Source organism: Streptococcus pseudopneumoniae (assembly GCF_001072375.1).
GTDB lineage: Bacteria > Bacillota > Bacilli > Lactobacillales > Streptococcaceae > Streptococcus > Streptococcus pseudopneumoniae_L.
Genome location: NZ_JVKV01000069.1, coordinates 1 through 43,364, shown reverse-complemented (window position 1 = coordinate 43,364; position 43,364 = coordinate 1). Strand labels below are relative to the sequence as shown.

46 protein-coding genes are annotated in these 43,364 nt (G+C 39.6%); 41 read left to right on the top strand and 5 right to left on the bottom strand.

Annotated features, from left to right (window positions below; all coding sequences use genetic code 11):
• On the bottom strand, nt 1-668 hold a 668-nt coding region (locus ADH31_RS05545; protein WP_049509423.1), incomplete at its 3' end, for a DegV family protein.
• A 124-nt stretch (nt 669-792) separates the two neighbouring features.
• On the opposite strand from ADH31_RS05545, the gene ADH31_RS05540 reads away from it, so the two are divergent.
• The 22 genes from ADH31_RS05540 (at nt 793) to ADH31_RS05435 (ending at nt 16,389) form a co-directional block, all read left to right on the top strand.
• Nucleotides 793-1,350 (top strand): TetR/AcrR family transcriptional regulator, encoded by a 558-nt coding sequence (locus ADH31_RS05540; RefSeq protein ID WP_000840875.1) that lies wholly within the window; start codon nt 793-795, stop codon nt 1,348-1,350.
• 18 nt (nt 1,351-1,368) lie between these two features.
• Entirely contained in the window at nt 1,369-1,836 is a 468-nt protein-coding gene (locus ADH31_RS05535; RefSeq protein ID WP_000136981.1) for a deoxycytidylate deaminase, read from the top strand.
• Nucleotides 1,837-1,923: 87 nt separating this feature from the next.
• Nucleotides 1,924-2,553: a uracil phosphoribosyltransferase gene (gene upp, locus ADH31_RS05530; protein ID WP_000517029.1), complete on the top strand. Its 630-nt coding sequence runs from the start codon at nt 1,924-1,926 to the stop codon at nt 2,551-2,553.
• A 172-nt stretch (nt 2,554-2,725) separates the two neighbouring features.
• A complete protein-coding gene (gene clpP, locus ADH31_RS05525; protein WP_000613459.1) occupies nt 2,726-3,316 on the top strand; it encodes an ATP-dependent Clp protease proteolytic subunit ClpP in 591 nt (196 codons plus the stop codon).
• Nucleotides 3,317-3,391: 75 nt separating this feature from the next.
• Nucleotides 3,392-3,661, top strand: coding sequence for a YlbG family protein (locus ADH31_RS05520; RefSeq protein WP_049509420.1), 270 nt, complete (start codon nt 3,392-3,394; stop codon nt 3,659-3,661).
• Nucleotides 3,662-3,749: 88 nt separating this feature from the next.
• Nucleotides 3,750-4,910, top strand: a complete 1,161-nt coding sequence (locus ADH31_RS05515) for an ABC transporter substrate-binding protein (RefSeq protein ID WP_049509419.1) — start codon at nt 3,750-3,752, stop codon at nt 4,908-4,910.
• Between the two features lie 115 nt (nt 4,911-5,025).
• Complete coding sequence (locus ADH31_RS05510; protein WP_049509417.1) at nt 5,026-5,895, top strand: branched-chain amino acid ABC transporter permease; 870 nt, start codon at nt 5,026-5,028, stop codon at nt 5,893-5,895.
• A gap of 3 nt (nt 5,896-5,898) precedes the next feature.
• Complete coding sequence (locus tag ADH31_RS05505; protein WP_049509416.1) at nt 5,899-6,855, top strand: branched-chain amino acid ABC transporter permease; 957 nt, start codon at nt 5,899-5,901, stop codon at nt 6,853-6,855.
• On the top strand, nt 6,855-7,619 hold the full coding sequence (locus tag ADH31_RS05500) for an ABC transporter ATP-binding protein (RefSeq protein WP_049509414.1): 765 nt from the start codon (nt 6,855-6,857) through the stop codon (nt 7,617-7,619). Before ADH31_RS05505 ends, ADH31_RS05500 begins: the two co-directional genes overlap by 1 nt.
• Nucleotides 7,619-8,329, top strand: a complete 711-nt coding sequence (locus ADH31_RS05495; RefSeq protein WP_000062222.1) for an ABC transporter ATP-binding protein — start codon at nt 7,619-7,621, stop codon at nt 8,327-8,329. Before ADH31_RS05500 ends, ADH31_RS05495 begins: the two co-directional genes overlap by 1 nt.
• Nucleotides 8,330-8,705: 376 nt before the next feature.
• Nucleotides 8,706-9,362, top strand: a complete 657-nt coding sequence (locus ADH31_RS05490; RefSeq protein ID WP_049509413.1) for a CBS domain-containing protein — start codon at nt 8,706-8,708, stop codon at nt 9,360-9,362.
• Nucleotides 9,363-9,490: 128 nt separating this feature from the next.
• Complete coding sequence (gene rpsF, locus ADH31_RS05485) at nt 9,491-9,781, top strand: 30S ribosomal protein S6 (protein ID WP_001151786.1); 291 nt, start codon at nt 9,491-9,493, stop codon at nt 9,779-9,781.
• 11 nt (nt 9,782-9,792) lie between these two features.
• Nucleotides 9,793-10,263, top strand: coding sequence for a single-stranded DNA-binding protein SsbA (gene ssbA, locus ADH31_RS05480; protein ID WP_000609604.1), 471 nt, complete (start codon nt 9,793-9,795; stop codon nt 10,261-10,263).
• A 31-nt stretch (nt 10,264-10,294) separates the two neighbouring features.
• Nucleotides 10,295-10,534, top strand: coding sequence for a 30S ribosomal protein S18 (gene rpsR, locus ADH31_RS05475; RefSeq protein ID WP_000068664.1), 240 nt, complete (start codon nt 10,295-10,297; stop codon nt 10,532-10,534).
• Between the two features lie 199 nt (nt 10,535-10,733).
• The gene (locus tag ADH31_RS05470) at nt 10,734-11,237 is read left to right on the top strand and encodes a GNAT family N-acetyltransferase (protein WP_004244450.1); all 504 of its coding nucleotides are present in this window, start codon (nt 10,734-10,736) and stop codon (nt 11,235-11,237) included.
• Between the two features lie 80 nt (nt 11,238-11,317).
• Nucleotides 11,318-12,718: a bifunctional Cof-type HAD-IIB family hydrolase/peptidylprolyl isomerase gene (locus ADH31_RS05465; protein WP_049509410.1), complete on the top strand. Its 1,401-nt coding sequence runs from the start codon at nt 11,318-11,320 to the stop codon at nt 12,716-12,718.
• A 1-nt stretch (nt 12,719) separates the two neighbouring features.
• Complete coding sequence (locus tag ADH31_RS05460) at nt 12,720-13,082, top strand: S1 RNA-binding domain-containing protein (protein WP_000689622.1); 363 nt, start codon at nt 12,720-12,722, stop codon at nt 13,080-13,082.
• Nucleotides 13,083-13,131: 49 nt separating this feature from the next.
• Complete coding sequence (locus ADH31_RS05455; RefSeq protein ID WP_000229055.1) at nt 13,132-13,878, top strand: tRNA1(Val) (adenine(37)-N6)-methyltransferase; 747 nt, start codon at nt 13,132-13,134, stop codon at nt 13,876-13,878.
• Nucleotides 13,868-14,152 carry a GIY-YIG nuclease family protein gene (locus ADH31_RS05450; protein WP_000349621.1) on the top strand — a complete coding sequence of 95 codons (285 nt, stop codon included), beginning with the start codon at nt 13,868-13,870 and terminating at the stop codon, nt 14,150-14,152. Before ADH31_RS05455 ends, ADH31_RS05450 begins: the two co-directional genes overlap by 11 nt.
• Before the next feature lie 84 nt (nt 14,153-14,236).
• The gene (locus ADH31_RS05445) at nt 14,237-15,172 is read left to right on the top strand and encodes a manganese-dependent inorganic pyrophosphatase (RefSeq protein WP_049509408.1); all 936 of its coding nucleotides are present in this window, start codon (nt 14,237-14,239) and stop codon (nt 15,170-15,172) included.
• A gap of 70 nt (nt 15,173-15,242) precedes the next feature.
• A complete protein-coding gene (locus tag ADH31_RS05440; protein WP_049509406.1) occupies nt 15,243-15,755 on the top strand; it encodes a YiiX/YebB-like N1pC/P60 family cysteine hydrolase in 513 nt (170 codons plus the stop codon).
• Nucleotides 15,739-16,389: a DUF1803 domain-containing protein gene (locus tag ADH31_RS05435; protein WP_049509405.1), complete on the top strand. Its 651-nt coding sequence runs from the start codon at nt 15,739-15,741 to the stop codon at nt 16,387-16,389. Before ADH31_RS05440 ends, ADH31_RS05435 begins: the two co-directional genes overlap by 17 nt.
• A 33-nt stretch (nt 16,390-16,422) precedes the next feature.
• Here ADH31_RS05435 and ADH31_RS05430 read toward each other — a convergent pair whose 3' ends face one another.
• Nucleotides 16,423-17,868, bottom strand: coding sequence for a UDP-N-acetylmuramoyl-L-alanyl-D-glutamate--L-lysine ligase (locus tag ADH31_RS05430; RefSeq protein ID WP_049509404.1), 1,446 nt, complete (start codon nt 17,866-17,868; stop codon nt 16,423-16,425).
• 103 nt (nt 17,869-17,971) lie between these two features.
• Between ADH31_RS05430 and ADH31_RS05425 the strand changes: the two genes are divergently transcribed.
• The 19 genes from ADH31_RS05425 (at nt 17,972) to ADH31_RS05335 (ending at nt 39,815) form a co-directional block, all read left to right on the top strand.
• Nucleotides 17,972-19,594: a putative polysaccharide biosynthesis protein gene (locus ADH31_RS05425; RefSeq protein ID WP_049509402.1), complete on the top strand. Its 1,623-nt coding sequence runs from the start codon at nt 17,972-17,974 to the stop codon at nt 19,592-19,594.
• Nucleotides 19,595-19,869: 275 nt separating this feature from the next.
• The gene (locus ADH31_RS05420; protein ID WP_049509401.1) at nt 19,870-21,828 is read left to right on the top strand and encodes a peptide ABC transporter substrate-binding protein; all 1,959 of its coding nucleotides are present in this window, start codon (nt 19,870-19,872) and stop codon (nt 21,826-21,828) included.
• 143 nt (nt 21,829-21,971) lie between these two features.
• Nucleotides 21,972-23,066, top strand: a complete 1,095-nt coding sequence (locus ADH31_RS05415; protein WP_000045357.1) for a cystathionine gamma-synthase — start codon at nt 21,972-21,974, stop codon at nt 23,064-23,066.
• 4 nt (nt 23,067-23,070) lie between these two features.
• A complete protein-coding gene (locus ADH31_RS05410) occupies nt 23,071-24,237 on the top strand; it encodes a MalY/PatB family protein (RefSeq protein ID WP_049509399.1) in 1,167 nt (388 codons plus the stop codon).
• Between the two features lie 90 nt (nt 24,238-24,327).
• Nucleotides 24,328-27,414, top strand: a complete 3,087-nt coding sequence (locus ADH31_RS05405; RefSeq protein ID WP_049509398.1) for a DEAD/DEAH box helicase — start codon at nt 24,328-24,330, stop codon at nt 27,412-27,414.
• A 58-nt stretch (nt 27,415-27,472) separates the two neighbouring features.
• On the top strand, nt 27,473-28,069 hold the full coding sequence (locus ADH31_RS05400) for a hypothetical protein (protein ID WP_049509397.1): 597 nt from the start codon (nt 27,473-27,475) through the stop codon (nt 28,067-28,069).
• A gap of 11 nt (nt 28,070-28,080) precedes the next feature.
• A complete protein-coding gene (gene murC, locus ADH31_RS05395) occupies nt 28,081-29,415 on the top strand; it encodes a UDP-N-acetylmuramate--L-alanine ligase (protein ID WP_049509395.1) in 1,335 nt (444 codons plus the stop codon).
• An 8-nt stretch (nt 29,416-29,423) separates the two neighbouring features.
• Nucleotides 29,424-29,939, top strand: a complete 516-nt coding sequence (locus ADH31_RS05390; protein WP_049509393.1) for a GNAT family N-acetyltransferase — start codon at nt 29,424-29,426, stop codon at nt 29,937-29,939.
• On the top strand, nt 29,936-30,430 hold the full coding sequence (locus ADH31_RS05385) for a GNAT family N-acetyltransferase (RefSeq protein WP_049509391.1): 495 nt from the start codon (nt 29,936-29,938) through the stop codon (nt 30,428-30,430). The genes ADH31_RS05390 and ADH31_RS05385 overlap by 4 nt, the downstream gene beginning before the upstream one ends.
• A gap of 81 nt (nt 30,431-30,511) precedes the next feature.
• On the top strand, nt 30,512-32,254 hold the full coding sequence (gene mltG / locus ADH31_RS05380) for an endolytic transglycosylase MltG (protein WP_049509389.1): 1,743 nt from the start codon (nt 30,512-30,514) through the stop codon (nt 32,252-32,254).
• A 351-nt stretch (nt 32,255-32,605) separates the two neighbouring features.
• Nucleotides 32,606-33,088 (top strand): transcription elongation factor GreA, encoded by a 483-nt coding sequence (greA, locus tag ADH31_RS05375; protein WP_000818756.1) that lies wholly within the window; start codon nt 32,606-32,608, stop codon nt 33,086-33,088.
• Between the two features lie 82 nt (nt 33,089-33,170).
• Nucleotides 33,171-34,544, top strand: a complete 1,374-nt coding sequence (locus ADH31_RS05370; RefSeq protein ID WP_049509386.1) for an amino acid permease — start codon at nt 33,171-33,173, stop codon at nt 34,542-34,544.
• Nucleotides 34,545-34,643: 99 nt separating this feature from the next.
• Nucleotides 34,644-35,054, top strand: coding sequence for a GNAT family N-acetyltransferase (locus ADH31_RS05365; protein ID WP_080980078.1), 411 nt, complete (start codon nt 34,644-34,646; stop codon nt 35,052-35,054).
• Between the two features lie 52 nt (nt 35,055-35,106).
• Nucleotides 35,107-35,703, top strand: a complete 597-nt coding sequence (locus tag ADH31_RS05360) for an HAD family hydrolase (protein WP_049509384.1) — start codon at nt 35,107-35,109, stop codon at nt 35,701-35,703.
• A gap of 149 nt (nt 35,704-35,852) precedes the next feature.
• Nucleotides 35,853-36,062: a helix-turn-helix transcriptional regulator gene (locus ADH31_RS05355; protein WP_001107501.1), complete on the top strand. Its 210-nt coding sequence runs from the start codon at nt 35,853-35,855 to the stop codon at nt 36,060-36,062.
• Nucleotides 36,052-36,540, top strand: coding sequence for a DUF6773 family protein (locus ADH31_RS05350; protein ID WP_049509383.1), 489 nt, complete (start codon nt 36,052-36,054; stop codon nt 36,538-36,540). The genes ADH31_RS05355 and ADH31_RS05350 overlap by 11 nt, the downstream gene beginning before the upstream one ends.
• A 107-nt stretch (nt 36,541-36,647) precedes the next feature.
• On the top strand, nt 36,648-38,108 hold the full coding sequence (locus tag ADH31_RS05345) for a nicotinate phosphoribosyltransferase (RefSeq protein ID WP_049509381.1): 1,461 nt from the start codon (nt 36,648-36,650) through the stop codon (nt 38,106-38,108).
• Nucleotides 38,105-38,929, top strand: coding sequence for an ammonia-dependent NAD(+) synthetase (nadE, locus tag ADH31_RS05340; protein WP_049509380.1), 825 nt, complete (start codon nt 38,105-38,107; stop codon nt 38,927-38,929). Before ADH31_RS05345 ends, nadE begins: the two co-directional genes overlap by 4 nt.
• A 343-nt stretch (nt 38,930-39,272) precedes the next feature.
• Nucleotides 39,273-39,815: a GNAT family N-acetyltransferase gene (locus tag ADH31_RS05335; protein WP_049509379.1), complete on the top strand. Its 543-nt coding sequence runs from the start codon at nt 39,273-39,275 to the stop codon at nt 39,813-39,815.
• A 46-nt stretch (nt 39,816-39,861) separates the two neighbouring features.
• Here ADH31_RS05335 and ADH31_RS05330 read toward each other — a convergent pair whose 3' ends face one another.
• From ADH31_RS05330 to murT, 3 genes are all read right to left on the bottom strand, one after another.
• The gene (locus ADH31_RS05330; RefSeq protein WP_049509377.1) at nt 39,862-40,944 is read right to left on the bottom strand and encodes a M24 family metallopeptidase; all 1,083 of its coding nucleotides are present in this window, start codon (nt 40,942-40,944) and stop codon (nt 39,862-39,864) included.
• A gap of 115 nt (nt 40,945-41,059) precedes the next feature.
• Nucleotides 41,060-41,842 (bottom strand): lipid II isoglutaminyl synthase subunit GatD, encoded by a 783-nt coding sequence (gene gatD, locus ADH31_RS05325; protein WP_049509376.1) that lies wholly within the window; start codon nt 41,840-41,842, stop codon nt 41,060-41,062.
• A complete protein-coding gene (murT, locus tag ADH31_RS05320) occupies nt 41,842-43,185 on the bottom strand; it encodes a lipid II isoglutaminyl synthase subunit MurT (RefSeq protein WP_049509374.1) in 1,344 nt (447 codons plus the stop codon). The genes gatD and murT overlap by 1 nt, the downstream gene beginning before the upstream one ends.
• Nucleotides 43,186-43,364 lie beyond the last annotated feature (179 nt).

The following is a 43,364-nucleotide window of genomic DNA, read 5'->3' as shown; positions in this document are numbered from 1 at the left end:
GCCTGAAATTTACTTTCAGAACTCATTTTTTTATTTGATTTTTTAGCACCACGAGCCTTTTGGAGGAGCTCCAAAGTTCCAGTTTCACTTGCTTCTCCAACCATACGAATATTGAGGAGCCCAACAACTGTACCGATCAGTTTACTCAAGCGACCATTCTTAACCAGATTATCAACCTTAGCGAGAACGAACAATAACTTAGTTTTTTCTTGGTAAGCAGTAATAGCATTAACCACTTCTTCAAAAGAAAGTCCTTGGTCAATCAAATCATTGATTTTCTCAACGATTAGATCAACTTCCCCACCAGCAGACAAGCTGTCGATAACATGAATCTGAGTATCAGGATGTTCTTCGAGATAGAGATTCTTAGCTAATTGAGCGCTGTTTTGACTACCAGAAAGAGTTCCGGTAATGGTCACTACAAAAATATGTTTTGCCCCTTCAAATGCTCGCAAGTAATCATCAGGGCTAGGACAAGCTGATTTTGAAGCTTTAGAAGTTGCATACATGGTTTCCATCATTTTGTCAATATCAAGACTAGCATCGTCAATAAAGACTTGATCAGCCACTTGAATGGTTAAGGGAACACTGATGAATTCAGTATCAATTGCTGGATTTGCCAGTTGACGATAATCACAACCAGAGTCAGCTACAATCTTCCAAGTCATAGAAATTCTCCATCTTTATCACTTATACATTGACAAAGGTTCTGTCTTTTTTTACAATTATATCATGAAAAATCTTAAAACAAAAGTCTCGTCACTCTGTTGTCACAAGTAGAAAGGAAGTGTTATGGCCGAACGAAGAATTTCTGAAAATTCGCTTGAAAATCTCAGAAAATCCAATCAAGAATCCAATTTACTGACCAGAGAAGCTATCGAAACAGCTCTCTTGCAACTTTTGGAGAAAAAGGAATTGACAAAGATTAGCATTTCTGAGTTGGTCAAACGTGCTGGTGTTTCCCGTGCAGCCTTTTATCGAAACTATGACTCCAAAGAAGAGATTTTAGAAAGTGTCTTTAAACGAAGCGTCCATAACATTATGGAGCAATTGAGCCATTACGATGTTAAAACGGATCTCTATCTGGTTTGGGTTCGCCTCTTTAGAGAAGCCAAGAAAGAGGCTAAGGTTATTCAGCTTGCCTTGGACTACCACTTGGAAAAAATCTTTGTGCAAGCCATGCAAGAATTTTTAGAAAAATACTATGGAAAATCAAAAGGAGTCAGCTCTTACCTGCATTCTTTTTGGAGTTCTGCCATCGTATCAGTTTTGCTTAAATGGATTAAGGATGGAATGAAGGTTCCTGCTGAAAAAATTGCAGATTTACGCCTACCATTTTTCAAAAAATAGATCAGGAGGAGAGAAGTTATGACAGAAAAAAGACTGGCTTGGGATGAGTATTTTGCTGCTCAAGCCCTATTGATTGCCAATCGTTCAACCTGTAAACGCGCCAAGGTAGGAGCTGTTTTAGTCAAGGATAATAAGGTTATTTCAACAGGTTATAATGGCTCTGTATCAGGAACGGAGCATTGTATTGACCATGACTGTTTGGTGATTGAGGGCCACTGTGTCCGCACTCTTCATGCTGAGGTTAATGCTATTTTACAAGGAGCCGAACGTGGCGTTCCAAAAGGATTTACAGCTTATGTCACTCATTTTCCTTGTCTTAATTGTACCAAGCAATTGCTTCAGGTAGGTTGTGAACGTGTCGTTTATATTAACCAGTACCGTATGGACGACTACGCCCAGTATCTCTATCGTGAAAAAGGGACCGAGTTGACCCATTTACCACTTGAGACAGTACAAGCAGCTCTTCAAGAAGCTAACTTGATTTAAAAATTAAAAAAAAAGATGGTTTAGAAGGATTTTTAAACCATTTTTTGATATAATAAGAAGAATAAATTGAAAGAAGGAATTCAGAAAATGGGAAAACTTGAAGTCATTAATCATCCACTCATTCAACACAAATTGTCAATCTTGCGTCGTACAGACACTTCTACAAAAGCTTTTCGTGAGTTAGTAGATGAAATTGCTATGTTGATGGGATATGAAGTACTTCGTGATCTTCCGCTTGAAGACGTTGAAATCGAAACACCTATCACAAAAACAGTTCAAAAACAATTGGCTGGTAAAAAATTGGCAATTGTTCCAATCTTGCGTGCAGGTATCGGGATGGTCGACGGGCTATTGAGCTTGGTTCCAGCAGCCAAAGTTGGACATATTGGTATGTACCGTGACGAAGAAACTCTTCAACCAGTAGAATACTTGGTTAAATTACCTGAAGATATCGACCAACGTCAAATTTTTGTGGTTGACCCTATGCTTGCAACAGGTGGTTCCGCAATCTTGGCTGTTGATTCCCTCAAAAAACGTGGAGCATCAAACATCAAATTTGTCTGCCTTGTATCTGCTCCAGAAGGTGTAAAAGCTCTTCAAGAAGCTCACCCAGATGTAGAAATCTTTACAGCAGCTTTGGATGAACGCTTGAACGAACATGGCTATATCGTTCCAGGTCTTGGTGACGCTGGAGACCGTTTGTTCGGAACTAAATAAGATTTTAAGCATAAACTAAAACTGTTCATTAGTTTTAGTCTCGAAAGGAGGTTGAATTTTTGTGTCTGTTTTTAGGATAGAGCAAAAATTTGACCTTTTTTGACCAAAAAGATATAATAGTCCTGTATCAAGTCGTTTGACTAAGAAAAATTGAAATCAGAAGGAGAAATGAATGATTCCTGTAGTTATTGAACAAACAAGTCGTGGAGAACGTTCATATGACATTTACTCACGTCTTCTAAAAGATCGTATCATCATGTTGACTGGACCAGTCGAAGACAATATGGCAAACTCAGTTATCGCCCAATTGCTTTTCTTGGATGCCCAAGATAGTACAAAAGATATTTACCTTTATGTGAATACTCCAGGTGGTTCTGTATCAGCTGGTTTGGCAATCGTTGATACTATGAACTTTATTAAGGCAGATGTCCAAACCATCGTTATGGGGATGGCTGCTTCAATGGGAACAATTATTGCCTCAAGTGGAGCAAAGGGCAAACGTTTCATGCTTCCGAATGCAGAATACATGATTCACCAACCGATGGGTGGTACAGGTGGTGGTACACAGCAAACAGATATGGCGATTGCTGCTGAACACTTGCTTAAAACTCGTAAGACTTTGGAGCAAATTCTTGCAGATAATTCTGGTAAATCAGTTGAGCAAATCCATGCAGATGCTGAACGTGATTACTGGATGAGCGCTCAAGAAACACTTGAATATGGTTTCATTGATGAAATCATGGCTAATAATTCTCTGAATTAATCTTTTGAAGCAAACTCGACTGAGTTTGCTTTTTTTGATATAATAGTAAGAAGATTGTTAGAAGGAAGTTGTAATATGTTTCAAAAAGAGAATCGGTCTGGTCTGATTATCTACCTATACTATAATCGTGATGCAAAAAAACTCGATAATTATGGTGATATTTGTTACCACTCTAAAAAACACCGTTATCTGCAACTGTATGTCCCAACAGAAGAAGTGGAAGAACTGGTTAGCCGTTTAGGAAAAGAGAGATTTATCAAAAAAGTGCGACGATGTCATATCCAAGAATTGGAAACTCCCTTTGTTGGTAGTCTCTATAGAAATAGCGAAAACGTTATCATGTAAAAATTAAGATAAATGTGTTGACAATTTTCAGATAATTCGGTATATTCTTAACATGTAATTTAAATTAAGAAATTAAAAGGAGATAAACATGAAGAAAAAATTTGCCTTATCACTTGTAGCTCTTGCAAGTGTAGCTGTTTTAGCAGCTTGTGGAGAAGTGAAGACAGGAGCTTCAAATTCAACTGGTAACCCAGTGGATGAGAAAGTCGTTAAAATCGGTTTCAACTTTGAAGAAACTGGTGCTGTAGCATCTTACGGTACATCTGAGCAAAAGGGTGCTCAACTTGCAGTTGATGAAATCAACGCAGCAGGTGGTATCGATGGTAAACAAATCGAAGTAGTAGACAAAGATAACAAATCTGAAACTGCTGAAGCTGCTTCTGTTTCAACAAACCTTGTTACTCAATCTAAAGTAGCAGCTATCGTAGGACCTGCAACTTCAGGTGCAACCGCAGCAGCAGTAGCAAATGCTACACAAGCTGGGGTTCCATTGATTTCTCCAAGTGCTACTCAAGATGGTTTGACAAAAGGTCAAGATTTCCTTTTCATCGGAACATTCCAAGATAGCTTCCAAGGGAAAATTATTTCTAACTATGTTACAAACAAGTTGAACGCTAAGAAAGTTGTCTTGTATACTGATAACTCAAGCGACTACGCTAAAGGAATTGCAAAATCATTCCGTGATTCATTCTCAGGCGAAATCGTAGCAGATGAAACGTTTGTATCAGGTGACACTGACTTCCAAGCAGCTTTGACAAAAATCAAAGATAAAGACTTTGATGCAATCGTATTGCCAGGTTACTACACAGAAGCTGGTAAAATTGTAAACCAAGCTCGTGGTATGGGAATTGATAAACCAATCATTGGTGGTGATGGATTCAACGGTGCAGAGTTTGTTCAACAAGCAACAGCTGAACGCGCATCAAATATCTACTTCATCTCAGGATTCTCAACTACTGTAGAGGTTTCAGATAAAGCAAAAGCCTTCCTTGAAGCTTACCGTGCAAAATACAACGAAGATCCTTCAACATTTGCAGCTCTTGCTTATGACTCAGTTTACCTTGTAGCTAATGCAGCAAAAGGTGCAAAAACTTCAGTTGATATCAAGAACAATCTTGCTAAAACACAAAACTTTGAAGGTGTTACAGGTCAAACAAGCTTTGATGCAGATCACAACACTGTGAAAACAGCCTTCATGATGACCATGAATAATGGTAAAGTAGAAGCGGCAGAAGTCGTAAAACCATAATTATAGATACAGGAAATGGGGAATGAGCTTTTACTCACTCCCTGTTTCGGTGTTTATGAAAGGATTATTTTTTTATAAAAATCCTAAAAAATAAAACTTAGAAAGAGTGAACCATATGCTTCAACAACTTGTCAATGGTCTAATCTTGGGTAGTATCTATGCGCTACTAGCCCTAGGTTATACTATGGTTTATGGAATTATCAAGCTCATTAACTTTGCCCATGGTGATATTTACATGATGGGTGCTTTTATGGGTTATTTTTTGATTAATTCCTTGCAATTAAATTTCTTTGTTGCCTTGATCTTATCGATGATCGGTACAGCGATTCTCGGTGTTATCATTGAGTTCCTAGCTTATCGTCCATTACGTCATTCAACTCGAATCTCTGTATTGATTACAGCTATCGGGGTATCCTTCTTACTGGAGTATGGAATGGTCTATCTGGTAGGTGCCAACACACGTGCCTTCCCTCAAGCAATCCAAACAGTTCGTTATGACTTGGGACCAATTAGTCTAACAAATATTCAATTGTTGATTTTGACTGTCTCACTTGTTTTGATGGTTCTTCTACAACTCATCGTACAAAAAACCAAGATGGGAAAAGCCATGCGTGCCGTTTCTGTAGATAGTGATGCTGCTCAGCTGATGGGGATTAACGTGAACCGTACAATCAGTTTTACCTTTGCATTGGGTTCAGCTCTAGCTGGTGCAGCGGGTGTCTTGATTGCACTTTACTATAACTCTCTCGAACCATTGATGGGAATGACTCCAGGTATTAAATCATTCGTGGCTGCCGTTCTTGGTGGTATCGGAATCATTCCTGGTGCAGCACTGGGTGGCTTTGTTATTGGTCTTTTGGAGACATTTGCTACCGCCTTCGGAATGTCAGATTTCCGTGATGCCATCGTGTATGGAATCTTGCTCTTAATCTTGATTGTTCGTCCAGCTGGTATCCTCGGTAAGAATGTGAAAGAGAAGGTGTAAACAATGAAAGAAAATTTAAAAGTTAATATTCTATGGTTATTCCTTTTGTTGCTTGGATATGGTTTGATTAGTCTATTGGTTTCAATAGGAGTCTTGAACCTTTTCCATATTCAGATTATTGAACAAATCGGTATCAATATTATTCTAGCAGTAGGTCTTAACCTAATCGTTGGGTTCTCTGGTCAGTTTTCACTTGGACATGCTGGATTTATGGCTATTGGTGCTTATGCAGCAGCCATTATCGGATCAAAATCTCCAACCTATGGTGCATTCTTTGGGGCTATGTTGCTCGGTGCCATTATTGCTGGTTTGGTTGCCTTGGTCGTTGGAATTCCTACCCTACGTTTGAAAGGGGATTATCTCGCGGTTGCGACACTTGGTGTTGCTGAAATTATCCGTATCTTCATTATTAATGGTGGAAGCCTTACAAACGGTGCTGCTGGTATTTTGGGGATTCCTAACTTTACAACCTGGCAAATGGTATATTTCTTTGCTGTGATTACAACGATTGCTACTCTCAATTTCCTTCGTAGTCCTATCGGACGTTTAACCTTATCAGTTCGTGAAGATGAGATTGCTGCTGAGTCAGTAGGGGTCAATACTACAAAAATTAAAATCATTGCTTTTGTTTTTGGTGCTGTTACTGCAAGTATCGCAGGTACTCTTCAGTCAGGATTTATCGGATCAGTCGTACCAAAAGATTATACGTTTATCAATTCTATCAATGTCTTGATTATCGTTGTATTTGGTGGTTTAGGATCCATTACAGGGGCAATTGTTGCGGCGATTGTTCTTGGAATCTTGAACATGCTCCTTCAAGACGTGGCCAGCGTTCGTATGATTATCTATGCTTTGGCCTTAGTACTCGTTATGATCTTCAGACCAGGTGGTCTTCTTGGGACATGGGAATTGAGCCTATCACGTCTCTTTAAAAAAGGTAAGAAGGAGGGACAAAACTAATGGCATTACTTGAAGTAAAAAATTTAACCAAACATTTTGGTGGTCTGACAGCCGTTGGGGACGTCACTCTCGAATTGAACGAAGGTGAACTTGTTGGTCTGATTGGACCGAATGGTGCTGGGAAAACAACCCTCTTCAACTTATTGACAGGTGTTTATGAACCAAGCGAAGGGACAGTAACCTTGGATGGTCACTTGTTAAATGGCAAGCAACCCTATAAAATCGCATCTCTTGGTTTAGGGCGTACCTTCCAAAATATCCGCCTTTTTAAGGACTTGACAGTTTTGGATAACGTTCTAATTGCATTTAGTAATCATCATAAACAACATGTTTTTGCAAGTTTCTTGCGCTTACCAGCTTTTTATAAGAATGAAAAAGAATTGAAAGCTAAAGCTTTAGAATTACTAAAAATCTTTGATTTGGATGGAGATGCTGAAACTCTAGCTAAAAATTTAGCCTATGGTCAACAACGTCGTTTGGAAATTGTTCGTGCTCTTGCTACAGAACCTAAAATCCTTTTCTTGGATGAGCCTGCAGCGGGTATGAATCCACAAGAAACTGCAGAATTGACTGAGTTGATTCGTCGCATCAAGGATGAATTCAACATTACTATTATGCTGATTGAACATGATATGAACTTGGTTATGGAAGTTACTGAGCGTATCTATGTTCTTGAGTACGGTCGTTTGATTGCTCATGGAACACCAGATGAAATCAAGAATAATAAACGTGTTATCGAAGCTTATCTAGGAGGTGAAGCCTAATGTCTATGTTAAAAGTTGAAAACCTCTCAGTACACTACGGTATGATTCAAGCTGTACGTGATGTGAGCTTTGAAGTAAACGAAGGAGAAGTTGTTTCCCTTATCGGTGCCAACGGGGCTGGTAAAACAACCATCCTTCGTACCTTGTCAGGCCTTGTTCGTCCAAGTTCTGGTAAAATTGAATTTTTGGGACAAGAAATCCAAAAGATGCCTGCACAAAAAATTGTGGCATCAGGACTTTCTCAAGTACCAGAAGGACGTCACGTCTTCCCTGGTTTGACAGTTTTGGAAAACTTGGAGATGGGAGCCTTTCTTAAGAAAAATCGTGAAGAGAACCAAGCAAATCTGAAAAAAGTCTTTTCACGTTTCCCTCGTCTGGAAGAACGTAAAAACCAAGATGCAGCTACCCTTTCTGGTGGTGAGCAACAGATGCTTGCTATGGGACGTGCGCTTATGTCAACGCCTAAGCTTCTTTTGTTAGATGAACCATCAATGGGGCTTGCGCCAATCTTTATTCAAGAAATTTTTGATATCATCCAAGATATTCAAAAACAAGGTACAACTGTTCTTTTGATCGAGCAAAATGCCAATAAAGCACTAGCCATCGCAGATCGAGGCTATGTTCTTGAAACAGGTAAGATTGTCCTATCAGGCACAGGTAAAGAACTCGCAGCATCAGACGAAGTCAGAAAAGCATATCTAGGTGGCTAAAACAATCCAGTGGATTGTTTTAGTCGGCGGATAGAGATTGCTTGGCAATCATCAGAACCAGTGGATTGTTTTAGTCGGCGGATAAGGATTGCCTAGTAATCTTCGTATAGTCTGGGAGACTAGTTTAGGTTGCGAATATAGATTGCGCAAGCAATCCACATTAGTCCGGAGGATCTTTTAGTCGGCGGATAAAGCTTGTCTTAGTCTGCGGGAAAGATTGCCAAACAAATTACATAATCATTAGATTGAGGGCCCTAATATAGGGCTCTTTTTATAGTATTTCAGAGTTTTCAGAATCTTGAAAAAGAGATGAAAGCGTTTGATTGATTTTCGTAAAAAGTGTATAATAAAGCTATAAACATAAAGGAGAGTTCCTATGGCAGTTAAAGATTTTATGACACGAAAGGTCGTATATATTAGCCCAGATACGACTGTAGCACATGCAGCAGACTTGATGCGCGAGCAAGGTTTGCATCGTCTTCCTGTTATTGAAAATGATAAATTAGTTGGTCTAGTAACAGAAGGAACAATTGCTGAAGCCAGTCCATCAAAAGCAACGAGTCTTTCAATCTTTGAGATGAATTACTTGCTTAATAAAACAAAAGTAAAAGACGTCATGATTCGTAATGTTGTAACTGTCTCCGGTTATGCAAGTTTGGAAGATGCAACCTATCTTATGCTGAAAAATAAGATTGGAATCTTGCCAGTTATTGATAATGAACAAGTCTATGGTGTCATTACTGACCGTGATGTATTCAGAGCATTTCTTGAAATTTCTGGTTATGGCGAAGAGGGAATCCGTGTTCGTTTTATCACAGAAAATGAAGTTGGGGTACTTGGTAAGATTGTTTCTTTAATCGTTGAGGAAAATCTTAATATCTCTCATACTGTTAATATTCCACGTAAAGATGGTAAGATTGTTATCGAAGTTCAAATTGAGGGAATGGTTGATCTAGCTACCTTTAAACAGAAATTTGAATCTGAGAATATTCAGGTTGAAGAAATTACACAAACTTCTGCAAAAAAACTGTAAAAAATAAAATAGAAGCATTTTTTACTTGCGAAAAAAATTTTTTTCTAGTATAATAATTTATTGTGAGCAAACCTCACTTACCCCTTGCAAAGTCTTGGGGTCATTAGACCAAAAGGAGGAACATATCAATGGCTAAATACGAAATTCTTTATATCATTCGTCCAAACATTGAAGAAGAAGCGAAAAACGCTTTGGTAGCACGTTTTGACTCTATCTTGACTGACAACGGTGCAACTGTTGTTGAATCAAAAACATGGGAAAAACGTCGTCTTGCATACGAAATCCAAGATTTCCGCGAAGGACTTTACCACATCGTTAACGTTGAAGCAAATGATGATGCAGCTCTTAAAGAGTTTGACCGTCTTTCAAAAATCAACGCTGACATTCTTCGTCACATGATCGTCAAAACTGACGCGTAAGAAGGTAGATTATGATTAACAATGTTGTACTTGTAGGGCGTATGACTCGTGACGCTGAGTTGCGTTATACCCCATCAAATGTAGCAGTTGCGACTTTTACTCTTGCAGTAAACCGTACATTTAAGAGTCAAAATGGCGAACGTGAGGCTGATTTTATCAATGTCGTTATGTGGCGCCAACAGGCTGAAAATCTTGCTAATTGGGCTAAAAAAGGCTCACTTATCGGGGTGACAGGCCGTATTCAAACTCGTAGTTACGATAACCAGCAAGGACAACGTGTCTACGTGACGGAAGTCGTGGCTGAGAATTTCCAAATGTTGGAAAGCCGTAGTGTGCGTGAAGGACATACTGGTGGAGCTTATTCTGCACCAAGTTCAAACTATTCAGCACCTACTCAATCAGTACCTGACTTTTCACGTGATGAAAATCCATTCGGAACAACAAATCCTTTGGATATTTCAGATGATGATTTACCATTCTAATGGACAATTAATACTATAAAGGAGAAAAAACATGGCTCAACAACGTCGTGGCGGATTCAAACGCCGTAAAAAAGTTGATTACATCGCAGCAAACAAAATTGAATATGTTGATTACAAAGATACTGAGCTTCTTAGCCGTTTCGTTTCAGAACGTGGGAAAATCCTTCCTCGTCGTGTAACTGGAACTTCAGCTAAAAACCAACGTAAAGTAACAACAGCTATCAAACGCGCTCGCGTAATGGCTTTGATGCCTTTCGTAAACGAAGATTAAAGAAAAGACCCCGACGGGTCTTTTTTTCACGAGCTTTGAAATGAGAGAGCGAGTTTGGGTCCAGTGGACCTCTTTTTCATGAGCTTGAAAACAAGAAAGCGAATTAAGACCCCAACGTGTCTTTTTTTCACGAGATAGTTTTTTCTGACCTTGGCGTGCTATAATGGTAATAGAAAGATTAAAGGTGGGTAAGTCAAAGATGAATTGTACGATTAGAAATATGATTAAGTCTGATATTGAATCCTTATCTCATGGATTTATGAATCAAGGTTGGCCTGGTAGAGAGGAAATTTTGGCTAGATATTTTCTGGAACAGGAAAGTGGGGAGAGAGAAGTCTTAGTTGCAGAGATTGATGGTGCTGTAGCGGGCTACGTTACCATTTTGCCCTCTGCTAAACATGGTCCTTTTGCAGAAGTCTATCCAGAATTATCAGATTTTAATGTGTTTGAGCCTTTTCGAAATCAAGGGATTGGGAATCAACTGCTAGAAGAAGCAGAAAAACGAGTCAAATTTGTTTCGAGTAAGGTCACTCTTGGTGTAGGTTTGCACTTAGGCTATGGCCCTGCCCAGAGATTGTATATCAGACGGGGCTACATTCCAGATGGGACAGGTGTCTGGTATCGAAATCAACCCTTGGAAATGAATGCAACTAGCCAAAATAATGATGATTTGGTTTTGTATCTAGTAAAGGAATTCGGATAAGAGATAAGGATTTTATTGGGGATGTGGGATTCCTCTACTTTATGGTATAATGGAAAGAGTGAATTGAAGGAGGTAATGAGATGGATGCGAAATTAAGATATAAGGCAAAAAAGATAAAGATTGTTTTTTTTGATATTGATGATACTTTGCGAAACTCAAAGACTGGTTTTATCCCAACCTCAATTTCAACAGTATTTCAACAATTACGTGAAAAAGGTATTTTGACTGGGATTGCGACTGGTCGTGGGATTTTCGGTGTCGTGCCAGAGATTCGCGAGCTTAAACCTGACTTTTTTGTTACTCTGAATGGTGCCTATATTGAGGATAAAAAAGGCAATGTGATTGATAGTAACAAAATCTCTAAAGATAAGGTTGAAAGCTATATTGCTTGGACTAAGGAAGTGGGGATTGACTATGGTTTAGTTGGTAGTCATACTGCTAAACTCTCCACTAGAACTGAGTTGATTAGTGAGGCCATTGATCCAATTTATCCTGACTTGGATGTTGATCCTGATTTTTATGAAAAAGAAGACATCTATCAGATGTGGACTTTTGAGGATCAGGGAGATGACCTGACTTTACCTGAAAGTTTAGCATCGACTTTGCGTATGGTACGCTGGCATGAACATTCGTCAGATGTGGTACCAATTTCAGGTTCAAAAGCAGCTGGTGTAGCAAAAGTTGTAGAACATTTAGGTCTTAAACCTGAAAACGTTATGGTTTTTGGGGACGGACTTAACGATTTAGAACTCTTTGATTATGCAGGCATTAGTGTTGCTATGGGGATTTCTCATGACAAAATCAAAGAAAAAGCAGATTATATTACAAAAACATTAGAAGAAGATGGCATCTTTGATGCTTTAGAAGGATTTGGTATGGTAGAAAAAGAATTACATTTTCCGCAAGTAGACATTGAAGCAGTAGAAGGTCCGATTGCGACTATTAAAACAAATCATGGAGACTTGCGTATTAAGTTTTTCCCTGAACATGCACCAAAAACAGTAGCCAACTTTATCGCTCTGTCTAAAGACGGTTACTATGACGGTGTCATTTTCCACCGTATTATTAAAGACTTTATGATTCAAGGTGGAGACCCAACTGGTACTGGTATGGGTGGCGAATCAATCTATGGTGAGTCATTTGAAGACGAATTTTCAGAGGAACTTTACAATATCCGCGGAGCCTTTTCTATGGCTAATGCTGGACCAAATACAAACGGTAGCCAGTTCTTTATCGTGCAAAATCAACACTTGCCATACTCTAAGAAAGAAATTGCTCGTGGTGGTTGGCCAGAACCAATTGCAGAAATTTATGCTGAACAAGGTGGAACTCCTCACCTAGACCGCCGCCACACAGTATTTGGTCAACTTGCAGATGAAGCTTCTTATGAAGTTCTGGATGCAATTGCAGGTGTAGAAACAGGAGCAATGGACAAGCCAGTTGAAGATGTCGTTATCGAAACGATTGAAATCGAGGACTAGTATGAAAATAGGTGATAAGCTAACAGGGCGAATTACAGGGATTCAGTCTTATGGAGCCTTTGTGGAGCTAGAGACTGGTATCACAGGTTTGATTCATATTTCTGAAATTCGTACAGGATTTATTGAGAATATCTATGATGTACTGAAAATCGGTGAAGAAGTTCAAGTCCAAGTTGTCGATTTGGACGAATATACAGGGAAAGCAAGCCTTTCTATTCGGACTTTGGAAGAAGAGAAACATCAGTTACCGAGACGGAGACGTTTTTCAAGTGACCGTGTCAAATACGGCTTTGCTCCTTTGGCTCGTATGATGCCTATCTGGACCAAGGAAGCTATTTCTAATCTAAATAAGAAAAAGTCTTAATTGATTTTTTCTCTCTTGGAATGTTAATATAGTTTGTTATAATAGAAGTATGGTAGAAGAATTATTAAAATCAGGAGAGAGAATCAATCAGCTCTTTTCTACAGATATCAAGATTATTCAAAATAGAGAGGTTTTCAGCTATTCGGTGGATAGTGTACTTTTGTCACGCTTTCCTCGTTTTCCTAAAAATGGCTTGATAGTGGATTTTTGTGCGGGTAATGGAGCTGTTGGACTTTTTGCCAGTAGTCGTACTAAGGCGAAAATTCTGTCTGTTGAAATCCAAGAACGCCTGGCAGATATGGCTGAACGATCAGTCCGTTTAAATAGCTTGGAAGAACAGATGCAGGTCATTTGTGATGATTTGAAGAATATGCCTGCTTACATTCAGGGGAGTAAGGTTGATTTGATTTTGTGCAATCCTCCCTATTTTAAGGTGGACCCAAATTCTAATCTGAACGAGAGTGAGCACTACTTGTTGGCTCGGCATGAAATTACGACCAATCTAAAAGAAATTTGCCGTAGTGCCCAAAGTATACTCAAATCTAACGGGCGTCTAGCCATGGTTCACCGTCCTGATCGTTTGTTAGATATTTTAGAAACGCTTCAACAACACAATTTGGCTCCAAAACGTCTGCAATTTGTCTACCCTAAACGGGAGAAGGAAGCCAATATGCTTTTGATCGAGGCTATTAAGGACGGCTCCACTAGTGGTTTTAAGGTTCTGCCACCACTCATTGTTCATAATGATGATGGTTCCTATACTCCAGAAATTCAAGAAATCTATTATGGATCATAAAGCTTATATGTATGTAGTTGAGTGTCGGGATGGTTCCTACTATACTGGTTATACAACGGATGTCAAAAAAAGAATAGCTGTTCACAATAGTGGTAAGGGAGCCAAGTACACACGAGCTCGGTTGCCAGTAAAACTCATCTATGTTCAAGGTTTCGATAGTAAGGAAGAAGCCATGTCTGCTGAAGCCCTTCTCAAACGTAAGAAGAGAGTGCAAAAGGAAAGATTTTTATCTGAAAACCAAGAGGAAAATTTACTCGGTCATTTTGAAGAGTAGAGGGGAGTTCTTTGACTCCTCTTACTTTTGTCAAAAATTGAAAAAAATGCTACAATAAAGAGAATAAAGAAACGAGGTATTATCATGTCTAAGATTCTAGTATTTGGTCACCAAAATCCAGATTCGGATGCTATCGGTTCATCTGTAGCCTTTGCTTATCTTGCGAAAGAAGCTTATGGTTTGGATACAGAAGCAGTGGCTCTTGGTACTCCAAATGAAGAAACAGCTTTCGTATTAGATTATTTTGGTGTTGAAGCACCGCGTGTTATCACTTCAGCTAAGGCAGAAGGTGCAGAACAAGTCATTTTGACGGACCACAATGAATTCCAACAATCAGTGTCAGATATCGCTGAAGTAGAAGTTTATGGTGTGGTGGACCACCACCGTGTGGCTAACTTTGAAACTGCCAGCCCACTTTACATGCGTTTGGAGCCAGTAGGATCAGCATCTTCTATCGTATACCGTATGTTCAAAGAACACGGTGTAACTGTTCCAAAAGAAATTGCAGGTTTAATGCTTTCAGGTTTGATTTCAGATACCCTTCTTTTGAAATCTCCAACAACTCACCCATCAGATAAGGTGATTGCGCCTGAATTGGCTGAATTGGCTGGTGTGAACTTGGAAGAATACGGTCTTGCCATGCTCAAGGCTGGTACAAACTTGGCAAGCAAGTCAGCAGAAAAATTGATTGATATTGATGCTAAGACATTTGAACTCAACGGAAACAATGTCCGTGTGGCTCAAGTCAATACAGTTGATATTGCTGAAGTATTGGAACGCCAAGCTGAAATCGAAGCAGCTATCCAAGCCGCAAATGCAGCTAACGGATACTCTGACTTTGTCTTGATGATTACAGACATCGTCAACTCAAACTCAGAAATTTTGGCTCTTGGTGCCAACATGGACAAGGTAGAAGCAGCTTTCAACTTCAAACTTGAAAACAACCACGCTTTCCTTCCAGGTGCTGTTTCACGTAAGAAACAAGTGGTACCACAATTGACTGAAAGCTTTAATGCTTAATTGTAATAAGAAAATGGGGATACCCATTGTTAAAAAGGAGTCTCGGCTCCTTTTTTGCTAGGAGGAGACCATGTTAGAATCTGGTGATTTGATTTTTGTGAAGGACCTTTCAGATATGGGACAGGCCATCCAGGAATCTACTGGTAACTATAACCATGTGGCCATTTTTTTAGACGGCTTCATCTATCATGCAACTACGGAAGGCGGAGTCATTGCCCAATCTCCTGAAGATTTCTTTGAAGCTGAGAAAGTCTATGACCTTTATCGCTATGCGGAGATTGATTGTACAGAGGTCAAAAAGCGGGCAGAGAGCCTTTTGGGCTCACCCTACAATGCTTCCTTTTACCCGGATGGAGATAGTTATTACTGTTCCCAGTTTGTAGCAGAAATTCTCCCTATTTTTGAGACCATTCCCATGAAGTTTGGGGATGATACACAGGAAATTAGTGATTTCTGGAGAAAATATTATCGAGAGTTGGGGCTTCCTGTACCTCTGAATCAGCCTGGTACTAACCCGAGTCAATTAGCGGCATCTCCACTTTTAGTTTGTAAAGAAAGGAATCTTCATGATTCAGATTTTTAATCCATCTCGCATGACGCGACAACCATTCTTTATGGATTTGGTAGACTATCTTGATCAGCATGATGATGTTATCCTCCGTGAAATCAAGGCTCGGTTTCCAGAGATACCTGTTGATAAGTATTTGGAGGAATATATTAAAGCGGGTTTGATTTTGAGAGAAAATAAACGCTATTATCTCAATCTCCCATTTCTAGAATCTGCAGAATTTCTTGAACTAGACCAAGAAGTCTTTGTGAGAGATGATAGTCCCATCTATCTAGAAATCCTGGAGAAACATTTTCAGACGGAATTACGCAATCAAACCAATGCAGCTATCCTAGAAGAGTGTACGGATTTTGCTAGGGAAAAGATGACCTTGTCTAATTATTTTTATAAGGTTAAGCACCAGTATTCTTTGACAGAAAAACAGCAGGCTCTTTATGCTGTTTTGGGTGATGTCAACCCTGAGTATGCTCTCAAGTATATGACAACATTTTTGCTAAAATTTCTCAAAAAAGACCAGCTTATGCAGAAACGTCGAGATATCTTTGTTGATAGTTTAGTCTTATTAGGTTACATCCTTCAAAATGAAGATGGGAAATATGAGTTAGCTGTCGAATTTGATAAAGAACGCTTTATTTTTATAAAAAAATAAAGGCTAGGGATTTTCCTAGCCTTCTTTAAGTTCTTATAGATAACGTTCTGCGATGGCTGAATCTCCAGGATAGTCTTCTTTCTTACCTTGGATGATTTGGTAGCAGTCAGCTCCTTTACCAGCGATAATGACAGCATCCAGTTCTCGATCTGTAACAGACATCGCAGCCTTGATAGCTTGCTCACGGTCAGCAATCTTTTCAACAGGATGATGGATATAGCTACTGATTTCATCTGCAATAGCCATTGGATCTTCGTGGTTTGGATCATCAGCCGTTAGAAAGACTTGAATTTCAGGGTGCTGATTGAGAAGAAGTCCAAAGTCCTTACGACGGCTTTCTCCCTTGTTTCCAGTTGAACCAAGAACTAGAGCAATTTTTCCAGTCTGATGAGTTTCAACCACAGAGATTAGTTTTTTCAGGCTGTCACCATTGTGGGCGTAGTCAATGAAAACTTTTGCGCCATTTTTCTGAGTGAGAACTTCCATACGGCCAGGGACGCGAGTAGACGCAATCCCTTTTTTGATATCTTCAAGACTAGCACCTAAACGAAGACAGGCAAGTCCAGCAGCGACTGCATTTTCTTGGTTGAAATGTCCAATCAACTGGATATCATAATCTCCAGCTAATTTACCAGTAGCTGAGAAGCTAAAGGCTTTGGAGTTTTCGATCTGGTTATTTGACTGGCTACCGTAGAAGTCATGTTCTTGATTTTCTACTTGTTCTTTCAGGATTGAAAAATGGTCCATATCGCTATTGATAACTACTGCGCGACTATTTTTCATCAAGAGACGCTTGTGGTAGAAGTAGTCTTCAAAGGTTGGATGCTCAATAGGACCAATATGATCTGGTGTGATGTTGAGAAAAACTCCCACGTCGAAAGTTAAACCATATACTCGATTTACCAGATAAGCTTGGCTGGAAACTTCCATTACCAGATGAGTTCTTCCATTGTTAACCGCTTGAGCCATCATATCAAAGAGATCGATATTTTCAGGTGTTGAGAAGGAAGATTTGAAGAAAGTCTTGCCATCTAAAGTTGTATTCATTGTCGACAAGAGGGCTGTTGGGTAGCGTTGGGACAAGATATGATAGGCAAAGTAAGCCGCTGTTGTTTTTCCTTTAGTGCCAGTGAAAGCAAGGATTTTCAGTTTCTCCTGAGGGTTGCCATAAAATTCCATGGCAATCAAACTCATGGCCTTTTTGATATTGTTAACAACAATAACAGGAATACCAACTTCATAATCCTGCTCAGCCACGTACCAACCAAGCCCTTGTGCGATAGCTGAAAATAGATATTCTTTTTTAAAGGCAGCTCCTTTTGCAAAAAATAGAGTATTTTCTTTGGTTGTTCGGCTATCGTAACTGATGCTGTCAAAAATAACATCGTTGTAGTTGTAGTGGTAATGTCCTTGGTCGATAATCTCACGGAAGAGACCATCCTTTTTTAAAATGTCTAATATAGTTTCAATCTTTATCATACTTTCTATTGTAAACCGAAAGTCTGAATTTTACAAGTAACAAGGAAAAGTTTATAATGGAAGATAAGGAACATTTCCGTTATTAAAATTGAATGAGGAAGTTATGTCTAACGAAAATAATCATCAGCAGGCCCAGATGTTACGAGGGACTGCCTGGCTAACAGCAAGTAACTTTATCAGTCGCCTGCTCGGAGCCATTTACATCATCCCTTGGTATATTTGGATGGGGACTTATGCCGCTAAGGCTAATGGCCTCTTCACCATGGGCTACAATATCTACGCCTGGTTCTTGTTGATTTCGACAGCGGGGATCCCAGTGGCTGTAGCTAAGCAAGTTGCCAAGTATAACACCATGCAAGAAGAAGAGCATAGTTTTGCCCTGATTCGGAGTTTCCTGGGCTTTATGACTGGACTCGGTCTTGTCTTTGCTTTGGTTTTATATCTCTTTGCACCTTGGATGGCAGACCTTTCTGGTGTCGGTAAGGACTTAATTCCAATTATGCAGAGCTTGGCTTGGGCGGTATTGATTTTCCCATCTATGAGTGTTATCCGCGGATTTTTCCAAGGAATGAATAATCTTAAACCTTATGCCATGAGTCAAATTGCGGAGCAGGTTATCCGTGTTATTTGGATGCTCTTAGCAACCTTTATCATCATGAAGCTTGGTTCGGGAGACTATCTAGCAGCAGTCACCCAGTCTACCTTTGCGGCCTTTGTGGGAATGGTAGCTAGCTTTGCTGTCTTACTTTATTTCCTTTTTAAAGAAGGGATGCTTCAAAAAGTTTTTGAAACGCGAGATAAGATTGATAGCAAACACCTGTTAATGGATACGATTAAGGAAGCTATTCCTTTTATCATAACAGGGTCAGCTATTCAGCTCTTCCAAATCTTGGACCAAAATACCTTTATCAATAGCATGAAGTGGTTTACCAACTATAGTAATGAAGACTTAATTGTCATGTTTTCTTATTTCTCTGCCAATCCTAATAAAATCACCATGATTTTAATTTCGGTAGGAGTTTCGATTGGTAGCGTTGGTCTACCTCTCTTGACAGAGAACTATGTAAAGGGAGATTTACCAGCAGCTTCTCGTCTCATTCAAGATAGTATCACCATGCTTTTCCTATTCCTCTTACCTGCAACGGTTGGAGTAGTCATGGTAGGAGAACCCCTCTATACAGTCTTTTACGGTAAGCCAGATAGTTTGGCTATGGGCTTGTTTGTCTTTGCAGTCTTGCAGTCAACAATCCTAGGTTTGTACATGGTCTTATCACCAATGCTTCAAGCAATGTTCCGTAACCGCAAGGCAATCCTTTTCTTTTTCTATGGTTTCATTGCCAAGCTCGTCTTACAAATACCATCAATAGCGATTTTCCATAGCTATGGTCCTCTCATTTCAACGACCATCGGTCTTATCATTCCAATTGTTTTAATGTATCGCGAGATCTGTCAGATTTCAGGAGTTCATCGAAAAATTATCCTTAAACGAACCATCCTAGTGACTATTTTAACTCTTGTCATGTTTATCCTGGTAGGCTTCTTACAATGGATTCTTGGATTTGTTTTCCATCCAACTGGACGTTTCTGGAGCTTTATCTATGTCGCCCTAATCGGAACAATCGGTGGTGGGCTCTACGGATTCATGAGTCTCTATACTCGTCTCTTAGATAAGGTTATTGGACAGGCGAAAGCTGACCAGTTACGAGCACGATTAAAATTATCATAATACTCGTCTCTTAGATAAGGTTATTGGAAAGGCGAAAGCTGACCAGTTACGAGCACGTTTGAAATTATCATAATGCTTTATAAATAAAATGAATAATTTGAACTTTCAACTCTAAAAAAGTTTAAATTGTTCATTTTTTTATTTAAAAAATAGTATAAAATATAAAATTAGTAGAAAAAAATCTATAATTTGGTAAAAATTAGATAAAAACGCTTGACTAAAAAAAAACAATAGCTGTATAATGATACAAATATTTAAATTTGGAGGTTCTGGAAATGAAAAAGTCTAAGGCAAAATATCTGACGCTGGCAGGCCTTGCCCTAAGTGCCGGTCTACTATTGGCGGCTTGTAGCAACTCAGCTAGTTCAACTAAAACATACAACTATGTCTATTCTAGCGATCCGTCAAGTTTGAACTATCTTGCAGAAAACCGTGCAACAACCAATGACATCGTTACCAATTTGGTAGATGGGTTGATGGAAAATGACCAATACGGTAACTACGTTCCATCCTTAGCAGAGGATTGGAGTGTTTCTCAGGACGGTTTGACATACACTTATAAACTTCGTAAAGATGCTAAGTGGTATACCTCTGAAGGTGAAGAATATGCTCCAGTAACTGCCCAAGATTTTGTAACTGGTTTGAAATATGCTGCTGATAAAAAATCCGAAGCTTTGTACCTGGTTCAAGATTCTGTAGCAGGTTTGGATGACTATATCAACGGGAAAACAACTGACTTTTCAACTGTCGGTGTTAAGGCGATTGACGACCAAACAGTTCAGTACACTTTGACACGACCAGAATCTTATTGGAATTCTAAAACAACATCAACCATTCTCTTCCCTGTCAATGCAGACTTCCTGAAATCAAAAGGGGATGATTTTGGTAAGGTAGACCCTTCTAGTATTTTGTACAATGGACCTTTCTTGATGAAATCCTTTGTTTCAAAATCTGTCATCGAATTCAAGAAAAATCCGAACTACTGGGATGAAAAAAATGTCTTTGTAGATGATGTGAAATTGGCCTATTATGATGGTAGTGACCAAGATGCACTAGCTCGTAACTTTGTAGAAGGAGTCTACAGCTACGCACGTCTCTATCCAAATAGCTCAAGCTTTGAAGGAATTAAAGAGAAGAACAAAGATAACATCATTTATAGTATGCAAACCGCAACTTCTTATTACTTGAACTTCAACTTGGACAGAAAATCTTATAACTTCACGTCTAAATCCTCAGATATCGAAAAGAAATCAACTCAAGAAGCAGTTCTGAATAAAAACTTCCGTCAAGCCTTCAACTATGCTTATAACCGTACAGCTTATGGAGCTCAGTCACAAGGGGAAGAGGGAGCAACTAAGATTATCAGAAACTTGCTCGTTCCACCGTCATTTGTAACACTTGATGGTAAAGATTTTGGTGATGTTGTCGCTTCTAAGATGGTTAACTACGGCCAAGTATGGCAAAATGTGAACTTTGCGGATGCACAAGATGCCTACTATAATGCTGATAAGGCTAAAGAAGCTTTTGCACAAGCCAAAAAAGAATTGGAAGCTAAAGGCGTTCAATTCCCTATCCACCTAGATTTGCCAGTTGACCAGTCTGTGAAGAAGGGTGTCCAAGAGGCAAGCTCATTTAAGCAATCTATTGAGTCTGTCTTGGGTACAGATAATGTTGTCATCGATATTCAAATGTTGAGTACTGAAGAAATGGATAGTATCGGTTATCTTGCCAATACAGCTGCTCAAAAAGACTATGACCTCTACAATGGTGGTTGGGGTCCTGACTACCAGGATCCATCAACCTATCTTGATACCCTCAGTCTAACAAGTGGTGGTTCATTACAAAACCTTGGTTTAGAACCTGGTGAAACCAATGCTAAAGCAACTGCGGTTGGTTTGGATACCTACACTAAGATGTTGGAAGAAGCCAATGCTGAGCAAGATTTGACCAAACGTTATGACAAATATGCGGATGCCCAAGCTTGGTTGGTGGATAGCTCTCTAGCAATTCCAAACGTTTCTCTTGGTGGAACACCAGGAATCAGAAAAACAGTTCCATTCTCTGCTGCCTTCTCTCAAGCGGGTAACAAGGGTGTTGAATCCTACAAATACGTTAAGTTGCAAGATAAAATTGTCACAACAGCTGAGTATGAAGCAGCTAGACAAAAATGGCTGAAAGAAAAAGAAGAATCTAACAAAAAAGCCCAAGAAGATCTTGCCAAACACGTTAAATAATGATTTTTAACAAAAAAACGATAACTCTAGAAAAGGTTATCGTTTTTTTATATAGTTTGAAACTATAACTAGCTCTTGAAAACAAGAAAACGAAGGATACAAAATAAGTGGTACAATAGTTACTATAGATTTGGAGGTATTGTATGAGTAAATCATTTCACATCAACACAATTTTAGCACAAGCAGGTATCAAGTCTGATGAAGCAACAGGTGCTTTGGTAACACCAATTCACTTTTCAACGACTTATCAGCATCCAGAATTTGGTCAATCAACTGGATTTGACTATACCCGTACCAAAAACCCAACTCGTAGCAAGGCAGAGGAAGTCTTAGCAGCTATTGAATCAGCCCACTATGCTCTAGCAACTAGTTCAGGTATGTCTGCGATTGTGTTGGCCTTTAGCATTTTTCCAGTAGGAAGCAAGGTTTTGGCTGTCCGTGATCTTTACGGTGGTTCTTTCCGTTGGTTCAATCAAGTTGAGCAGGAAGGACGTTTCCACTTTACCTATGCCAACACGGAAGAAGAGCTGATTGCCGAGCTAGAAAAGGATGTGGATGTACTTTATATCGAAACACCAACCAACCCTTTGATGTTGGAATTTGATATTGAAAAATTGTCAACATTAGCTCATGCTAAGGGGGCTAAAGTTGTCGTGGACAATACCTTCTACAGTCCTATCTACCAACGTCCAATTGAAGACGGGGCAGATATCGTCCTTCATTCAGCGACAAAATACCTTGCAGGTCACAATGATGTTTTAGCTGGTGTAGTTGTGACAGATAGTGCTGAATTATATGAAAAACTCTTTTACAATCTCAACACGACAGGGGCTGTTTTGTCACCATTTGATAGTTATCAATTGATTCGTGGTCTTAAAACCTTGTCACTTCGTATGGAGCGCTCAACAGCTAATGCTCAAGAGATTGTAGCATTTCTAGAACAATCACCTGCTGTCAAAGAAGTTTTGTATACAGGTCGTGGAGGAATGATTTCATTTAAAGTGGCAGATGAGAAGCGTATCCCTCATATCTTAAATACTTTGAAAGTATTCTCTTTTGCTGAAAGTTTAGGTGGTGTAGAAAGTCTGATTACATACCCAACTACTCAAACCCATGCGGACATTCCTGCAGAGGTTCGCCATTCTTATGGATTGACAGATGATCTCTTGCGCTTGTCTATTGGTATTGAGGATGTTAGAGATTTGATTGAAGACTTGCGTCAAGCCTTGGAAGGATAAAACTATGGGAAAATATGATTTTACGACCTTGCCCAATCGTTTTGGACATCATACCTATAAATGGAAAGAAGCAGAGACTGACCGAGAAGTATTGCCAGCCTGGATTGCTGATATGGACTTTGAAGTGTTACCTGAGATTCGTCAGACTGTCCATGACTATGCTGAGCAATTAGTCTATGGCTATACCTATGCTAGTGATGGGTTGATTGAAGCTGTTCAAAATTGGGAGGAAAAACAGCACGGCTATCGCTTTGAAAAGGATGCCCTAGTCTTTATCGAAGGAGTAGTACCAGCTATTTCAACAGCTATTCAAGCCTTTACCAAGGAAGGTCAAGCAGTACTCATTAACACACCGGTTTATCCTCCTTTTGCTCGCAGCATTAAGCTCAATAATCGTAGACTAATCACCAACTCTCTAGTAGAAAAAGACGGACTTTTTGAGATTGACTTTGATCAATTGGAGAAAGACATTGTCGAAGAAGATGTGAAACTCTACGTTCTCTGCAATCCTCATAATCCTGGTGGACGCGTTTGGGAAAAGGAAGTCTTGAAGAAGATTGGACAACTGTGTCAAAAACATGGAGTTTTGCTGGTATCTGACGAGATTCACCAAGATTTAGCCTTGTTTGGGAATAAACACCAGTCATTCAATACGGTAAATGAAGATTTTAAAGAATTTTCACTGATTTTAAGCAGCGCTACCAAAACATTTAATATTGCGGGAACAAAGAATTCCTACGCCATTATCGAGAATCCAAAGTTGAGACTTGCTTTCCAAAAACGCCAGCTTGCTAATAATCAACATGAAATCTCAGGTTTGGGATATTTGGCAACAGAAACAGCTTATCGCTATGGTGAAGATTGGTTAACAGAACTCAAAGAACTGATTGAGAAACACATCAATTATGTAGTCGATGTATTTGGCAAAGAAACTAAAATCAAGGTCATGAAACCTCAAGGGACCTATCTCATTTGGCTTGATTTTTCAGCCTACGATATTTGTGATGAAGAATTAAGAAGCCTTTTAAGAGACGAAGCCAAGGTTATCCTGAACAGAGGCTTGGACTTTGGTGAAGAAGGAGCCCTCCACGCTCGCTTAAATGTAGCCATGCCAACATCTGTCTTGGAAGAAGTTTGCCAACGAATCATTGCTACTTTCGCTAAACTTTAACAAGCTAGCCTTCTGGGTAAAAGTACCCTAGGAGGCTATTTTCATAGGAAGAAATGTGGTATAATTAAGAGATAAAGTAAAGGGGAAAATATGGCTAAATTGATTCCAGGGAAGCTTCGAATGGAGGGAGCTCAACTCTACGAAACTAGTCAGATTGAAATTATCAAAGAGAAAGACCATCGCCTCTATGCGCGTGTAGCAGATGAAGAAATTCGCTATAGCCTGGATGATGATTTGGTTTTTTGTGCTTGTGATTTTTTCCAAAAAAGAGGGTTTTGTGTGCATTTGGCAGCACTAGAGCATTACCTGAAAAATGATCACATTGGTCAGGAACTCTTGGGAAATCTGGAAAATGTGCATGAACAGAAAGAAGAAGTTGAAACTCAGGTTACTTTTGGAGAAAAGTTTTTAGAATCCATTCAAATTCCTAGTCTTTCTGAAATCTATCAGTTGTCTGCTCAGGGGCAGATTGAAGCAGGGACTAATCGCATTATTTGGACTTTGAGAGTCGGTCTTATCCAGACGCAGAAATTTTATGTAATCCGAGATATTCCCCTTTTTCTGAAGGTTTTAGAAACTAGTAAAACCTATATGATTGGAAAGTTATATGAAACTTCCTTGAATATTCGTCAGTTTGATGAAAGTAGCCAATTTGTTCTGAATTTCCTTCAAGGAATTGTAGAAGATGAGGTTGAAAATGCCCTCTTTTTCCAAAATCAAGGTCGTCATCTCTATTTCCCGCTGTCTTTTTTTGAGCAGGGTGTTAGTCTGCTGATGGGTTTAGATGCATTCCAATTTGACCATCAGATTTCAAGCTATCCTCATCTTGTATTTCAAGATTTTGATGGCAAAGCAGGCTTATTTACCTTTCAAATTGAAGAAAAATCCAACTATTTTGAGATGGAAATTTTTCAACAGGTAGGACTTAATTCGTTTTATAAGGGACAAGTCTTGTTTACTAAAGGTACATTTTATCTTCTGTCTAAAGAACAAGCTAGACTTATAGAAAAATTAAAAAAAGTATCTATCGATAAAAGCGGTAGAAAGATTTTACAATTTGATACCAGTGATCGAGATCTTCTAGCTTCGACCTTGTCGCAGTTTAAAGACATAGGAGAGGTAAAAGCTCCTGATACGCTTCAAATTCAGTCTTTCCGACCGTCGTTCTACATGGAAGGAGAAGAGGACGGTTCTATCCGTTTGGATATGCAGTTTCAGTATGAAACTTGCTTAGTAAGGAATCGTAATGAACTGGAGAGTCTTCCTTTTGCTAGTGATATTCAACTGGAGAAGAAAGTCTTTCAGTTGGCTCTATCTGCTGGATTTGAAGCAGATTTTCGTTCATGGCGTCAAAGTTTGAAAGCTGATGCAGTCCATACCTTCTTTCAGGAGGTTTTACCAGCTTTTGAAGCGCTTGGAGAATTAAAGATTTCTGAGAGCTTGCAAGATCTCTATCAGGTTCAGAAGCCTCAAGTACACATCTCATCCAAGGGAGGCCTATTAGAAATTCAATTTGATTTTCAAAATATAGATCAAGAAGAAATCGATCGAGCGATGAAAGCTCTAGTTGAGAAGCAGGATTATTACATCAGCTCTTCGAATCAGGTTTACTATTTCGATGATCAGACCAAGCGTATCCGTCAGGATTTAGAAGAATTAGGGATAGAGGACCTACAAGATGGAGCTTTTCGAGCTCGTAAATCCCTAGCTTATACCCTATCTCATCTCTTTAAGGATCAGGATCAAATTTCTTTCACCGAAGAATTTCGCAATCTGGCCCATGATTTGACGCATCCAGAAGATTTTCCGATGAAAGAGCTGAATATCCAAGCAGATCTCAGGGATTATCAGAAAAAGGGAATTCAGTGGTTTCAAATGCTCCACCATTATGGCTTTGGTGGGATTTTAGCAGACGATATGGGACTTGGGAAGACCTTGCAAACCATCGCCTTTTTAAGTAGTCAGGTTCAAGCAGATACTAGTGTCCTAATCCTTGCTCCATCTGGCTTAATCTATAACTGGTCTGATGAATTTCAAAAGTTTGCTCCAGATTTGGATGTTGCGGTCGTGCATGGTTTAAAATCTCATCGAGAATCAATTTTGGCAGAAAATCATCAGATTTATGTGACAAGCTATGCTACTTTCCGTCAGGACAGTGAGATTTATCGAAACCTATCTTTTGATTTTCTTTTTCTAGATGAAGCTCAAGTGATGAAAAATGCACAAACGAAGATTGCTCAAAGTTTGCGACGATTTGTGGTTCCATCCGTCTTTGCACTATCAGGAACACCGATTGAAAACCATCTGGGAGAACTCTGGTCGATTTTTCAGATTGTCTTACCAGGCCTCTTACCTGCTAAGAAGGAGTTTATGAAACTATCAACTGAGAGAGTGGCTCAATTTATCAAACCCTTTGTCATGAGACGTAAGAAAGAAGAGGTTTTGACAGAGTTGCCTGACTTGATTGAAGTTGTCTATAAGAATGAACTGGAGGACCAACAAAAAGCTATCTATCTTGCTCAACTGCAACAGATGCAGGAACGTTTGGGACAGGTAAGTGATTCGGAATTTCAACGAAATCGCGTCGAAATTTTGACCGGACTCATGCGTCTGCGTCAGATTTGTGATACGCCTGCGCTCTTTATGGAGGACTACCAAGGAGAGAGCGGGAAGCTGGATAGTTTACGAGATTTGCTGGTTCAGATTGCTGAAGCTGGACACCGTGTACTTATTTTCTCACAATTTAGAGGTATGCTGGATCGGATTGAGCAAGAGCTGCCTGACTTAGGATTGACTTCCTTTAAAATTACGGGTTCAACACCTTCGCAAGAACGTCAGGAAATGACCAAGGCCTTTAACCAAGGAGAGCGCGATGTATTTTTAATTTCCCTAAAGGCTGGCGGGGTCGGTCTCAATCTCACTGGTGCCGATACAGTCATTTTAGTAGACTTATGGTGGAATCCTGCAGTTGAATCGCAGGCTATCGGTCGCGCCCATCGTATGGGGCAAGAGCAAGCTGTTGAAGTTTATCGCCTTGTGACTCGAGGTACAATTGAAGAAAAGATTCAAGAATTACAAGAGAAAAAGAAAAATCTTGTTTCTGAAATCTTGGATGGAACAGAGTCTCGAGGCAGTCTGAGTCTAGCTGAAATACGAGAAATTTTAGGGATTTCATGAGCCGATACTTGAAAAATCAAGACATTACGCTATAATGGAGTATTGAAAGGAAATAAATATGACACAAAAACGATTTCCAATAGTGGCAGATGATGAAGTCATGTTGACAGAAATGCCAGTTATGAATCTCTACGATGAGTCTGATTTCATCAGTAATATAAAAGGTGATTACCAAGACAAAAACTACTTGGAATGGTCTCCAATCACTGAAGACAAAAAGCAAGAGGAAGCCAAGCCTCTTGTAAAACCGATTGAAAAAAAAGAAAAATCCTATGCTGAATTAGCGCGTGAAGAAGCGCGCGCGGATTTGAAAAAGAAGCGCTCGGCTCGATATTTGACTCAGGATGTGAGTCATACGAGACGTCAACCGAAGCCAAGCCGTGTGCGTCCAGAAAATCAACCGACAGCACCTTTTCAAAAAGAAAATCCAGGAGAATTTGCTAAATACAGTAAGAATTTGAGCCAAACTCACTATATTCTGGCAGAAACAGTTTCTCAAGTGGAACATCCAATTTCAGACGGTGAAACAAGTCGTTCCAAGAAAAACAATTATGACTTTTTAAAGAAAAGTCAAATTTATAACAAAAAAAGTAAACAAAAAGAACAAGAACGTCAAGTGGCCCAAGAGCTTAACTTGACTAGAATGAGCGAATAGAGGGGAAGAAAATGGGAAAAACCTATCATTTTATCGGAATCAAAGGATCAGGTATGAGTGCCTTGGCGTTGATGTTGCATCAAATGGGGCACAAGGTGCAAGGTTCTGACGTTGAAAAGTACTACTTTACACAACGTGGACTAGAGCAAGCAGGAATTACAATTTTACCTTTTGATGAAAAAAATCTTCAAGGCGATTTAGAAATTATCGCTGGTAATGCCTTCCGTCCAGATAACAATGTTGAAATTGCTTATGCTGACCAAAATGGTATCAGCTACAAACGTTACCATGAGTTTCTTGGTAGCTTTATGCGTGACTTTATCAGTATGGGAGTTGCAGGTGCACACGGTAAGACGTCAACGACTGGTATGCTTTCTCACGTCTTGTCACACATCACTGATACAAGCTACTTGATCGGAGATGGTACAGGTCGTGGTTCTGAAAATGCCAAGTATTTTGTCTTTGAATCAGACGAGTATGAGCGCCATTTCATGCCATATCACCCAGAATATTCTATTATTACGAACATCGATTTTGACCACCCTGACTATTTCACAAGCTTGGAAGATGTCTTCAACGCCTTCAATGATTATGCTAAACAAATTACCAAAGGTTTGTTTGTCTATGGTGAAGATGCTGAGTTGCGTAAGATTACAGCAAATGCCCCAATCTATTATTACGGTTTTGAAGCAGACAACAATGACTTTGTAGCCAGCGATTTACTTCGTTCTACTACAGGTTCAACCTTCACCATTCACTTCCGTGGTCAAGAGTTGGGCCAATTCCACATTCCAACTTTCGGTCGCCACAACATCATGAATGCCACAGCAGTGATTGGTTTGCTTTATACTGCTGGCTTTGATTTGAATTTGGTGCGTGAACACTTGAAGACTTTTGGTGGAGTGAAACGTCGTTTTACAGAAAAGATTGTCAATGATACGGTTATCATCGATGACTTTGCGCATCACCCAACTGAAATCATTGCAACTCTAGATGCTGCACGTCAAAAATATCCAAGCAAGGAAATCGTCGCTATCTTCCAACCGCATACCTTTACTCGTACAATTGCTTTGTTGGACGATTTTGCCCAAGCCTTGAATCAGGCTGATGCAGTTTACCTCGCACAAATCTACGGTTCAGCTCGTGAGGTGGACCATGGTGATGTCAAGGTAGAAGACCTTGCCAATAAAATCAACAAGAAACATCAAGTTATCACAGTTGAAAATGTTTCTCCACTCCTAGACCATGACAATGCTGTCTATGTTTTCATGGGAGCTGGCGACATCCAAACGTATGAATATTCATTCGAACGTCTCTTGTCTAATTTGACAAGCAATGTTCAGTAAGGAAGATCATGGAATTTCCAATTAAAATCAGGGAAGCTCAGCAATCAGATATTGATCAGATTTGCTTGATACAAGAAAGTATTTCAAGCTCCCTAGAAATAATGAATAAAGAAATAATAGAAGAACGTATCCGCAACCATGCGGGTACGTTTCTCTTAGCTAGCCTGGATGATCAGGTGATTGCTTATATTTTAGCGACAGATTTTGCTACATCCTCAGTAAGTAGATGGATAGTAGAGATGGCAGATGGAGAAGCTATTAGTAATAGAAATCTCGTTATTGATGCTTTATCTGTTCATCCGAATTATCAGAGGCAAGGATTTGGAACCTTGTTGCTAGCAGCTTTGAAGGAAGTTACCCGTCAGCAAGATAGACCAGGTATTTATCTGCTTTGTGAGGACGAGTTGCTGGCCTACTTTGAAATGAATGGATTTGTAGAACAGGGGATCGTAGATGGAGAAAGGAGCAGTGAAGTTGCCTTTCTCATGAGTTGGCAGAATCCCTATTATCAGGAGGAAATATGATTATTAGACCAGCGAGATTGACAGATTTAGATCGTATCTTTGAAATTGAGCTAGAGAACTTTTCAATTGAAGAAGCCATTCCTCTCCCTGTTTTTGAAGCTCATCTGAAGGAAATTAAGACTAGTTTTTTAGTGGCTGAAAAAGAGGGGGAAATACTAGGCTATATTGAGGGACCAGTAGTCCCTCATCGATATTTACAAGACCAGTCCTTTACAGAAGACATTAAAGATTATAGCCATCAAAAAGGTGGCTATATCTCTGTGACTTGTCTATCCATTGCTAAGAAAGCTCAAGCTTTAGGTCTCGGACGAAAATTATTGACCGCCTTAAAAGAGATCGCTCTTGAGCATGAGCGTGAGGGAATCAATCTGACCTGTCATGACTATCTTATTGGTTATTATGAGAAACATGGTTTTGTGAATGAAGGAAAATCCAAGTCGACTTTTGCTGGGGAAGAATGGTATGATATGGTCTGGGAAAACACGAATTAGGCATCAGAAAGGCATCTATGGTTGCTTTTCTTTAGTTTTTAAGATATAATATTATGGATTATTAACAAGGAGGTAACACCTTTGAGCGAAAATTCTCGAGAAGAAGAAAAGTTAAGTTTTAAAGAACAAATTTTAAGAGATTTAGAAAGATTAAAAAGAGAAGACGGCATCGCGAATACTAAAAGTAGCAGCGATGATTTGTTTTCAAATTTAAGTAATAGTTCAGAAGCGGAAAAACCAGTGGAAGAACCTTCTGTAGAAGACTTGATGGCCAATTCTGTTTCACTAGTGGATGAATTGCTTGCTAATGCACCAACAGTTCCACCACGTCCAGTATTACAAGATGATTCTGTTGGAACTTCTGTTGCTTCAGAACCAGCTGTAGCTCCAGATCCTCTACCATCAACAGAACCTTTATCATCAACGGAACCTGCTGAACCCGTTAAACCTCTTGAACCTACTCAACCAGTGGAAGAAGAGAAAGAGTTCAATGCTATTTCGACAAGGATTCCAGTTTCTTATCGTACGAATCAGGCCAAACCAAGTCCTGCAAGAAAGAATATTGAACCTCAACCGAAACCAACAGTTCTTGCAAAAGAAACTCCAAGTCAAAAACCAGTTGTTCCAGTTGAAACTAGAACTGAACGTCCTAGAAGAAGTCGTAAAGAATCAGTGAAACCAATCAAGAAAAAGAAAAAATCACGCTTGAAAGGATTTTTCGTAACAGTATTTGTTTTATTGATTTTACTAGGTGTGGGTGGTTTCTTTGGTTACCGTTATGTCGAATCTGCACTCCAACCAGTTGATGCAAATTCAAAACAGTATGTCACGGTTCAAATTCCAGAAGGAGCTAATCTTCAGCAAATTGGTGATACATTAGAGAACTCTGGATTGGTAAAACACGGATTTATCTTTAGCCTTTATGCTAAGTATAAAGACTATTCTGATTTAAAATCTGGTTACTACAATTTGCAAAAGAGTATGAGTACAGATGATATCATCAAAGAATTGCAAAAGGGTGGAACTCCTCAACCTCAAGAAGTTGCACTTGCAAATCTTACAATTCCTGAAGGTTATACCCTTGATCAAATCGCACAAACAGTTGGTCAGCTTCAAGGAGACTTTAAAGAACCCTTGACTGCGGATGCCTTCTTGGCAAAAGTTCAAGATGAAACCTTCATCTCTCAATTAGTTGCTAAGTACCCAACCCTTCTCGAAAGTCTACCAACTAAAGAAAGTGGTGTTCGTTATCGTTTAGAAGGATACTTATTCCCAGCAACTTATGCTATCAAAGAAAGCACGACTATTGAAAGCTTGATTGATGAAATGGTGGCAGCTATGGACAAAAACTTGTCAGGGCATTATACTGCAATCAAAGAAAAGAACTTGACAGTGAATGAACTCCTCACCATTGCATCACTTGTGGAAAAAGAAGGGTTGAAAACTGACGATCGCAAACTGATCGCTGGAGTTTTCTATAATCGTTTGAACCTTGGTATGCCACTTCAGAGTAATATTGCTATTCTCTATGCAGAAGGTAAGCTAGGACAAAATATTAGCTTGGCAGATGATGCAGCAATTGATACAACAATCAATTCACCTTATAATGTTTATACAAACCTTGGCTTGATGCCTGGCCCAGTAGACAGTCCAAGTCTGGATGCAATTGAAGCAAGTATCAATCAAACTAAGAGTGACAATCTCTACTTTGTAGCCAACGTACAAGATGGCAAGGTTTACTTTGCAACGACACGAGAAGAACATGATCGAAACGTTGCAGAGCATGTCAACAGTAAACTGACACAATCAAGTAGTTCAAACTAACTCTTAGAACAAGATTTGCTATTAAATCCGTACAAAGAAGAGAGTCTCTTCTTTTTACAGGAGTAGCAAGTCACACCAGTCTTTCCGCTATGATTAGAAACGCCTGAAATCTATAAGTTTTAGGCGTTCGGAAATTGCGAAAGTAAATTCTACCTCTTATTTGAACCTGAGTCTAGAAGTGATAGAATCATAAGGTTTAGGCACAGATTTTAAAAGGTCGATACTGACCAAAATCATTTAAGGAAAGCTTTTAAAAGACTTTGTCTTCATTGTAAAATTATGTGGTTTACCACATAATTTTGCTTTACTACCTAAAGAAATTTAAATTTAATCAAAAGAAAGTTGAGAAAAATGGCAGAAAAAACATATCCAATGACCCTTGAAGAAAAGGAAAAACTCGAAAAAGAATTAGAAGAGTTGAAACTAGTTCGTCGTCCAGAAGTTGTAGAACGCATCAAGATTGCGCGTTCATACGGTGACTTGTCAGAAAATAGTGAGTATGAAGCAGCTAAGGACGAGCAAGCCTTCGTTGAAGGACAAATCTCTAGCTTGGAAACAAAAATCCGTTATGCTGAGATTGTCAATAGCGATGCAGTTGCTCAAGATGAAGTTGCTATCGGGAAAACAGTCACTATCCAAGAAATTGGTGAAGACGACGAAGAAGTATATATCATCGTGGGATCAGCGGGTGCAGATGCCTTTGCAGGTAAAGTATCAAATGAAAGCCCAATTGGGCAAGCCTTGATTGGTAAGAAAACAGGTGATACTGCTACGATTGAAACACCTGTAGGAAGCTATGATGTTAAAATCTTAAAAGTAGAAAAAACAGTTTAGTAGGAATGAAAAGAAGGAGTAGATATAGGGAAAGCGCTTCCTATCACTCCTTTTCTTAATTCTAAAAACTAGAGGAGACTATATGAATTCAGAAAATAAGCACAAAAAGAAAAATAAAATGGAACGTGGGTTAACCAATCGCCATGTTCAGGTTATGGCCATTGCAGGAACGATTGGAACGGGACTATTTCTAGGAGCTGGACGTTCCATTAGTTTGACAGGTCCGTCAATCGTCTTGGTCTATATGATTACGGGTGGCTTTATGTATCTTATGATGCGTGCTATCGGGGAAATGTTGTACCAAGACCCAGAGCAGCATACCTTTATCAACTTTATTACTCGTTATCTAGGTCAGGGTTGGGGTTACTTCTCAGTCTGGTCTTACTGGCTCTCAGTAGTCTTTATTGGTATGGCTGAGATTACAGCTATTGCTCACTATGTTCAGTTTTGGTTTCCCTCCTGGCCATCTTGGTTGATTCAGGTTGTATTTCTGACAATACTCGGCTTGGTGAACTTGATTGCCGTTAAAATTTTTGGTGAAGTAGAATTTTGGTTTGCTATGATCAAAATCCTGGCCATTCTTGCCATGATTGCGACAGGTGTCTTTCTAGTTTTGACTGGCTTTGAAACGCCTTATGGTTCAGCAAGTCTTGCCAATATTAGTGAACACTTCTCACTTTTCCCAAATGGAGTTATGAACTTTGTCATGGCCTTCCAGATGGTTTTCTTTGCTTACTTAATGATTGAATTTATCGGTGTTACCACATCTGAAACCAAGGATCCAAGAAAAGTCTTGCCTAAGGCTGTTAAGGAAATTCCTTTGCGAATTATCTTTTTCTATGGTGGAGCTCTTTTAGCCATCATGTCTATTATTCCTTGGCGTGAGCTTTCTGCAGCAGATTCACCATTTGTAACGGTATTTGAACTTGTTGGTCTTAAGTGGGCGGCAGCTTTAATTAACTTTGTTGTATTGACTTCAGCTGCATCAGCCTTGAATTCAACCCTTTACTCAACAGGTCGTCACTTGTACCAAATTGCCCATGATTCACCAAATCATTTCTTGAAAGCTATTAAGGCAGATACACTCTCACGTCACAACGTTCCTCAGAATGCTATCATTGCTTCTGCCGTATTGATTGGTTTTGCAGCCTTCATCAATGTCCTTCCAGGAGTATCAGATGCCTTTGCTTTGATTACAGCTTCTTCATCAGGTGTTTACATCGCAATCTACATCTTGATCATGGTAGCCCATCTCAAATATCGTAAGTCTAAAGACTTTATGGCAGATGGCTATCTCATGCCTCAATATCGCTTGCTAAATCCTCTGACTATGCTCTTCTTTATCTTTGTATTTGGAACACTCTTCTTACAAGAGTCAACTGTAATGGGAGCTAGAGGTTCAGCAATCTGGATTGTTGCATTTGGTATATACAGCCAATGGAAGTTTAGAAAATAAGTCAGAAGCTCATCAACTCAGGTTGGTGAGTTTTTTTAGTTTGACAGTTCTTCAAAATAGGAATATAATCAAGGCGTAAGTGTCTTGGAGGAGGTTTTGATGCACATTAGATTGGAGAATACAGAGTCTCAGAAAGCACAGGAAATAGGGAATTTGATTCGCTCTTATAATCGTTCTAAGAGAGAAGCAGCTGAAAGTGAGCCACTTAATCTGTATATCGAAGATGAACATGGTCAACTCCAGGCTGGTTTAGTAGCAGAGACCTTTGGAAATTGGCTAGAAATCGAGTATTTATTTGTGAAAGAAGAATTGCGAGGACAAGGAATTGGTTCCCAACTATTGCAGCAAGTAGAGAGTGAAGCTAAGAAGAGAAACTGTCGCTACGTTTTTGTGAATACGTATCAGTTTCAAGCGCCAGCCTTCTATCAGAAACATGGTTACCAGGAAGTCTTTACCTTAAAAGACTACCCCTGTACTGGACAAAGGCATTATTATCAAAAAGATTTATAAACAGACATTGGACGCTTAAAGAGATTGTTCACATAATAATGGAGGTGGGTTAATGGATATCATACTAGATATGGGAAATGTTCTATTGGAATGGAACAAGGATAAGATTTTGAAGGCTGTAGCTAAAACTCAGAAAGATTATCTGATCTTAGACAAGGCTATTATTCAGTCGGGACTCTGGGAAAGATTGGACCTGGGGACCTTGACTCGAGAAGAATTGGTTGATAAGGTTCTTTCTATGATAGGGGATTGCTATCAGAAAAAGGTTGAAGAAGTCATTTGGAACTGGCCTGCCTATATCGATATTTACACGGAAGTCTTTCCGCTTCTTGCACGTTTAAAGGAAAATGGCCATCGTATTTTTGTCCTATCTAATACCTCACCAGTTTTTTATGAATTATTGAAAGATCAATTAGCACCTCTAGAAAAGATTTTAGATGGGTTTGTTCTTTCCTGTGATATTAAGGTCATCAAACCTGATCGAGAAATGTTTGAAGAAATCCTCCGTAAATACGAGTTGGATCCAGCAAATTGTGTCTTTCTTGATGATATAGCAGACAACACTAACATGGCTGAAAGTTTAGGCATCAAAGCCTATCAAGTCAAACAGAGAAGTGACGTTGTAGATATTTTGAAAAAATTTGAATAAGCAGAAAACTCTCTATCATTTAGCTGGTAGAGAGTTTTTTGTTAAAAAAAATGTACAAAATGACAGATATATATTGCGTAATGTAAAATATATGGTATAATGAACTTAGAAAGAAGCGCAACTTTTTAAAATTATAAAGGAGGTAAGAAGTGGCTAAGAATTTAAAATTAAAACTTGCTCGAGTAGAGCTTGATATGACACAAGGTGACTTGGCAGAAGCTGTAGGTGTGACTAGACAGACTATCGGCTTGATAGAAGCTGGGAAATATAATCCTAGTCTCTCCCTTTGCCAGTCCATTTGCAGATGCTTAGGCAAAACCCTAGACCAACTATTTTGGGAGGAAGAAGATGAAAAATAGATTTTATTATTACCAATTATTAGATGAAAGAGAAGAGCAACAACTTCATAAAGCTAGTGCAGAGAGTTTTCATATCTCTATCGGATTGTTGTTTCTAGCTTATTTCATAGCAGTGTTAGCACCAAGCCTTTTTAATCCAAGTATGCTTCTCGTTATTATTATCATAGGGACTTTTTACTTTTTCACCCGTGCTCGCAATCTCGGTGTGACCTACTATAGTCGTTTTCATTTTACAATTTTAGGATGTCTATTATTAACTCTAGTGGTCACAGCTACCTTGATGCTACAGAACTACCAGTTCAATATCGAAATTTATCAGCATAATCCATTGAACTTCAAATACCTTTCTGCTTGGGTCATTACATATCTCCTTTATCTTCCTTGGGTCTTTATTGGAAACTTAGGATTAAAAAGTTATGGTGAATGGGTTCAGAAGAAGTATGAAAAAGATATGGATGAACTCGAGAGCATGGAATAGCTTGTTAGCTTTTTATCAATATCGATAAATTGTGTTATAATAGTACTAAATTATGAGAAAAGAAGAAACATTTTCATCTTTTTACAAATAGGGAAGAAGGATAGTATATGTACCCAGATGACAGTTTAACTTTGCACACTGATTTGTATCAAATTAACATGATGCAAGTTTACTTCGACCAAGGCATTCATAACAAGAAAGCAGTTTTTGAAGTTTATTTCCGCCAACAACCTTTTAAAAACGGTTATGCTGTATTTGCAGGTTTGGAACGAATTGTGAACTACTTAGAAAACCTGCGTTTTTCTGAGAGCGATATTGCTTATTTGGAATCACTTGGTTATCATGGCGCCTTCTTGGAATATCTCCGTCATCTCAAGTTGGAATTGACTGTACGTTCTGCTCAAGAAGGGGACTTGGTATTTGCCAATGAACCGATTGTTCAAGTGGAAGGTCCTTTGGCTCAGTGTCAATTGGTTGAAACAGCTCTCTTGAACATCGTCAACTTTCAAACCTTGATTGCGACTAAGGCTGCTCGTATTCGTTCAGTCATTGAAGATGAGCCTTTGATGGAATTCGGAACACGTCGTGCGCAAGAAATGGATGCGGCTATCTGGGGTACTCGTGCGGCTGTTATTGGTGGTGCCAATGGAACTAGTAATGTCCGTGCAGGTAAGCTCTTTGGTATTCCGGTTTTAGGAACTCATGCTCACGCCTTGGTACAAGTCTATGGCAATGATTATCAGGCTTTCAAGGCTTATGCCTCAACGCACAAAAATTGTGTCTTTCTAGTAGATACCTACGATACTCTTCGGATCGGTGTTCCAGCAGCGATTCAGGTTGCGCGTGAACTTGGTGATAAGATTAATTTCCTTGGTGTCCGTATTGACTCTGGAGATATCGCCTATATTTCTAAAAAAGTTCGTCAACAACTGGACGAGGCAGGATTTACAGATGCTAAGATCTATGCATCAAATGACCTTGATGAGAATACCATCCTTAACCTCAAAATGCAAAAAGCTAAGATTGATGTCTGGGGTGTAGGGACTAAGCTCATCACTGCTTATGACCAACCAGCACTTGGAGCAGTTTACAAGGTTGTTGCCATCGAAGATGAGAACGGTCATATGCGCAATACCATCAAGCTTTCAAACAATGCAGAGAAGGTTTCAACGCCAGGGAAGAAACAAGTTTGGCGCATCACCAGTCGTGAAAAAGGCAAGTCAGAAGGTGACTACATTACCTATGATGGTGTCGATGTTGCTAGCATGACTGAAATCAAGATGTTCCATCCAACCTATACTTACATCAAGAAAACTGTCCGTAATTTTGAAGCTGTTCCTCTCTTGGTAGACATTTTCAAGGAAGGTAAGCTGGTTTATGATTTACCAAGTCTGCCTGAAATTCAAGCCTATGCTCGTAAGGAATTTGATAAGCTCTGGGATGAATACAAACGCGTACTGAACCCACAACACTATCCTGTGGACTTGGCTCGTGATGTATGGCAAGACAAGATGGACTTGATTGATAAGATGCGTAAGGAAGCTCTAGGCGAAGGAGAAGAAGAATGAGTTTGCAAGAAACCATTATCCAGCAACTAGGTGTAAAACCAGTGATTGACGCCCAGGAAGAAATCCGTCGTTCGATTGACTTTCTAAAAAGATATTTAAAGAAACATCCTTTCCTAAAAACTTTTGTATTGGGTATTTCTGGAGGACAAGACTCGACCTTGGCAGGACGCTTGGCTCAACTAGCCATGGAAGAAATGCGAGCAGAAACAGGTGATGATAGTTATAAATTTATCGCTGTTCGCCTGCCTTATGGAGTGCAAGCTGACGAGGATGATGCTCAAAAAGCCCTAGCATTTATTCAGCCAGATGTGAGCTTGGTAGTGAATATCAAGGAATCTGCTGATGCTATGGCTGTAGCTGTTGAAGCAACAGGGAGTGCAGTTTCCGATTTTAACAAGGGAAATATCAAGGCTCGTAGTCGTATGATTGCCCAATATGCTCTTGCAGGTGCTCATAGCGGAGCTGTTATCGGGACAGACCATGCTGCGGAAAATATCACAGGTTTCTTTACTAAATTTGGTGACGGTGGTGCAGATATTCTCCCACTTTATCGCCTCAATAAACGCCAAGGAAAACAACTTTTGAAGGAGCTTGGAGCTGATCCAGCCCTCTATGAAAAAGTTCCAACGGCAGATTTGGAAGAAGAAAAACCAGGTATTGCAGACGAAGTAGCCTTGGGAGTCACTTACAATGAAATTGATGATTACCTCGAAGGAAAGCAAGTCAGCCCAGAAGCCCAAGCAACCATTGAAAAATGGTGGTACAAAGGCCAACACAAACGCCACTTACCAATCACTGTCTTTGATACGTTTTGGGAGTAAAAAGGTCCGGGGGACTTTTTTAGCCCGAGCCTGAAAATAAAAAAGCGAGGAAGGTCCGGTAACTCGAAGAGTTCGATTTCGTTGTCTCACCCCCGCAACGATGACTAGGCTTGAAAAAGCTTGATAAAGCGTATTTCAAGTCAGACAGCTACTGCGTCATGAAATTAGAGGAAACTGTTGTTTTCTCAATGTTTATGAGTAAAGTATTTTTACCCTCTCACCTAGAAATACAAAAGCGAAGAAGGTCCGGAGGACCTTTTTCACTTTGTAACTTGAAATAGGAGACTGAGATAGGTTAATACAAGTTTGAGCCCATCCATAAAATAGAAAGAGAATTAGCATCATGAAAGCACTAGGTACACAACCAATAGAAACTGAACGATTGATACTGAGGAGATTTGTGGAAGGTGATGCTGAAGCCATGTTTGAGAATTGGGCTTCTCGTCTAGATAATCTAACCTATGTTACTTGGAATCCACACCTGAATGTCGAACAGACTCGAAACTCTATTGGCAATTGGGTAGCATCCTACGACAATCCTAACTATTACAAATGGGCCATTAGTCTCAAAGAAAATCCATACTATGTCATTGGAGATATTAGTCTGGTCAGTGTGGATGAAGAAAAATCTAGCTGTGAGATTGGATATATCTTAGGGATGGACTACGGGGGACGAGGACTCATGACAGAAGCCTTGAAGGCAGTTTTATCATACTGTCTAGATGAGATTGGATTTAAAGAGGTTGATGCTTGCTATGCAAGTTTAAATCCAGTATCTGGTCGTGTTATGGAAAAGGCGGGTATGACTTTTTGGAAGACGATTCCAAATGCAGTTGAACGAAAAGGTTATATAGCTGATAAAATTTATTATCAAATCAAAAAATAAGATGGAAAAGTTAAGCTTTTCCATCTTATTTTTTATAAAATACTTTTTAATCAAAATAAAGCAAATCTTTGCTGGTGCTTGTGAAGAGGTCAAAACCGTCTTTGGTAACAACACCGCAGTCTTCGATACGAACTCCGACTTTACCAGGGATGTAGATACCAGGTTCAACAGAGAAGCACATGCCTTCTTCGATAATCATATCGTTTCCTTCCATAATTGAAGGGAATTCGTGGACATCCATACCGATACCATGACCGAGACGGTGGTTGAAGTACTCACCATAACCTGCTTTTTCGATCACTTCACGAGCTGCACGATCGACCTCATGAGCTGTCACACCAGGTTTGATAAAGTCAAGGGCAGCTTGTTGGGCTTCAAGAGTCAAGTTGTAAATGTCTTTCTTGAATTGGTCAGGTTTACCAACAGCGACTGTACGAGTCATATCTGATGCATAACCATTCACCATCACACCGAGGTCAAAGAGGAGAAGGGCATTGTTTTCAACCTTATTGGCTCCAGGAATACCATGAGGATTTGCAGCGTTATCACCTGTCAAAACCATAGTATCAAAACTCATTTCATATCCTTCGCGTTTCATGGCAAAATCGATCTGTGCGATAATATCAGTTTCCGTATTATCAAGAGAGATATTGTCAAAACCAACTTTGACAGACTTATCAGCATAAACACCTGCAACCATCATTTTTTGCACTTCATCTGCTGACTTAATCAAGCGCATGCGTTGGATCAATGGAGTCAAGTTTTCAAACTCAGCAGTTTCAAAGACAGATCTTAAACCGTGGTATTTAGTCAAGATGAGGTTATCAAACTCAACTGCTACACGTTTGAAATCAAGCTGTGGCAAGGCATTTTGGATTTTCTTCCAAGGATTTTCAGAGTCCACATAACCAACAACTGGGAAAGAGACAGTGCTTGTTGCGCGCTCAACCTCAAGGGCTGGAACAAAAAGAAGTGGTTCCTGGTCAGCAAGGACAAAGAGGAACATTTGGCGTTCGTGTGGATCACTGTAAAAACCAGTGAGGTAATTGATAGTGACGGGGTCAGATACGACAGCGACGTCTAGCTTTTCTGATTCAAGATAAGTTAAGATTTGTTGTAATTTAGACATATGCTACCTTCTTTCTACCCCTCTATTTTTGCAAAAATTAGTAGAAAATGCAAGAGAGAAGGGGAAAAGACTACAAAAAAATTCCAACAGCTAATAGCATGTTGGAATAGAAAGATTAGTTGAATTCTGCCTTGCTTTTCACATCGCTGTATTCTTCAGCGACTTCTTGGCTCAGAATATCCTCATAAGCTGGAAGGACGATGTCCTGACCGTATTTTTTCTTGAGGGCAGTAGTGACCAAACGATAGGCAAGGTTGGCATTACGAGATAGGATAGGCCCGTGGAAATAAGAACCGAAAACATTTTTATAGTGAACACCTTCACCGACCTTTTCTTCGTTGTTGCCATTTCCATAGACAACCTGGCCGAGTGGTTTTTGGTCATCAGAGAGGAAGGTGCGGCCTTGGTGATTTTCAAATCCATAATAAGTTTCATTAAACTCTTCATTATGAATCTTAATGTCACCGATAAAGCGGTTGTTGGTTTGATTAAGGGTATAGTGTCCCATGACACCTAGACCTTCTATGCGTCTTCCGGAAGCTTCAATATAATACTGACCCAATAGTTGGAAACCACCACAGATAGCAAGGACGACACCATCATTTTGGATAAAGTTGTCGATACTTTCTTTTTTAGCAGGTAAATCACCAGCAATGATACTCTGTTCAAAGTCTTGGCCACCGCCGAAAAAGGCGATGTCGTAATGATTTTCATCGAAATTATCATGGAGAGAAACGATGTCAACTGTTACGCGAGCACCCAGCTTTTCAGCCACATACTTGAGCATGAGGATGTTTCCATTATCCCCGTAGGTGTTCATGAGATTGCCATAGAGGTGGGCGATATTTAGTTGGTAAGGATAATTGCCGTCTTTTGAGGAAAGTGAAGTATAAACCATCAGTTCATCTCCTTTCTAACAAGTTGACGATTGGCCAGTAGTTCTCTGAATTCTAGCATGGCCGTATAAGTCGCAAGGATATAGGCATGCTTACAGTCTTGAGCTTCAATCGTGTTAAGAACTTGTTCCAGACTGCTTGTTTCAGTGATTTTATCAGCTGGATAACCAGTTACTCGAAGACGACGAGCAATTTCAGAATGACGAACGCCACCAGCGTTAATTTCTGGAATATCCATGTCAGTTATCTGTTCAAAATCCGCATCCCAAATCCAGCTGGTATCTATGCCGTCTGCATAGTTAGCATTAAGGAGAACCGATAGACTAAATGGATAAGGAGCCAATTTAATCATTTCAATGGCTTGGGTTGCACCAACAGGATTCTTGATGAGGACAAGGGTACATTCTTTGTCACCAATCTGAAAGGTTTCTTGGCGTCCAAAGACAGCACGGCTCTTGTCAAAACCTTGTTTAATCAGTTGAGAATCAGCTCCAAGGTAACGAGCAATAGCGACTGCTGCGAGAGCATTGTAGATATTATAAAGCCCACCGATTTGGATTCCGTATTCTTGGCCGTCGATAACAAAGCGAGAACGATTGTTAGTCAATTCCACCAATTCTGTCAGACGGTAGTCCAAATCAGGACGTTTACATCCACAGTTTTCGCAGATATAAGCTCCTAAGTTGGCATAAGTATTAAGCTCATATTTCAAAATACTTTGACAGTCTGGGCAGAGAATACCTTCCGTATTGTAGTGAGCAAGCTTTGCTGGACCTTTTTCCAAATCAAAACCAAAATATTGAACAGGATTTGGAATTGCAGGTTTGTAGAAAAGCGGACTATCACCGTTCAGCAGAACAGTAGCAGTAGGAACTTTTCGAATAGCGTCCAAAATCATGTTGTAGGTCGTATAAATCTCACCGTAGCGGTCCATCTGGTCGCGGAAGATATTGGTGATGACGAAAAGACTAGGCTGGATGTAGTCACAGATACGTGAGAGACTAGCTTCGTCGATTTCAAGGACAGCGATGTTCTTGCCAGTTTTTGAAGATTTGGCTGTCAAGAAGGTAGTCGTAATCCCGGTAATCATGTTGGCACCACTTGGATTAGTTAAAACTTGACCATAAATTTCCTTTAGGATACCGACAGTGAGAGCGGTCGTCAAGGTTTTTCCATTGGTACCAGTTACCACAACAATCTCATAGTTCTTCGCTAAATGTTGTAAAATATCTTTATCAAATTGAAGGGCGAGTTTTCCAGGCAGCGTGCTTCCACGTCCAAGACGACTCAAAATAAAGTGAGAAGAACGCCCAGCAAGAAGGCCCAAAGTAGTTTTTAATTTCATGTTTCTATTATATCATAAAAGCTGAAAAAGACAGATTTGAGATTTTAGAAAAAGAAAAACAGCCCAAGGAGGGCTGCTTTCTAAAATTATACTCAATGAAAATCAAAGAGCAAACTAGGGAGCTAGCCGTAGGTAGTACTTGAGTACGGCAAGGTGAAGCTGACGTGGTTTGAATTTGA

Coding starts and splice junctions, on each gene's coding strand:
- ADH31_RS05515 (WP_049509419.1), top strand. CDS start 3,750: ATGAAGAAAAAATTTGCCTTATCACTTGTAGCTCTTGCAAGTGTAGCT.
- murC (WP_049509395.1), top strand. CDS start 28,081: ATGGGAAAAACCTATCATTTTATCGGAATCAAAGGATCAGGTATGAGT.
- ADH31_RS05500 (WP_049509414.1), top strand. CDS start 6,855: ATGGCATTACTTGAAGTAAAAAATTTAACCAAACATTTTGGTGGTCTG.
- ADH31_RS05365 (WP_080980078.1), top strand. CDS start 34,644: ATGCACATTAGATTGGAGAATACAGAGTCTCAGAAAGCACAGGAAATA.
- ADH31_RS05410 (WP_049509399.1), top strand. CDS start 23,071: ATGGGAAAATATGATTTTACGACCTTGCCCAATCGTTTTGGACATCAT.
- ADH31_RS05440 (WP_049509406.1), top strand. CDS start 15,243: ATGTTAGAATCTGGTGATTTGATTTTTGTGAAGGACCTTTCAGATATG.
- ADH31_RS05435 (WP_049509405.1), top strand. CDS start 15,739: ATGATTCAGATTTTTAATCCATCTCGCATGACGCGACAACCATTCTTT.
- greA (WP_000818756.1), top strand. CDS start 32,606: ATGGCAGAAAAAACATATCCAATGACCCTTGAAGAAAAGGAAAAACTC.
- ADH31_RS05335 (WP_049509379.1), top strand. CDS start 39,273: ATGAAAGCACTAGGTACACAACCAATAGAAACTGAACGATTGATACTG.
- ADH31_RS05465 (WP_049509410.1), top strand. CDS start 11,318: ATGGATGCGAAATTAAGATATAAGGCAAAAAAGATAAAGATTGTTTTT.
- ADH31_RS05360 (WP_049509384.1), top strand. CDS start 35,107: ATGGATATCATACTAGATATGGGAAATGTTCTATTGGAATGGAACAAG.
- ADH31_RS05455 (WP_000229055.1), top strand. CDS start 13,132: ATGGTAGAAGAATTATTAAAATCAGGAGAGAGAATCAATCAGCTCTTT.
- rpsR (WP_000068664.1), top strand. CDS start 10,295: ATGGCTCAACAACGTCGTGGCGGATTCAAACGCCGTAAAAAAGTTGAT.
- ADH31_RS05505 (WP_049509416.1), top strand. CDS start 5,899: ATGAAAGAAAATTTAAAAGTTAATATTCTATGGTTATTCCTTTTGTTG.
- ADH31_RS05535 (WP_000136981.1), top strand. CDS start 1,369: ATGACAGAAAAAAGACTGGCTTGGGATGAGTATTTTGCTGCTCAAGCC.
- ADH31_RS05490 (WP_049509413.1), top strand. CDS start 8,706: ATGGCAGTTAAAGATTTTATGACACGAAAGGTCGTATATATTAGCCCA.
- rpsF (WP_001151786.1), top strand. CDS start 9,491: ATGGCTAAATACGAAATTCTTTATATCATTCGTCCAAACATTGAAGAA.
- ADH31_RS05470 (WP_004244450.1), top strand. CDS start 10,734: ATGAATTGTACGATTAGAAATATGATTAAGTCTGATATTGAATCCTTA.
- ADH31_RS05445 (WP_049509408.1), top strand. CDS start 14,237: ATGTCTAAGATTCTAGTATTTGGTCACCAAAATCCAGATTCGGATGCT.
- nadE (WP_049509380.1), top strand. CDS start 38,105: ATGAGTTTGCAAGAAACCATTATCCAGCAACTAGGTGTAAAACCAGTG.
- ADH31_RS05370 (WP_049509386.1), top strand. CDS start 33,171: ATGAATTCAGAAAATAAGCACAAAAAGAAAAATAAAATGGAACGTGGG.
- ADH31_RS05540 (WP_000840875.1), top strand. CDS start 793: ATGGCCGAACGAAGAATTTCTGAAAATTCGCTTGAAAATCTCAGAAAA.
- ADH31_RS05330 (WP_049509377.1), bottom strand. CDS start 40,944: ATGTCTAAATTACAACAAATCTTAACTTATCTTGAATCAGAAAAGCTA.
- clpP (WP_000613459.1), top strand. CDS start 2,726: ATGATTCCTGTAGTTATTGAACAAACAAGTCGTGGAGAACGTTCATAT.
- ADH31_RS05385 (WP_049509391.1), top strand. CDS start 29,936: ATGATTATTAGACCAGCGAGATTGACAGATTTAGATCGTATCTTTGAA.
- ADH31_RS05415 (WP_000045357.1), top strand. CDS start 21,972: ATGAGTAAATCATTTCACATCAACACAATTTTAGCACAAGCAGGTATC.
- ADH31_RS05405 (WP_049509398.1), top strand. CDS start 24,328: ATGGCTAAATTGATTCCAGGGAAGCTTCGAATGGAGGGAGCTCAACTC.
- upp (WP_000517029.1), top strand. CDS start 1,924: ATGGGAAAACTTGAAGTCATTAATCATCCACTCATTCAACACAAATTG.
- murT (WP_049509374.1), bottom strand. CDS start 43,185: ATGAAATTAAAAACTACTTTGGGCCTTCTTGCTGGGCGTTCTTCTCAC.
- ADH31_RS05350 (WP_049509383.1), top strand. CDS start 36,052: ATGAAAAATAGATTTTATTATTACCAATTATTAGATGAAAGAGAAGAG.
- ADH31_RS05390 (WP_049509393.1), top strand. CDS start 29,424: ATGGAATTTCCAATTAAAATCAGGGAAGCTCAGCAATCAGATATTGAT.
- ADH31_RS05420 (WP_049509401.1), top strand. CDS start 19,870: ATGAAAAAGTCTAAGGCAAAATATCTGACGCTGGCAGGCCTTGCCCTA.
- ADH31_RS05400 (WP_049509397.1), top strand. CDS start 27,473: ATGACACAAAAACGATTTCCAATAGTGGCAGATGATGAAGTCATGTTG.
- ADH31_RS05495 (WP_000062222.1), top strand. CDS start 7,619: ATGTCTATGTTAAAAGTTGAAAACCTCTCAGTACACTACGGTATGATT.
- ADH31_RS05460 (WP_000689622.1), top strand. CDS start 12,720: ATGAAAATAGGTGATAAGCTAACAGGGCGAATTACAGGGATTCAGTCT.
- ADH31_RS05450 (WP_000349621.1), top strand. CDS start 13,868: ATGGATCATAAAGCTTATATGTATGTAGTTGAGTGTCGGGATGGTTCC.
- ADH31_RS05510 (WP_049509417.1), top strand. CDS start 5,026: ATGCTTCAACAACTTGTCAATGGTCTAATCTTGGGTAGTATCTATGCG.
- ADH31_RS05345 (WP_049509381.1), top strand. CDS start 36,648: ATGTACCCAGATGACAGTTTAACTTTGCACACTGATTTGTATCAAATT.
- gatD (WP_049509376.1), bottom strand. CDS start 41,842: ATGGTTTATACTTCACTTTCCTCAAAAGACGGCAATTATCCTTACCAA.
- ADH31_RS05425 (WP_049509402.1), top strand. CDS start 17,972: ATGTCTAACGAAAATAATCATCAGCAGGCCCAGATGTTACGAGGGACT.
- ADH31_RS05520 (WP_049509420.1), top strand. CDS start 3,392: ATGTTTCAAAAAGAGAATCGGTCTGGTCTGATTATCTACCTATACTAT.
- ADH31_RS05430 (WP_049509404.1), bottom strand. CDS start 17,868: ATGATAAAGATTGAAACTATATTAGACATTTTAAAAAAGGATGGTCTC.
- ssbA (WP_000609604.1), top strand. CDS start 9,793: ATGATTAACAATGTTGTACTTGTAGGGCGTATGACTCGTGACGCTGAG.